At 64.5% G+C, this 45460-nt stretch carries 32 protein-coding genes and 1 pseudogene; 19 read left to right on the forward strand and 14 right to left on the reverse strand.

What is annotated here, in order from left to right; translation table 11 throughout:
• Window positions 1–252: 252 nt before the first annotated feature.
• The 10 genes from ACVOKO_RS14120 to ACVOKO_RS14165 all read right to left on the reverse strand — a co-directional run bounded on the left by ACVOKO_RS14120 (window position 253) and on the right by ACVOKO_RS14165 (window position 14639).
• Complete coding sequence (locus tag ACVOKO_RS14120; protein WP_346499537.1) at window positions 253–2196, reverse strand: N-acetylmuramoyl-L-alanine amidase; 1944 nt, start codon at window positions 2194–2196, stop codon at window positions 253–255.
• 307 nt (window positions 2197–2503) lie between these two features.
• The gene (locus tag ACVOKO_RS14125) at window positions 2504–4234 is read right to left on the reverse strand and encodes a carboxypeptidase regulatory-like domain-containing protein (RefSeq protein ID WP_346499538.1); all 1731 of its coding nucleotides are present in this window, start codon (window positions 4232–4234) and stop codon (window positions 2504–2506) included.
• On the reverse strand, window positions 4231–6372 hold the full coding sequence (locus tag ACVOKO_RS14130; protein WP_346499539.1) for a hypothetical protein: 2142 nt from the start codon (window positions 6370–6372) through the stop codon (window positions 4231–4233). The genes ACVOKO_RS14125 and ACVOKO_RS14130 overlap by 4 nt, the downstream gene beginning before the upstream one ends.
• Window positions 6369–7517 (reverse strand): BatA domain-containing protein, encoded by a 1149-nt coding sequence (locus ACVOKO_RS14135; protein ID WP_346499540.1) that lies wholly within the window; start codon window positions 7515–7517, stop codon window positions 6369–6371. The genes ACVOKO_RS14130 and ACVOKO_RS14135 overlap by 4 nt, the downstream gene beginning before the upstream one ends.
• Window positions 7514–8416, reverse strand: a complete 903-nt coding sequence (locus ACVOKO_RS14140; RefSeq protein WP_346499541.1) for a DUF58 domain-containing protein — start codon at window positions 8414–8416, stop codon at window positions 7514–7516. The genes ACVOKO_RS14135 and ACVOKO_RS14140 overlap by 4 nt, the downstream gene beginning before the upstream one ends.
• Before the next feature lie 15 nt (window positions 8417–8431).
• Window positions 8432–9427: an AAA family ATPase gene (locus ACVOKO_RS14145; protein WP_346499542.1), complete on the reverse strand. Its 996-nt coding sequence runs from the start codon at window positions 9425–9427 to the stop codon at window positions 8432–8434.
• 16 nt (window positions 9428–9443) lie between these two features.
• The gene (locus ACVOKO_RS14150; RefSeq protein ID WP_430980787.1) at window positions 9444–10178 is read right to left on the reverse strand and encodes a DUF4159 domain-containing protein; all 735 of its coding nucleotides are present in this window, start codon (window positions 10176–10178) and stop codon (window positions 9444–9446) included.
• A gap of 287 nt (window positions 10179–10465) precedes the next feature.
• Window positions 10466–11800 (reverse strand): TldD/PmbA family protein, encoded by a 1335-nt coding sequence (locus ACVOKO_RS14155; protein ID WP_346499544.1) that lies wholly within the window; start codon window positions 11798–11800, stop codon window positions 10466–10468.
• A 21-nt stretch (window positions 11801–11821) separates the two neighbouring features.
• Complete coding sequence (locus tag ACVOKO_RS14160) at window positions 11822–13456, reverse strand: TldD/PmbA family protein (RefSeq protein WP_346499545.1); 1635 nt, start codon at window positions 13454–13456, stop codon at window positions 11822–11824.
• 283 nt (window positions 13457–13739) lie between these two features.
• A complete protein-coding gene (locus ACVOKO_RS14165) occupies window positions 13740–14639 on the reverse strand; it encodes a LysR family transcriptional regulator (protein WP_346499546.1) in 900 nt (299 codons plus the stop codon).
• Between the two features lie 104 nt (window positions 14640–14743).
• Here ACVOKO_RS14165 and ACVOKO_RS14170 point away from each other — a divergent pair, with 104 nt between their 5' ends.
• A complete protein-coding gene (locus tag ACVOKO_RS14170) occupies window positions 14744–15517 on the forward strand; it encodes an SDR family oxidoreductase (RefSeq protein WP_346499547.1) in 774 nt (257 codons plus the stop codon).
• 161 nt (window positions 15518–15678) lie between these two features.
• On the opposite strand, the gene ACVOKO_RS14175 is transcribed toward ACVOKO_RS14170, so the two are convergent.
• A complete protein-coding gene (locus tag ACVOKO_RS14175; protein ID WP_346499548.1) occupies window positions 15679–17307 on the reverse strand; it encodes a TldD/PmbA family protein in 1629 nt (542 codons plus the stop codon).
• A 160-nt stretch (window positions 17308–17467) separates the two neighbouring features.
• Between ACVOKO_RS14175 and ACVOKO_RS14180 the strand changes: the two genes are divergently transcribed.
• From ACVOKO_RS14180 to ACVOKO_RS14195, 4 genes are all read left to right on the forward strand, one after another.
• Window positions 17468–18100, forward strand: a complete 633-nt coding sequence (locus ACVOKO_RS14180; RefSeq protein ID WP_346499550.1) for a DUF938 domain-containing protein — start codon at window positions 17468–17470, stop codon at window positions 18098–18100.
• A gap of 48 nt (window positions 18101–18148) precedes the next feature.
• A complete protein-coding gene (locus ACVOKO_RS14185) occupies window positions 18149–20053 on the forward strand; it encodes a M61 family metallopeptidase (protein WP_346499551.1) in 1905 nt (634 codons plus the stop codon).
• 204 nt (window positions 20054–20257) lie between these two features.
• Entirely contained in the window at window positions 20258–20629 is a 372-nt protein-coding gene (locus ACVOKO_RS14190) for a hypothetical protein (protein ID WP_346499552.1), read from the forward strand.
• Window positions 20630–20907: 278 nt separating this feature from the next.
• Window positions 20908–21354 carry a DUF1579 family protein gene (locus ACVOKO_RS14195; protein WP_346499553.1) on the forward strand — a complete coding sequence of 149 codons (447 nt, stop codon included), beginning with the start codon at window positions 20908–20910 and terminating at the stop codon, window positions 21352–21354.
• Window positions 21355–23546: 2192 nt separating this feature from the next.
• On the opposite strand, the gene ACVOKO_RS14200 is transcribed toward ACVOKO_RS14195, so the two are convergent.
• Window positions 23547–27257 carry an indolepyruvate ferredoxin oxidoreductase family protein gene (locus ACVOKO_RS14200; RefSeq protein ID WP_346499554.1) on the reverse strand — a complete coding sequence of 1237 codons (3711 nt, stop codon included), beginning with the start codon at window positions 27255–27257 and terminating at the stop codon, window positions 23547–23549.
• 187 nt (window positions 27258–27444) lie between these two features.
• Between ACVOKO_RS14200 and ACVOKO_RS14205 the strand changes: the two genes are divergently transcribed.
• The 5 genes and pseudogenes from ACVOKO_RS14205 (at window position 27445) to ACVOKO_RS14225 (ending at window position 31510) form a co-directional block, all read left to right on the forward strand.
• Window positions 27445–28065: a tetratricopeptide repeat protein gene (locus ACVOKO_RS14205; RefSeq protein WP_430980788.1), complete on the forward strand. Its 621-nt coding sequence runs from the start codon at window positions 27445–27447 to the stop codon at window positions 28063–28065.
• Between the two features lie 106 nt (window positions 28066–28171).
• Complete coding sequence (locus ACVOKO_RS14210) at window positions 28172–29086, forward strand: AEC family transporter (protein WP_346499556.1); 915 nt, start codon at window positions 28172–28174, stop codon at window positions 29084–29086.
• 30 nt (window positions 29087–29116) lie between these two features.
• Window positions 29117–30187 carry a hypothetical protein gene (locus ACVOKO_RS14215; protein ID WP_346499557.1) on the forward strand — a complete coding sequence of 357 codons (1071 nt, stop codon included), beginning with the start codon at window positions 29117–29119 and terminating at the stop codon, window positions 30185–30187.
• A 72-nt stretch (window positions 30188–30259) separates the two neighbouring features.
• A pseudogene (locus tag ACVOKO_RS14220) lies at window positions 30260–30406 on the forward strand (AEC family transporter); the annotation flags it as partial.
• 18 nt (window positions 30407–30424) lie between these two features.
• Complete coding sequence (locus ACVOKO_RS14225) at window positions 30425–31510, forward strand: hypothetical protein (protein WP_346499558.1); 1086 nt, start codon at window positions 30425–30427, stop codon at window positions 31508–31510.
• A gap of 355 nt (window positions 31511–31865) precedes the next feature.
• Here the strand turns inward: ACVOKO_RS14225 and ACVOKO_RS14230 are convergent, their stop codons facing one another.
• Window positions 31866–33347 carry an AAA family ATPase gene (locus ACVOKO_RS14230; RefSeq protein ID WP_346499559.1) on the reverse strand — a complete coding sequence of 494 codons (1482 nt, stop codon included), beginning with the start codon at window positions 33345–33347 and terminating at the stop codon, window positions 31866–31868.
• A 133-nt stretch (window positions 33348–33480) separates the two neighbouring features.
• Here ACVOKO_RS14230 and ACVOKO_RS14235 point away from each other — a divergent pair, with 133 nt between their 5' ends.
• The 5 genes from ACVOKO_RS14235 to ACVOKO_RS14255 are packed head-to-tail and all read left to right on the forward strand — an operon-like array spanning window position 33481 to window position 37616.
• Entirely contained in the window at window positions 33481–34113 is a 633-nt protein-coding gene (locus ACVOKO_RS14235; protein ID WP_346499560.1) for a nucleotide-binding protein, read from the forward strand.
• A gap of 18 nt (window positions 34114–34131) precedes the next feature.
• Complete coding sequence (locus ACVOKO_RS14240) at window positions 34132–34608, forward strand: SixA phosphatase family protein (protein WP_346499561.1); 477 nt, start codon at window positions 34132–34134, stop codon at window positions 34606–34608.
• Window positions 34609–34612: 4 nt separating this feature from the next.
• Window positions 34613–35182, forward strand: coding sequence for a YceI family protein (locus ACVOKO_RS14245; protein WP_430980786.1), 570 nt, complete (start codon window positions 34613–34615; stop codon window positions 35180–35182).
• Window positions 35183–35205: 23 nt separating this feature from the next.
• Window positions 35206–37158 carry a phospholipase D family protein gene (locus ACVOKO_RS14250; protein WP_430980789.1) on the forward strand — a complete coding sequence of 651 codons (1953 nt, stop codon included), beginning with the start codon at window positions 35206–35208 and terminating at the stop codon, window positions 37156–37158.
• 29 nt (window positions 37159–37187) lie between these two features.
• Window positions 37188–37616, forward strand: coding sequence for a hotdog fold thioesterase (locus tag ACVOKO_RS14255; RefSeq protein ID WP_346499563.1), 429 nt, complete (start codon window positions 37188–37190; stop codon window positions 37614–37616).
• A 130-nt stretch (window positions 37617–37746) separates the two neighbouring features.
• On the opposite strand, the gene ACVOKO_RS14260 is transcribed toward ACVOKO_RS14255, so the two are convergent.
• On the reverse strand, window positions 37747–40317 hold the full coding sequence (locus tag ACVOKO_RS14260; RefSeq protein ID WP_346499564.1) for an EAL domain-containing protein: 2571 nt from the start codon (window positions 40315–40317) through the stop codon (window positions 37747–37749).
• A 199-nt stretch (window positions 40318–40516) separates the two neighbouring features.
• Here ACVOKO_RS14260 and ACVOKO_RS14265 point away from each other — a divergent pair, with 199 nt between their 5' ends.
• From ACVOKO_RS14265 to ACVOKO_RS14280, 4 genes are read left to right on the forward strand one after another with little or no spacing between them, the layout of a single operon-like run.
• Entirely contained in the window at window positions 40517–41308 is a 792-nt protein-coding gene (locus tag ACVOKO_RS14265) for a lysophospholipid acyltransferase family protein (RefSeq protein WP_346499565.1), read from the forward strand.
• Window positions 41309–41365: 57 nt separating this feature from the next.
• A complete protein-coding gene (locus ACVOKO_RS14270) occupies window positions 41366–42352 on the forward strand; it encodes a YheT family hydrolase (RefSeq protein ID WP_346499569.1) in 987 nt (328 codons plus the stop codon).
• 58 nt (window positions 42353–42410) lie between these two features.
• Complete coding sequence (locus tag ACVOKO_RS14275) at window positions 42411–44480, forward strand: tetratricopeptide repeat protein (RefSeq protein ID WP_346499566.1); 2070 nt, start codon at window positions 42411–42413, stop codon at window positions 44478–44480.
• Between the two features lie 13 nt (window positions 44481–44493).
• Window positions 44494–45102, forward strand: a complete 609-nt coding sequence (locus ACVOKO_RS14280; protein WP_346499567.1) for a YbhB/YbcL family Raf kinase inhibitor-like protein — start codon at window positions 44494–44496, stop codon at window positions 45100–45102.
• Window positions 45103–45460 lie beyond the last annotated feature (358 nt).

Here is a 45460-nt window from a genome sequence, read left to right on the forward strand (position 1 = left end):
AAAAGCCAAAAGCCAAAAGCCAAAAGCCAAAAGCCAAAAGCCAAAAGCCAAAAGCCAAAAGCCAAAAGCCAAAAGCCAAAAGCCAAAAGCCAAAAGCCAAAAGCCAAAAGCCAAAAGCCAGAAGCCAAAAGCCAAAAGCCAAAAGCTAAATGCAAGAGCCAAAGCCAATGAACGTAGCCCGGGTAAGCGCAGCGCACCCGGGGCTCCATGCTCAGAACCCCCGGCACACCGCACCTACCTAAACAACCCCGCTCAGTTCTTTATCTGCACATCATCAATATAAACATTGAGGTCATACGCGGTATTGGCGTGGTACAGCCAGATCGCATCCAGCTTGACGCTGCTGCCAGTGATCGTGCCATTGCCATCCACCCACGCATTCCACTGCGCCGCATCGCTCAACGACCACGACACATAGGTCCAGGTATTGGCCGCAACCGCCTTGCTGGTTGAACGCTCGGTGCCGTCGCTGTCATCGATGCCGAGCCCGACGCTGGTTCCGCTGCCGCCACTCCATACCCAGAAACCAATCACACCATTGGCGCGGGTCAACGCGGTATTGCTGGCCGGAGTACCGCTGCCCGACAACAAACGCACGGCCCAGTCTGCAGTGCTGGCGGTGTTGTCCTTCAGCAAAACCCGCAGCGAACAGCTGCCGTTCTTCTGGGTGGTGCAATCGCGCGTGGCAGTGGACGCGGTGCTGATGCCGGTGGTGCTGCCCGAGTAGCTGGGGCTGGTATCGAAATGGCCAACGCTGCTTTCAAAGCGGTCCAGATACGTGATCGTGCCGGTGCCGCCGCCGCTGCCGGGGTTCAGCAGCCCGTAGTACTTGGACCAGTTCCAGTTGATGCCCGGGTCGGTGTGGGTCTGGCCACTGTAGTGCTGGTGGCCTTTGATCTTGACGCTGGTGGCCAACACATTGATGCCGCTGCTGGACGCACCGCTGTAAGCGCTGGCACAGCTGATCGCGCTGTAGCTGGCGCAGAAGTTGCGTACCAGCGCGGCCGAGGCGTCGTACATCGCATTTGTGTACCAGGAACTGTTGTCGACGTAGCCCTCATGCTCGATGCCCAAGGTGTAGCTGTTCTGGCTGCCTACGTGCCAAGCGGTGTCGGCGTTGCGCACCATCTGCGTCACCTGGCCGTCGGAAGAACGGATCACATAGTGCGCGCTGACCTGCGCCGATGCGTTCTTGAACCAGGAGATGGTGCCGGCATAACTGCCCTGTGTGGTGTGGATGGTCACTGCACTTACCGCTGCCGAACGTGAGCTGGAGTAGTTGGACGTCGACGCCGGGCTCCAGATCGCCGGGCCATAGTCGGTGCTCTGGATGCCGGCATCCAACGCGGGGCTGACAGCGTTGGCTGCGGCAGCCGCTTTGCGTGGCTGCAGGGTTTCGCTGATGGGATCAATCCGGAAGGCGTCGGTTTCAACCCGGTCCCTGCTGATGTCCAGGCGCACCATCGGTGCCCGCAACGTCACCAGTTGTGGCGCATCGAAGGCCTGTTCCCAGGCGATCGCGCGTTCCGGCACCACGATGCCGCGATCGTTGACGCCGCGGTCCTGCGCCAGCAGCACGTCGTAGGCAAAGCTGGTACGCGCATAGTCATCGACCGCGCTTCTCGCGCCCGCCGTCGCACTGGTAGGCGCATAGCCGGCATAACGCATCAGCGCCGGACGGATGGCTTCCGCTGCCGGTGCACCGTTGTTGCCGGCGTCGGGGTGATCCTGGCGGATCTGCGCATCCAGCAATGCGGCGGCGGCGAGGATGTTGGTGGCTGCATCGGTGCGTACCGCAGCAGCAGACACCCCCAACAGCTTGGCGGCTTCGCCTACCTGGTCTTCAAAACCCCCGCCGGCATACAGGCCCATCACTCCCCACGAAGGTGGCATGCGCAGGTGTGCATCGTTCTGGTCGTGTGCGTCCGGTTGCAACGGCGACCAGCGGCTTTGCACAAACGCCAACGCCTCCAGCGTGCCGCGCGGAATGCCGGGATAACGACGATAGGCTTGCTGGAAGTAGCGCACATACATCGCCCGCAAAGGCAGCATGCGGGCTTCTTCCATCTTCAGCTGCATGTCCAGCACCTGCTCGCTGTCGGCGACAGGTGCCTTGATGGTGGTTTGAGCGTAAGCGGGAACAACTACGGCACTGGTGATGACGGCAGACAGCAGCACGGCAGTATGACGGTGCATCATCGGTAGGACCCCCAAGCTTGGAACCCCCTGCGCCTGCGGTTCTACCCCAGTGTGGCTGCGCGTGGGTGAAGGCGACGGTGAATCAGTGATGGGGTTCAAGGAGTTGAGGGCTTGCTTGCGTGCAGTTTGGGCCGGAACCGAAATGCGGAAGGTGCCCCTTCGCAAAAGGGAGGGTCTGGTCGTGCGCCCGCATGCATGGCGAGAAGCCGATCTGCTTACCTCGATTGCGGGGCGAGATGGCGCAGTGTGGAAGGACGCCGTTGCTGCCGCTGTTGCAACAGCACCAAGCGCTGTCCACGCGACTTCAGCCTTGCGTTGCCACGCTGCTCGGCCGCCTGCGCTCCAACCACCAAAGCAGGGATGCAACCAATACGAAGCCCAGCAGCCAAGGCCAACGTGGGCCCGGAACCGGCAGTGGCGTTGAAGGTGCTGCACTACCGCGCATTGCAAACGTCGCGTCGTGCATCTGCTGTGCATGCAGTGCAATTGCCTTGGCGGGATCCAGCAGCAGGATGCTGTCGTGCTGGTCGCCTGCTTCAATACGATGCCAACCAGCCTTCTGCGGCCACGCGGCAACGCAGTTGTCAGCCGAAGGGTCGGGCAGCAGCGCGGTGCGGCTGCCGTCAGCGGCAAGCATGTGTACGGGCGCGGCCAAACCACACAGACCGATGCGCTCACCGCTCCATGCCCATGCCGGCAGCTGCAGCTTTGGCGCACCGGCTAGCGGCCGGGCCACGCTGGCCAGTGCGGCATTCCATAGTTCGGCGTGTGCATCGGCATGGCCTGCCAGCACCAGTGCATAGCTGTCGGTGACCGGCAGTACGCCAACCCGGCCCAAACCCAGCGCACGCCAGCCGCCTATCGGCGTGCCATCGGCAGCGCGTACCAAAGGCACAACATCCGTGCCGTTGAATTCCAGGTTGAAGCGTTCGACCGTGAGCGCGGTCTTGTTCTGCTCGGCATCGGTCGCGCTGCGCAAGGTCACCGGCTTGGTCTGGTCACCGCCGCGTGTGTCCAGTCCCCAGTCACGCAATGCACGCCGCGCATTGCCGTCCAGTGCGCCGCCGGTGCGCACCAGCACGCCGAGACCGGCGCGCAGCGCGTCGGTGATGGCAGCGCGTTGCGCGGAGGACAGCGATGCAAGCCGTCGCTCATCGAGCAGCAGCAGATCCAGCCGCGCCAGGCTGGCCGCATCGAGTGCGGCCGGTGCATCGCCCAGCTGCAGGCCACCGCCGATCAACATGCTGGTCTGCATCCGGGCGCCGATGTCGGTGCCCCAGCGCTGCAGATACTTCAGCTCGGGACCGGGCGCGCCGGCCAGCACGCGTATCGTCGGGGCGCTGCTTGCACGCGTACGCACCGGCACCGGTAGTTGATCCATGACCTTGCCGCCCGCATCCAGCACGCGCAGTACGAAGCTGACATCGCCAGGCTCACGGGCACTGGCATGCAAGGTGACGCGTCCGCTGCTATCGGGCTCGGCGATATCCGCGCGATGGCCGGCGGGATCCAGCAGCTCCACACGCGCTCCCGGCATTCCCTGCACACGGCTGTGGACGCTGAACGCTGCACCGGGCGCAAGCAACGGCGGCGGTCGCAGTTCCACCAGACCGCGCGGTGCGGCGTTGGGCAGGAAGCGCAGCGCTGGCAAGGCGATGTCGCGGTCGCGCGCAGGCAGGCCTTGTCCGATGACCACCAGCTCGCGTGTACCTGGATGCTGGCGCAGCGCGCTGGCCAGGTCCGGTACGGCTGTCGCAGCCGCCAAAGCGGGCGCTTCAGGCAGGCGCACATAGGCAGCGGCTGGCACCGCAGCCAGCTCGGCCGCGTTGGCGCCTGCGCTGGCAACCACCAAAGTGCCTGCGTGGCCTGGGCGCGAGGGTGGTTGCAGGGTGAAGTACAACAGGATGCCGGCGGCAAGCTGCAGCAACAGCAGGGTTGCCAACCGAACCGCAGGCGGGCGCGGTGGCAGCGCGAAGCGCAGGCTGGCCAGGGCCACGGCCAGCACGATCAGCGCCAGTGGGAGCCATTCCATCATCGTCCGGACTCCTGCGGTGCCGATAGCGCTTCAAGGTAACGGCGGCCGCTGGCATCGGCGGCGTTGCGCCGTGCCGGTGGGCCGTCAGCGCGCCGCAGCGCGGGCCAGAGCTGCGCGCGTAGGGTTTGCCGGCACGGCTGGCATTCGGGTTGCTGGCGCAGCGCGTCGATTGCGGCGACGACATCGAGTGGATCGGGCACGGCGTTGGGATGGGCGTCCAGCCAGCGCGACAGTGCATCCAGATCGACGGCGTCGTCGCGGGCGGCCAGGGCCTGCCATGCGTTGGCAGCCACCGCATCGGCGGCCGGGCGCGCATCGAGCTGCACCGCGCGATTGACCAGGCCATCGCGCTTGCCGGTCATGCGCCGGGCCATATCGATGGGCGGCAAGTCGCTGCCGACGCGCGCCAGATAGATGCGTTCGGCCTGCTGTACCTGTTTGATGAAGGCCAATGCCTTGTAGGCATACGGCAGTGCCTGATCGGGATGGCCCTGGCGCAGATGCCCTTCGGACTGCCACATCTGATCAAGCGCGGACTTGAGGATGGCGCGCGTCTGCGGGTCCAGCAGGGTGGCGGCTTCGGCGTGGTCGTGGGTGTGGCCGTACTCGGACAGCACATCGGTGGCGCTGCCGAATACCGGTGCGGGTGCGGTGCTGCCGCCATGATCGTGGCCGTCATCGTCGGCGTGATCGGCATGGCTGTCGGCAGCGGGCGCATCGCTGGTGGGCAGGTCGCCGGTGGGTGGGGCCTTTGCGCCGCCTTCGGCTTCCTCGCCGAGGAACTGGCCATAGCGCAGGCGCAGGATGCGCTGGTCCACGCCGATGGCGTCCGAGCGCTTGATGAAAGTATCCGCGTCCAGGCTGCCACGCTGCTTGAGCAGCGCTTCGGCGTCGATGATGATCTGCCGCTGGCTGCGGAAGTAAGCCGGCATCACCTTCTTGATCGCCCCTTCCAGGTCGCTGGCCTGCACCTGCTGCTCACTGGGCAGGCGCAGGATCAGGCTCGCGCTGCGCGCTTCCTGCGGCAGCGGGCTGCGATTGTCGCGAACGCTCAGCCGCGCGACGACTTCATCGCCCGGCTCCAAACCCAACGCGGCCAGATCAGCGCTATAGGCAAAGCGCCGCGCCGTGGCCGGGCCGCTGCCGCTCAGGCTGAGCTGGCGTTGCTGGAAGCTGATGTTTTCGCCGCTGCCTTTTGCCGTGGTGACATCCAGCGTCGCGGTGCTGTTCACGCCAAAATCGTCGGTCGCCTCGAAGCGAAGCTGCCACACGCGTTGGCGCGGTGCGGCCTGGTTGAGTGTCTGTGCCGGCTCGATCACCTTCACCTGCGGCGGACGGTCCACCACCACGTCAAGACGATAGGCGCGGCCGGCATCGGCCATGGCCGGCAGTGTATGGATGCGATACAGGCCTGCACGCTGCAGCACCTCGCTAGCGCGCCAGTAGTCGCCATCACGCTGCAAGGCTACGCGACGGCCATCGTGAAACTGCAACCAGGCCTGCTGCGGTTGCGGCGCAAACTGCAGACGCCATTGCAGGCGGCTGCCCTGCAGCGCACGCGCGTCCAGTTTGTCGCCCGAGCTGGCGGCTTGGCCGCTATACGCCGGCGGCGTTATCTGCAGCCAGCTGCCACGCAGCGCCGGTAAGCCGCTGCGTGCACTGCTGGCCACCGGGCTTGCATCCATCACACCCGCGGCACTGCCTGCGCTGCGCGGCCACAGCAGCGCAGCGGCCGCCAACAGCGCTGCTATCAGCCAGCACAGCAGCACGCGCTGCCAGGGCCAGCGCGGACGAAGATCGGGCGGTTCGCGCTGCAGGCGCTGTTCGATATGGCGGCGCTGCCGCTGCTGCAACGGATTGAGCGTGTCGGCTGGCGTAAACAGCAGATCGGCGCTGTCCTCGAAGCGGGTGTACTCGTTCAATCGTGCGATCAGCCAGCGGACATGCAGGCGTCGCGCGCGCCAGACAGCAGCGCCGACCGCCATCAACAGTGCGAGCGTGCAGACGATATAGCCAGCATCGAAGCCCAACACACGCGCGGCCAGCAGGCCGATGGCCAGGGCCAGCGGCAGGCCGGCGCATAGCCACACCAGCAGCGTGCGGCGGCGTGCAGCCTGCAGCAAAGCATGCGCGCTCATTGCTGGCTCCTGCGGCGTGGCGCGCTGGCCAGCCAGCGTTCAAGCAGGAACAGCAGGGCGATTGCCAGCAACAACCAATGACCCAGCTCGGTTGCGGGCTGTGGATAGGGGGCAGCACCTGTTTCTGGCTGCATGGTTGCGGCCAGGGCACGGCGCGGCGTCGGTGGGGCCTGCAGCACGGCACGCAGACCGCTGGGGAAGTCGGCATCAAGCAGGCTGGGAAGGCTGGCCGGTTGCAGCGGCGCTGCCCAGCGCAACCACTGGCCCTGCGCTGTGCCGATCTGTTCAATGACCAGGTTGCCGTTGCCATCACGCCACAGCGGCGTGCGCTGCGCATCGGTGGGAATTTGCGTGCGCGCGTCCACCAGCAGGCGGCCACCGCGTTGCAACCAGGCGGCTGTGTCGGCTGGCAATGGCTTGGCCGACAGCCACACATGCAGTTTGTCGTCATCGCTGAAAGCGGTGGCGTCGTCTGCGGCTTGCGGCCTGGGCCCATTCCATGCGCTGGCGACGGCATTGAGGTAACGCAGCCCCTGCTTGCCGGCCTCGTCGTGGCGAACCTGCATGGCAGGCGGCGCAATGGGCGCTGGTTTACCCGCCGCCGCTTGCTGCTCCACCACCTGCCAGCGCAAAGCACGCGAAAGCTGCGGGCGCTGGGCATCCAGGCCATCGAGTACCGATGGCACCACGACGGTCAGCGCGGTATCGGCCGGCAGGCTGGCGTCCAATGCGCGCAACAGGCTGGACACGGGCTGCGCGGCTGCCGGTGCTGCGGTTTTGTCGATGCGCGGGAAGCCCGGTGCCAGCCACACCCATTGCGCGTCGGCGTCCGCTACGGTGCGGCGGGCGGCGGCAAGATCAACGCCGGGCACTACCGCGACGCGCGGCTGCGTATCGACCACGCCAGTCAGTGCAGGCCGGGCCAGCAGCACGGCCAACAAGGCAAGCAGCAGCAGGCGCAGCACCAGCAGCGGCCATTCGTCGAAACGGATGCGCCGACGCGGGCGTGGCCGGGCCGACAACCAGCGCAGCGCGGCGAAATCGATGATGCGTTGTTCACTGCGGCGGGCAAGATGGATCAGCAACGGCAGCAGCAATGCGGCCAAAGCAAACAAACCGGCCGGGAACAGCCACAGCAGGCTCATGCGCCGCTCCCGGCGCGGCGCCCGAACAAGCGCTGCAGGGGCGCGTCGATGGCTTCGTCCAGATAGGCGGTGTCGTGGCGGATGCCTGCCGCCTGCAGACGCGCATCCAGCACGCGCTGCGCTTCGCCGAAACGGGACAGATAGGTGCTGCGCACGCTGGCGCCGTCGCTGAGCAGTTCGTCGCCGGTTTCAGGGTCACGGAAGCGATGGCCCTCGCGGAACGGGAAATCGCGTTCTTCCACCGTCAACAACTGCAGGTGCACAACATCGCGGCCGGCCTTGGCCAGACGCTCGGCAAGTTCGATGCCGGCCTCGTCGAAGCCATCGCCGATCATCACCACCAGGTCGTTGCTGGCAATGCGTTCCCACAGTGGAGACAGCCGTTGCTGCGCCGGCCATTGCCCGTGGGCACGCAGGGCGTGCAGCTGCAGATGCAGGCGGTCACGCTGGCGCAGGCCGTTGCCGGCGGGCAGCAACTTCACGCCATCGGCGCCGAGCGCGATCAGACCGAAATCGTCGCCCTGCTGCATGGCCAGTTCGGCAACGCAGGCGACCAGTGCCTTGGCCGCATCCAGCCGCTGCCAATCCGGGCGTACCTGATCGGGCTGGCCCATCGAGGCGCTGCAATCGAGCAGCACCCAGACGGTCATCGGGCTTTCGCGTTCGGATTCGCGCACGAAGAAGCGGTCCGAGCGTGCGTAGAGTTTCCAGTCGATCTGCCGCAGTTCGTCGCCGGGTTCATAAGCGCGGTACTGGGCGAACTCCAGCCCGGCACCGCGGCTGCGGCTGGCGTGCGCGCCGATGCCACGGCTGCCACTGGCCCGCTGCGGCCACAGCCGCAGGCTGCGCAGGCGGCTGCGCACATCGGCGGGGATCAGCGGTGGCGTGGGGGCGGCCATGCTTCAGTGGTCTTGTCAGGCCGGGAACGGCACCGCACGCAGCAGCGCGGCGATCACGTCATCGGCGCTCTTGTGCTCGGCCTCGGCGGCGAAGGACAGCAGCAGGCGATGGCGCATTACCGGTGCGGCCAGCGCCTGCACGTCTTCGCGGGTGGCGGCAAAGCGGCCCTGCAGCAGGGCGCGGGCCTTGGCGGCCAGCACCAGCGACTGACCGGCACGCGGGCCGGCGCCCCATTTGATCCAGTTGTTCACTTCAGCCGGTGCGCCGTCGCCAGGGCGGCTGGCACGGACCAGGCGGGTTATCCAGCTCAGCAGGTCGGGGCTGATGTGGACTTCGCGCACCGCTGCCTGCAGCGCCTTCACCGCTTCGGCGTCCATCACCTTCGGTACTACGCCGCTGTGGCTGCCGGTGGTCTGCGCCAGGATGTCGCGCTCCTCGGCTTCGCTGGGGTAATCCACGCGGACATGCAGCAGGAAGCGGTCCAGCTGTGCTTCCGGCAGCGGATAGGTGCCGGCCTGCTCGATCGGATTCTGCGTGGCCAGCACGAAGAATGGCGAGGGCAGGGCGTAGGTGGTGCCGGCGTAGCTGACGGTACGCTCCTGCATGGCTTCCAGCAGCGCGGCCTGGGTCTTGGGCGGAGTGCGGTTGAGTTCGTCGGCCAGCAGCAGGTTGGTGAAGATCGGGCCTTGCTGGAAGCGGAACGCGCGCTTGCCGGTGCCATGGTCTTCTTCCAGCAGCTCGGTGCCGAGAATATCGCTGGGCATCAGGTCGGGGGTGAACTGCACGCGGCGGAACTGCAGTTCCAGCGCCTGCCCGAGCGAGCGCACCAGCAGCGTCTTGCCGAGGCCGGGCGCGCCTTCGAGCAGGCAGTGGCCGCCAGCCAGCAGGCCGATCAGCAGTTGTTCGACGACGTCATGCTGGCCAACCACGGCTTGTGCGAGCGCGCTGCGCAGCTCGTTCAAGCGCGGCAGCAGGGAGTCGACATCGTGGCTGGGATCGGGGGCATTCATGCGGTCACCTGTGGGGTCAATGCGTCAGTGCGTACATCACGATGTTCACGCCGAACTTGGTGTTGTCTTCGGCCAGGAAGCGTTTGTTGCGCCAGTCGTAATCCCATTCGCAACCGTAGTCCTTGTTGCTGTAGAGAACGCCCAGCCGGCCATCGATGTCGATGCCCTTGAGGTAGTCGTGGACCAGATCATCGCCCCAGCCATTGAGCTCGAAACCGGTAGCTGGCGGGCCTTCGGGGAATTTGAAAAAGCTGTTGTAGATGGCGTGGTTGTTGGGCAGCTTCTTCAATGCGGTAGTGCCGAAGATGCTGCGCATCTGTGCTTCGAAGGAGGTGGCGAACAGGCCGTCGATATCGTGGTTGCAGTCATCGACGAAGACGAAGCCGCCGTTGCGCACGTAGCGTTCGAAGTTGCGGCGTTCTTCCGGGTTGAACTCGACCAGCTTGTGTCCGGCCAGGTAGCAGAATGGTGCGCGCAGCATCTTCGGGTCGGACAGTGCGATCACATGTTCGTTCGGGTCCACGCGCAGGGTGGTGTAGTCGACCAGCGAGGTGATCAGGTTCGACGGCATGCGCGCATCAACGTCCCAGTCACCGGAGTCGTAGCGCAGGCGGGTGAACCAGAAGTCGTAGCGGCTGGCCTGTGCGCGTGCCAGCCCCGGCAAGGCGGCCGTCACCGCACCGCCCAGCAGCAGGTGAAGGAATTGCGCTCGCGTTAGACGGGGTGAGGACAAAGGCGAAAATCTCAAGATGCTGAAAGCCCCTCTCCCGTTTACGGGAGAGGGGTTGGGGTGAGGGCGCTCTTAAAGCACGTAGAGCAAATGCTCCCCTCATCCGCCCCTTCGGGGCACTTTCTCCCGCAGGCGGGAGAAGGGATGAAGCAACTGCAACTGCAACAGCTAGAAGCCAAAGCTAGAAGCCAAAGCTAGAAGCCAAAGCTAAAAGCCAAAGCTAGAAGCCAAAGCTAAAAGCCAAAGCTAAAAGCCAAAGCTAAAAGCCAAAGCTAAAAGCCAAAGCTAAAAGCCAAAGCTAAAAGCAGTTACACCGCATCCGACAACGACGTAAACGTGAAGTCACGCAGCTTCATCGGCGGAATCATCATCACAAAGCTCGACTCATCACCGGCAACACGCACCGGCTTGCCCAGTTCGTCGATGTTGTTGAGCATGATCACCGGCGATTCGTTGAAGCGGAAGTTCTTCACCGGGTGCTTGATCTGGCCGTTCTCGATGTAGAAGGTGCCGTCGCGGGTCAGGCCGGTCAGCAGCACGGTCTGCGGGTCGACCATGCGGATGTACCAGGTGCGGGTGACCAGGATGCCTTTCTCGGTGCCACGCACCAGCTCGGCGATCGACTTGCTGCCGCCGCTCATCAGCAGGTTGCCGGCGCTGGCCTTGGCCGTTTTGCCCTGCTTCTGTGCCCAGTAACGCGTGTAGTCCAGGTTGGCGATCTTGCCGTCTTCGATGATGGCGACACGCTCACGCGGCAGGCCCTCACCATCCCACGGCAATACCGGTGCTTCCGGGTGCCACGGGTCGGCAAACAGATTGACCTTGCTGTCGTAGACCTGCTCGCCCAGCTTGTTGCCGCCGCCCTTCTTGGACAGGAAGCTGCGGCCTTCATCGGCCGAGCGCGCGTCGAAGAAATTCATCATGAAGCTGATCAGGCCCGCCGCTGCCGCCGGCTCCAGGATCACCGTGTACTTGCCCGGCTCCAGCGCCTTGGCTTCAGCCGACTCGGTAGCCTTGCGCTTGGCGATCTCGATGTCCTGGTCGGCCTTGAAGTCGGACGCGTCCTTCAGGTTGCGGCCTACCCAGCCCGAACCGCGACCGTCTTCGGTACGCACCGTGCAGGTGTAATCAAAGCTGGTCGACTTCTGGTAGCCGAAGTTGCCCTTGCTGTTGGCCATGGCGTAGAAGCCGTTGCCGTCTTCGAGGAAGCCGGCCGCGATCAGGCCGTGGCCACGGCAGGGGGTGATTGAATCGGCGGCAACCTGGGCGCGGAATTCCGGGGTGATCGCTGCAGTGGATTCACTGAAGGTCGGAGTCGGGCGGTATTCCTGCTTGCCGATGATGGCCATGAATTCCGGGTTTTCCGGCGCCAACCTGGCCAGGTCTTCGGCGCGGCGTACAACGCGCTCCAGCGCGGCATCGTCGAACTCATTGATCGAGGCGGTACCGACACGCTTGCCGAAAGATACTTCCACGGCCAGCTGCGCGTTGTTGACGATGCCGCTGGTGGATACGTTGTTCAGCGCAAAACGGATGTTGCCGTTGACCGAGCCGGCCAGCGTGGCGGTGCACTCATCGGCCTTGGACAGCGCGATGACCTTGTCCAGGATGGCCTTGGCTTCCTGTTCGGTGAAGATGCTCATGGTTCAAAAGCTCCTTGACGATCAGCCGAGGCTGCGCGCGGTATTGATGACGTTGATGCCGTCGAAACGGGCGGTGGACGAGCCGTGCGACACGGCCGAAACCTGGCCCGGCTGGCCCTTGCCGTCGAAGAACGAACCGCCAAGGCGGTAATCGCGTTCGTCGGCCACGGCACTGCAGGCGTTCCAGAATTCCGGCGTGCGGATCTGGTAGGCCACGTCCTCGAGCATGCGGGTGATCTGGCCGTTCTTGATTTCATAGAACAGCTGGCCGCCGAACTGCGCGTTGTAACGCTGCTGGTCGATGGAGAACGAACCGTCGCCGATGATGTAGATGCCGTTTTCGACATTCTTGATCATCTCGGCCACCGACAGCGGGGTCTTGCCGGCGGCCAGCGACACGTTGGCCATGCGCTGGAACTGCACGCTGGACCACGAGTCGGCATAGCAGCAGCCATCGGACTCTGTTTTGCCCAGGATATGCGCCTGATCGCGGATGGTCTGGTAATCGACCAACTTGCCGTCGCTGATCAGCGGCCAGCGCTTGGTCTTCACGCCTTCATCGTCGTAGGCGACCGCACCCAGCGAGCCCGGCTGCACCTTGTCGGCGAAGATGTTGACCTTGTCGCTGCCGTACTGGAAATGCGCCTCGCGCTTGTCCAGCGTGGCGAAGCTGGTGCCGGCGTAGTTGGCTTCGTAGCCGAGCACGCGGTCCAGTTCCAGCGGGTGACCGACCGATTCGTGGATGGTCAGCCAGGTGTGCGAGGGGTCGAGCACCAGATCGTACTTGCCTGGCTTGACCGACGGCGCCTTGAGCTTTTCCTGCGCCTGCTTGGCGGCGGCGATGGCGTCTTCGCGCATGTCATAGGACATGCCGTAGACAATCACGCCGTTGGGCAGCACGGTCTTGCCGGAGGCCTCGCCATCCAGGTATTCGTAGCCCAGGCCCATCGGCGAGGACAGCCCATCGCGGGTGCGGAACTTGCCGCTGGCCTTGTCGATGGCGGTGACCGTCATCGGTGCCCAGATGCGGTGCACGTCCTGGTCGATATAGGAGCCGTCGGTCGATGCGAAGTACTTCTGCTCGTTGACCAGGAACAGCATCGAATTGACGAAGCTGGCACCGGCATTGATCGCCGCGGCATTCACGCCCAGCAGCAGATCGGCCTTGTCCTTGATCGGCACTTCCATCGCGTTCTTCTTGATCGGGGTGCGCCAGCTGACCTCACCGTAGCCGGGCGCCTTGGCGAACTGCACCGGCGCGGTCTGCACTTTTGCATTGGCCTTGGCGATGGCAGCGGCCTGCTGTGCGGCCTTGACCACACCGGCCGGACTGAGGTCATTGGTTGCCGCAAAGCCCCAGGCGCCATTGACGATGACGCGGATGCCGGTACCGGTGGATTCGGTGTTCACCACGTTCTGGACCTTGTCCTCGCGGGTGATGACGAACTGGCGCAGGTAGCGGCCGATGCGCACATCGCAGTAGCTGGCACCAGCGGCCTTGGCCGCGTTCATCGCATCATCGGCCAAGCGCTTTTTGAGCGCGGGGTCGAGTGCGGTGACCAGTTGTTCGGCGGCGATGGCCTTGCCGAAGAAGGACGGCACCATCAGGCCGCCAGCGGTAAGCCCGGTCAGGGCTAGGAAGTCACGTCTCTGCAAGGCTGCTCTCCACGGGGCAAGGCCCGCAAGGCGGGCACTACGGCAACAAACGACGGTGGCTTCGCGGTGGACTGCGAACTGTTCGATTTTTGCGGGACGCGGTTTGCAGCGGTAGTGACTTTAGGCATGGAAGCGGTGGTTATTTGGATTTTCTGCGAACAAGCAACCCCTCCCCAGCCCTTACCTTGGCCTATGGCCAAAAAGAGGGAGTACGCCCCCTCCCTTTCGCGTAGCGAAGGGGAGGGTTGGGGAGGGGTAAGCTTTTACGCATGCGGGCACCCACTCACCCAACCGCTTCCTCCAACACCTGCTGCAACCACTCCACGAATACACGCAGCCGCTGCGAGGGATGGCGGCGATGTGGAAACAGCAGATGCATCGGCATGGGGTCGGCACGATGCGCTGGCATGACTTCCAGCAGGCTGCCGGCAGCCAACTCCGCGCGCACGTCGTAGGCGGGAATCTGGATCAAGCCCAAGCCGGCAATACAGCAGGCGATATAGGCTTCGGCATTGTTGACGGTGACACGCCCCGCCATCGGTTGGCTGCGCAGGATGCCGTTCTCGCGCCATTCCCAGGCTTCCACCCTGCCGCTGCCGGGCGAGGCATAGAGCACACCCCAATGCGTGCCCAGCTGCGATGGATGCAGCGGCATGCCATGCGCCTCCACATAGGCGGGACTTGCCACGTTGATCAGCGGCAGCTGACCCACACCGCGCGCCACCAAGCGTGAGTCCTGCAGCGGGCCGACCCGCAGCGCGCAGTCCACGCCGTCCTCGACCAGGTCGATGCTGCGATCGGTCATGCCCAGCTCGACGTCGATCTGTGGATGCGCCTGCAGGAAACCGGGCAATGCCGGGGCGATGATCAGGCGGCCGATGCGCCCGGGCAGGTCCACCTTGATCCGCCCACTCAAGGTGTGCGGCGATTGCCGGAACAACTGCTCGGCCTCGTCCGCATCGGCGATCAGTTGCTGGCAGCGGGCATGGAACAGCAGGCCATCCTGGGTGGGCGTGACCTGGCGGGTGGTGCGGTGGAGCAGGCGCGTGCCCAGGCGTTGCTCAAGCGTGCGCACCGCCTCGGAGACCGTGGAGCGGGGCAGGTTGAGCTGGTCGGCGGCGCGGGTGAAGCCGGCGCAGTCCACCACACGGACGAAAACCCGGTACAGCTCGATACGGTCCACGGCGATTGTCCGGATTGGCCGACAAGTGAAGTCAGGATGACCGGCTTTATCCGGAAATCCAAGCCGATAGGCTCTGAGGCATTCCCCAGCCACAGGAGTTCGCCGTGACCGACCACCGCATCCAAGGCAAGACCGTCCTCATCGCCGGTGGCGCCAAGAACCTGGGCGGCCTGCTGGCCCGGGACTTCGCCCGTCAGGGCGCCCGCGGCGTCGCCATCCACTACAACAGCGACGCTGCCCGAGCCGAGGCCGAAGCCACTGCCGAGGCGGTGCGCGCCGCTGGTGCTGACGCGCATCTGTTCCAGTCCGACCTGACCTCGGCCACGGCGATGGAGCAGCTGTTCCACGATGCGAAGCAGGCGCTGGGCCGCATCGATATCGCGGTCAATACGGTTGGCAAGGTGCTGAAGAAGCCGATGACACAGATCAGCGAGGCCGAGTTCGATGCGATGGACGCGGTGAACAACAAGACCGCCTTCTTCTTCCTGAAGGAGGCCGGCATCCACCTCGCCGACAACGGCAAGGCATGCACGCTGGTGACCTCGCTGCTGGGCGCGTTCACGCCGTTCTACTCCAGCTATGCGGGCACCAAGGCACCGGTGGAGCACTACACGCGTGCGGCGGCCAAGGAATTCGGCGAACGCGGCGTATCGGTGACCGCGATTGGCCCGGGACCGATGGATACGCCGTTCTTCTACCCGGCCGAGGGCGCCGACGCGGTGGCGTACCACAAGACGGCGGCAGCGCTGTCACCGTTCTCCAAGACCGGCCTGACCGACATCGAGGACATCGTGCCGTGGGTACGCTTCCTGGTATCGGACGGCTGGTGGATGACCGGGCAGACGATTTTGGTCAATGGTGGGTACACGACGCGCTGAAAGCTTCCCCTCATCCGCCCCTTCGGGGCACCTTCTCCCGTAGACGGGAGAAGGGAGTCTACGGCTAAGCCTGCGATCTGCGAGTCCACGGCCAAGCCTGCGATCTGATAGCCCCTCTCCCGCTTGCGGGAGAGGGGTTGGGGTGAGGGCAGCTCTATGCCTTACCCCAACGACCGCGCCGTATTGATGATGTTCACCCCATTGAAGCGCGTCGTCGCCGAACCATGCGACACCGCCGATACCTGCCCCGGCTGGCCCTTGCCGTCAAAGAACGAACCGCCCATGCGGAAATCGCGTTCATCGCAAATGGCGCTGCAGGCATTCCAGAATTCCGGCGTGCGGATCTGATACGCAGCATCCTCGACCATGCCGGCAATCTCGCCGTTCTTGATCTGGTAGCAGAGCTGCCCACCAAACTGCGCGTTGTAACGCTGCTGGTCGATCGAATAGGAACCACGGCCATGGATGTAGATGCCGTTCTCCACGTCCTTCACCATCTGCGCAGGCGTCAGCGGCGCCTTGCCCGGCGCCAGCGACACATTGGCCATGCGCTGGAACTGCACGCTCTTCCACGAGTCCGCATAGCTGCAGCCGTGCGACGCGTTCTCGCCGAGGATATGCACCTCATCGCGGGTGGCCTGGTAATTGACCAGCACGCCGTCCTTGACCAAATCCCACTTGCGGGTTTTCACGCCTTCATCGTCGTAACCCACCGCACCCAGGCTGTAAGGTACGGTCTTGTCGGCGGTGAAATTGACGATGTCGCTGCCCCAGCGGAAGCCGGCCTCGCGCTTGTCCAGGGTGGCGAAGCTGGTGCCGGCGTAATTGGCTTCGTAACCGAGCACGCGGTCCAGTTCCAGCGGATGGCCAACGTTCTCGTGGATGGTCAGGAACAGGTTGGAGGGGTCCAGCACCAGATCGTACTTGCCCGGCTTCACCGACGGCGCGCTGAGCTTGGCCCGCGCCTGCTTGGCGGCGGCGATGGCGTCCTCCACCGGATCATAGGAATGGCCATAGCCAACCACGCCCCCCGGCAGCTGGTGCTTGTCAGCGGCATTTCCTTCCAAGAACTCCCAGCCCATGCCCGCCGGCGCCGATAACCCGGCCCGGGTGCGGAACTTGCCGCTGGCCTTGTCGATGGCGGTGGCAGTGAACGGCAGCCAGATGCGGTGCACGTCCTGGTCGATCCACGAGCCATCGCTGGAGGCGAAATACTTCTGCTCGTTGACCAGGAACAGTTGTGAGTTGATGAAGTTGGCGCCGGCATTGATCGCAGCGGCGTTGATCGACAACAGCAGCTCCACCTTGTCCTTGACCGGCACGGCCATCGCGTTCTGCCGGATCGGCGTCTTCCACTGCACCTGCCCCACACCCGGCGTGGGTGCCAACTGCACCGGCTTGGTCTGGATCTTCGCATTGGCGCGGCCAATGGCCAGCGCCTGCGCCACCGCAGCGGCCACACCCTGCGCGGTGGACTGGTTGCTGGCGGCAAAGCCCCACGCACCATTGACGATCACGCGGATGCCGACGCCGGCCGACTCACTGTTGGTGACGTTCTGCACCCGGTCCTCGCGGGTGACGATGGCCTGGTTGAGGTAGCGGCCAATGCGCACATCGCAGTAGCTGGCGCCGCCCTGCTTGGCAAGCGCCAGCACGGTATCGGCCAGCAGCTTCTTCTTGGCCACATCGGCCGGGGCCAACAACTCCTCGGCTGCGATCAGCTGTGCATTGGGCAGCATGAAACCGGCGAGGCCGAGGCCGGAAAGCGAAAGAAACTGGCGGCGTTGCATGACGGGCGGAACTCCAGAGCCAGCGATGCCATGCACCGCACAAGACCCTTGAATCTCTACGGGGCGAGGGTTTGAGCACAAGTGACCAACGTCATGCATGGCCGCAAACCGGCACTGCGAACTGCGGCACAATCAGCAGTGTCATCAACAGGCCCCGATAATGACCAAGCCCTACGCCGAATCCTGTGAGCGCAACAGCGCGCCCATCCTGCAGGTGCTGCAGCGCCATCTGGGCCAGGCCCGCAGCGTGTTGGAGATTGGCAGCGGCACCGGCCAGCACGCCGTGCACTTCGCTGCGGCACTGCCATGGCTGCGTTGGCAGGCCAGCGATCACCGCGACTATCTGCCCGGCATCGGCCAATGGCTGGACGAGGCCGGCTTGCCCAATACCCCGCCAGCGTTGGAACTGCAGGCGGTGATCGGAAGCGGCCTGCAACCGTTGCCGCCGTTACCCGCGCATGACGACGTTGCCGGCTTCGATGCGGTGTTCACCGCCAATACCCTGCACATCATGGGCTGGGAGGAGGTGCAGGCCGTGTTCGCCGGCTTGCCGTTGTTGATGGCGCCGGATGCGCTGTTCATCGCCTACGGGCCATTCAATTATAACGGCGCATTCACCAGCGACAGCAACCGAACCTTCGACGGCTGGCTCAAGGCCCGCGACCCGCGTTCGGGCATCCGCGATTTCGAGGCCGTCGACGCCTTGGCGCGTGCGCAGCAGCTGGTGCTGCGTGAGGACGTGGCCATGCCTGCCAACAACCGTTGCCTGGTATGGCAGCGGATGCGCGGCTGAAGCTGGCCGGGCTAGGATGCAATCACTTCAGGCAAAGGGCGGTGCGTGATGCGGGGACGTAACTGGTTGTTGGCGATGATGCTGGGTGCCGCAGCGCCGCTGGCATGCGCGCAGACGCAGCCGATGGATGCACGCGCGGCGGCAATGCAGGTGCAGGCCAGCTACCCGGGCGTGATTGAGCTGGACGTGGATGCCAGTGACCTCCAACGCCGTATCCAGCGCGTGCACCAGCGCATTCCCGTATCGGCCGGCGCGCTGACCCTGTGGTATCCGCAGTGGATCCCCGGCAATCACGCGCCTACCGGCCCGATCAACCAGATGGCCGGGCTGGTCATCCGTGGCAACGGCCAGGCGCTGCAATGGACGCGCGATTCCGGCGACATGTATGCCTTCAAGCTGCAGGTGCCGGAAGGCGTCAGCATGCTGGATATCGAGTTCCAATATCTGTCACCGACCGCCTCCGATCAGGGCCGGGTGGCGATGACATCGAACATGCTCGACCTGCAATGGCATCGCGTGCTGCTGTACCCGGCTGGATATGACGCACGCGGCATCCAGGTCAAACCCAGCCTGCGCCTGCCCGACGGCTGGCAGAGCGGCACCGCGCTCGATATCGCCCAACACAGCGGTGGCACGGAGCAGTACAAACCGGTGTCGCTGATGACGCTGATAGATTCACCGGTATTCGCGGGCCAGTACTTCAAGCGCTTCGCATTGGATGAAGCCTCAAAACAGCCCGTCTGGCTGGACGTGGTCGGCGAGAACCCGCAAGGCCTACAGGCCGATGCCAAGGTGCTGGACGCTCACCGTGCGCTGGTGCGCGAGGCCGATGCGGTATTCGGCGCGCGGCCGTATACGCGCTACAACTTCCTGCTGGCGGTGTCGGATGTGTTCAGTGGCATCGGCCTGGAACACGCGCAGAGCAGCGAGAACGGCATGCACGACGGCTATCTGCGTGGCGAGCGGCCTTTCCTCGACAACGACCTGCTGCCGCACGAGTACGCACATGCCTGGGTAGGCAAGGCCTGGCGCCCGCGCCCAACCTGGGTGCCGCATTACAACGCGCCGATGTTCAACGACGATCTGTGGATGTACGAAGGCCAGACCCAGTACTGGGCAGTCGTGTTGGCCGCACGTTCGGGCCTGTGGAAGCCGGACTACGCCATGGCGATGCTGGCCCAGTTGCAGGCCAACTACGCAACACAGCCGGGTCGGCAATGGCGTGATCTGCACGACACCGTGCATCAAGGCATCCTCGACTTCAATTCCAAGCCGCAGGCCTGGGCGGACTGGCAGCGTGCGTTCGAGTTCTACAACGAGAGCACGCTGCTATGGCTGGGCGTGGATGCACGCCTGCGCAGCCTGTCGAAGGGCAAGGTCACGCTGGATGATTTCGCGAAGCGTTTCCACCAGGGCGGCAAGCAGGGCGAGATCCGCCTGTACGACCGCGCCGACGTGATGCAGGGCTTGGAAGCGGTGCAGTCCGGCAACTGGGATGCCTTCATCGGCAGCCGACTGGATGCACGCGATGGCAAGGCGCCGGATGGTTTGGCTGCAGCGGGTTGGGAGCTGTACTTCGACGACCAGCCGAACCTGGTGATTGCAGATGGTGAAGCCGATGGCGCAACCGACCTGCAGTACTCGCTGGGCTTGAAGGTCGGCAGTGATGGCGTGCTGCAGGCCGTCGGCTGGGACAGCCCGGCATTCAAGGCGGGCCTGGCCAAGGATGTGACGATTGTTGCGGTGAACGGCTTGGCTTACAGCGGCGGGCGCATCAAGCAGGCGCTGAAGGATGGCAAGCAGAGCGGCACACCGATCGAGTTGATCGTGCGGCAGGCGGATAGTTTCCGTACCGTGCGCATCGATTACCGCGAGGGGCTGAGGTATCCGCATCTGCGGCGGATTGAAGGGACGGCGGATCTGTTGACGCGGATTTTGGCGGCGAAGCGGTAACGAACGGCCAGCGTTGCTAGCTAACCCTTCTCCCGTCTGCGGGAGAAGGTGCCCCGAAGGGGCGGATGAGGGGAGGCTTTAAAAGGCGCCCCACACAAGCAACAGCAAACCGTAGTCCGGCGCCAAACAATTCAACCAAGCCAACCCGTTACGCGGGCAACCCCAACTTCAAAGTCTGGTGCCATGAGAACATTCGTACTGGTTATGTTGATCCTGCTGTCACCGTGGGCCCGCGCATCAAGGCCGATCATGGAAGACGAAGCGCTAGCCTGCGTAAATGGCGGCACGCCCGCCAGGACGGGAGAAATGCACACAGTCTCCTTCAGCAACGGCTACGAAATGGATGTGCTGGACCCGGGCACGCTTGCTTCAATGGCTGTTCTCAAATCGTCTGGAACCTACAGCGCAACATTCAAAGTAAATGGCTTGACCACCCAGACGATCGATTTCAGCTTCAAAGGCTTTCCGGATACCAATGTCTGTTTCAGCTATGACAAATCCAAGGAGGTCTGGTCAATCAGCAGGACACCTCGCGACGTCTGTCACGCCTGCTCGCTGGAGAGTCGTGGTCACTGAAGATCTGTTCACGCAGGTGCTGGCTTGTGGTGCGGTTTTTCAGCCGTTGTAAGCGTCTCTACTGGCTGAAAGCAAATGCCCGGAGTGGAGGTGTCGTTGATGGGGTGGATCTGTGAGCGATCTACCATGGGCCAAGAGCAACGTACTGAATCGACGCGGCACTCCATGCTTTGCTGTAGATACGTACCGCGATCAGGGAATGGCGTGTTGAAAAATGGCATCGGCATGTCGAGATTCACCGCTCTGGTTCGTCGAGTAGAAACACATAGGAGAATTCCATGGCCCAGAAGCCCTTCCACTCCGAGCATCACCGCCGCCTCGACATTCTCAACGGAACGTGGCAGACCACCATCACTGCACTGGAGCCCGACGGCAGCGAAGGGGATACATCCGAAGCGTCCGATATCTACTCATGGCTGCCCAATGGCCACTTCCTGATGCATGAGATAGACGCCATGATGGGATCGCAGCGCGTGCAGTCGGTCGAGATGATCGGTATCGACAGCACTTCTGGCGAGTTCTTCAGCCGAAGTTACGATCCCGATGGCAGCACGAATGACTTCATCTCCAGGATCGATGGACGCAGCTACATGATTGACGGGAAGAGCCAACGATTCGTTGGCTGCTTCAGCGACGACGGGTCCCAGTTGACTGGCGAGTGGACCCAACTGGATGGCGATCACTGGAAGCCCTTTGTCAGGATCCTTCTTGAGAAGAAGTTGTAAGAATCAGGGCCAAGCCTATGCAGCCCATAACAGAGTCCGGAGCTCCGGGATTCAGGGTGCAGGGTTCAAGCTCAGATTGATCGAGGTCGAACTTGTTGGATGACCATTCTGTCACCTGTGTACCGTCCTTTGACCATTGTTTCCCGCTTCATTTACTGGCTCGTCGGACGGTCTCAATAGCTGGTTGCGAGCCATAGCGGACATTGGTACGGTCGAGACCGCCGCTGAGTCAGGTCACATGATAGCTTGTTCGCCGGACCTCGCCGCCTCAGGATCGAGCCGTGCCAAAGTGGGTAGCCTGCCATATGGTGCTTTGCGTACAGGCCGCATAACCGGATCCACCGGCCCTTCTATTAGTTAGCTTGCTTTCTGATGAGGTTTTCCCTTGTATCGAACCTGTTTATTGACTTTGCTACTTATCGTCGCCCCCGCTCAGGCGCAAGACAATCAACCCGAGGGACTCACCTCAACTGAGGAAAGGGCAAGCATTTCCGCCGCTGAATCTATCGGTGGAGTTTTGTTTGTCCACGATCGCGCAGCCGAGGCAGCAACTGATGCCTTACTGAAAATCAGAGGATTTCGGAAAGATCGACGTGTCGCAGGCTGGGTCACGGAAGAAAAAGAGGGAAATATCTCAGTCACGTTTGTGGGGTCAGAAGACGCTCTGGTCACGAAGGCCCTGTACCAAGCAGTTGTTACTACTGGAGGCCTAATAGTTGGAGCGCCAGTAGCTTTGGATATCCCGGAGGAGCTAACGGCGTACGAGGCAGCAGCGTTCACGGCTCGATCGGCAGCACTAGCCTCTGGGTTTTCGCCTTGCGCATCTACTTACAATACGGTTGTTCTGCCAGCTGATGACACGCCGCTGCGGGGTTGGCGTGTTTACCTCCTCCCAGGTACAACCAAACCAGGCGTTGTTCCGTTGGGCGGCACCTATCGCTTGGACATAGCATCTGATGGAAAGTCTGTGCTCGGCCAACGCGGCTTCACACGCACCTGCATCCAACTTGGATCAGGGCCACGTGTTGCGGCGATGATGGTCACGCACTTGCTTGACCCAGTGCCGACCGAGGCACACGTGTTCTGGGCGCTATGGGCAGCCAAGCCAATGTACGTTTCTACCCCTGCCGGACTCTGGAAAATTGAGAGTGGCACAGTAGCGAGAGTGCAGGACGACGCGACAGAGCACTAACAATTCGTCAAGCCAGCGCCGATTTCCGGCGCGGCTTAACTCGGACGAGTTGCGTCGATCGGTTGAATCCAAGGTCGGTAGCAGACGCGATGCTTGCATGGCAGCATCCGACCCTAAGCGGTCATTGGTTACCGCTGGGTCCGGCTATCCGCTGACTTGTTAGCCGAACCCTGCCGGCCTAAGATCAAGCTGCATCAAGGGAAAGCCCGCCATGCTGTGTTTTGTGGGTGAGTCGTATAACCGGACCCACGGGTCCGTCTACTAGGCAGTTGGGTGCCATGCCGAAATTTATCGTTTCTCTGACTGCGACCGTGTTGCTGACGCTATCGGGCGCTGCGCAAGCTTGCGCGCTCTCTCCCGATAGCCCGGAGGAGATTTTCAAAAACTATGGTTCAGTATTTCTTGCTCGCCCGCTCGCGATGTCACCTAGTCCAGAAGAAATTGAGCGACTGCCCACCAACGCTCGATATCAACAGACGGCAATCTGGCAAGTGGTAAGTGTCTGGAAAGGTGATCAGAGCGTTGGTGACACGTTTGTACAAATCGGAAGGCTCGATTCGAGAGATCCATGCTCGGGATGGGGGATCACTAGGAGCTACGAGCCACAGATCTTTTCCTTAGTGGCAGAGTCCACGTTCCACCAGCACTACGGTCTAGGTGCGGCCCACGCCGTACCCCAGTTCGATGCGCTCAAACATCGCGAGAGTCCACCTCTCGTAAAATGACACCTAGCAGTTCATGCAAGTCGGCGCGGCTTTGTGGCGCGGCTTAATTCCAGAATTGAATGTCCGTTACAGGCCATTGGCGGATATCGAATCAATGGTCTCCGGCACAGCTTGGCGCGCAAGCGCGGCCATCTCTGGTACCTATGGATTTCGAGATCCGCTGAAGCAATTTCAGCTCAGAAACAACCTGCAGCTTCAACGCCGTCGCTGAAGCTCAGACCGCGCAATGCAACCCATAGGTTGCATTGCGCATAAGCAACATATCCGTTGCCTGCTCAGGCCATCTGCACGATATGCAGCGCCTTCGGGTTGCGCCACGTTGCCAGCAAGGTCGCTTCGCGTGCCTTGGCTTCGTGCAGGTGCGCTTCCTTGACGTGGCCGTAGCCGCGGATGTGCTCGGGAATGCTGGCGATATCCACCGCCAGTGCCAGACGACGCGCATCCAACCCGCTGATCAGCTCCTGCAGGGTCTTCTCGTAGTCACTGATCAGCTGGCGCTCGCCACGGCGTTCTTCGGTGTAACCGAATACGTCGAAGCGGCCGCCGCGCAGGCCCTTGAGCTTGGCCAGCAGGCCGAAGGCCTTGAACATCCACGGGCCGTATTCCTTCTTCTGCAGCTGGCCCTGTTCGTCGCGCTTGGCGAACAGTGGCGGTGCCAGGTGGAAACGCACTTGGTAGTCGCCTTCGAACTGCTCGCTCACGCGCTTGATGAAGTCGCCGCTGGTGTACAGGCGGGCCACTTCGTATTCGTCCTTGTAAGCCATCAGCTTGAAGAAGTAGCGTGCGGCGGCTTCGCTCAATGCGGTGCTGCCGGGGATGGCCTGCTGCTCGGCGCTGCGCACCGCATCGATCAGCGTGCGGTAGCGGTTGGCGTAGGCGGCGTCCTGGTAGTCGGTGAGGAAGCTGCTGCGGCGGGCGATCAGTTCGTCCAGCGAACGCGACAGATGTGCGTCGTCCAGTGAGGCGAACGCGGCTTCACCGCTGATGCGGCTTGCGGCCGGCAAGCCGCGTACGTCCGGCTCGTTGCCGGGGTTGCGCGGCGCCGACGGTGCGCCGGCTTCGCTGCCTTCCCACTCGCCGGGCGGCAGTTCGCGCAGTGCATGCGGCTTGCGCTCGGCATCGGTTGGCGCGTTGTGGACCAGGCCGGCGGCCTGCTGCACGGCCTGCGAATCGATCGCGGCCAGGCGGCCCCAGGCGAACGCGGTCTGGTTCATGGTCACGGCGGCGCCGTTGAGCTCCACCGCGCGCATCAGCGATTCCAACGACAGCGGCACCAGGCCCTGCTGCCAGGCGAAGCCGAGGATGAACAGGTTGGAGGCAATCGCATCGCCGAGCAGGGCAGTGGCCAGCTGGGTGGCGTCGAGCAGGATCGGGTCGCGCCCGCCCAAGGCCAGCTTCACGCCGGCAATGATGTCGGCGGCCGGGAACTGCATGTCCGGATGCGTGGTGAAAGTGCCGGGCATCGCTTCGTAGGTGTTCAACACCACCTGCGAGCGCTCGCCGCGCACCTTGGACAGCGCCCAGTAGTCGTTGACCACCACCATGTCGCAGCCCAGCACCAGGTCGGCTTCGCCGGCGGCGATGCGCACCGCGTGGATGTCAGCCGGGCTGTTGGCGATGCGGATATGGGTGGTGACCGCGCCGCCCTTCTGCGCCAGACCGGTCTGGTCGAGCACGCTTGCGCCCTTGCCTTCGAGGTGGCCGGCCATGCCGAGCAGCGCGCCGATGGTCACCACGCCGGTACCGCCGACGCCGGTGATCAGAATGTTCCAGGGCTGCGCGAAATCAGTGCGGAAGGTGGGCGCCGGCAGGTTGTCGAGCAGGCTGGCGGCGCTGCTCTTGCTGCCTTTGCGCAGCTGGCCGCCGTGCACGGTGACGAAGCTCGGGCAGAAGCCGGTGGTGCAGGAGAAATCCTTGTTGCAGTTGGACTGGTCGATATCGCGCTTGCGCCCGAACTCGGTTTCCTTCGGCAGCACCGACACGCAGAAGCTCTTCTCGCCGCAGTCACCGCAGCCCTCGCAGACCAGCGAGTTGATCATGGTGCGCTTGGCCGGGTCGACGATCTTGCCGCGCTTGCGGCGGCGGCGCTTCTCGGTGGCGCAGGTCTGTTCGTAGATCAGGATGCTGGTGCCCTTCACCGTGCGCAGGTGCTGCTGCACGCTGTCGAGTTCGGCGCGGTCGTGGAACTCCACATCGGACGGGAACTCGTGGCGGCGCGACTTCCACTTCTGGATGTCGTCGGACAGCAGCACGATGGTGTACACGCCTTCCGAACGCATCTGGTGCGCGATCTGCGGCACGGTCAGGGTGCCGTCCACCGGCTGGCCGCCGGTCATCGCCACCGCATCGTTGTAGAGGATCTTGTAGGTGATGTTGACGCCAGCGGCGATGGCCTGGCGGATCGCCAGCGAGCCGCTGTGGAAATAGGTGCCGTCGCCGAGGTTCTGGAACACATGCTCGGTAGCGGTGAACGCAGCCTGCCCAGCCCAGGTGACGCCTTCGCCACCCATGTGGGTGAAGGTGTCGGTATCGCGGTCCATCCACGTCACCATGTAGTGGCAGCCGATGCCGGCCAGCGCACGCGAGCCTTCCGGCACCTTGGTGGAGGTGTTGTGCGGGCAGCCGGAACAGTAATGCGGCACGCGCGGGAACTGCGCGCGCGGCAGGGCCATCTCGGCTTCTTTAACATCCATCCAGCGCAGGCGTTCTTCGATGGATTCGGTGTTGAAGAAACGCTGGATGCGGCGGCCGATCACCCCGGCAATCGTCGCCGGGGTCAGCTCGCCGGTGGACGGCAGGATCCACTCGCCCTGCTCGTCGTACTTGCCGACGATGGACGGGCGTGCACCCCAGTTGGCCGGCCAGTTGTAGAAGTATTCCTTCATCTGCCGCTCGATGAAGGCTTTCTTTTCCTCCACCACGACGATGTCTTCCAAGCCGCGGGAGAATTCACCGATGCCCTGCGGTTCCAGCGGCCAGGTCATGCCTACCTTGTAGACGCGGATGCCAATCTCGGCGCAGGCCTTTTCGTCCAGGCCCAGGTATTCCAGCGCCTGCAGCACGTCCAGGTAGCTCTTGCCGGTGGTGACGATGCCCAGCCGCGCGCGCGGCGAATCCATCACCACCTTGTCGATGCCGTTGGCGCGTGCAAACGCCTGCGCGGCCTTCACCGCATAACGGTGCAGGCGCATTTCCTGTTCCAGCGGCGGGTCCGGCCAGCGGATGTTGAGGCCGGTGGCTGGCATCTCAAAATCTTCCGGCAGGATGATCTGGCGGGCGAACGGGTTCACGTCCACCGACGCCGAGGACTCCACCGTCTCGGCAATGGTCTTGAAGCCGATCCAGCGGCCGGTGTATCGGCTCATCGCCCAACCGACCAGGCCCATGTCGAGGATGTCCTGCACGCCGGCCGGGTTCAGCACCGGCATCATCGCGCTGACGAACTCCTCTTCGCTGCCGTGGGGCAGGGTGGAGCTGCGGCAGGCATGGTCGTCGGCGGCCAGCGCCAGCACGCCACCGTGCTTCGAGGTGCCGGCGGCATTGGCGTGCTTGAACACGTCACCGCAGCGGTCCACGCCCGGGCCCTTGCCGTACCACATGCCATACACGCCATCGACGTTGGCACCGGGGAACAGGTTGGTCTGCTGCGTGCCCCAGACCATGGTGGCGCCCAGGTCCTCGTTGAGGCCGGGGATGAACTTCACCTTGGCCGCTTCCAGGTGCTTGCGCGCGCGCCACAGCTCCAGGTCGAAGCCGCCCAGCGGCGAGCCACGGTAGCCGCTGATGAAGCCGCCGGTATTCAGGCCGGCGGCGGCATCGCGCTGCTGCTGCATCAAAGGCAGGCGCACCAGCGCCTGCACACCGCTCAGGTAGATGCGGCCATCGGTACGCGTGTACTTGTGCTCCAGTGTGTAATCGGAATCACGCACGCCGATCAGCGGGTCGTTGGCGGAAGCAGGCGAGGTAAGTTCGGCGGTACTGGTCATGGCTGGCCCATTGCGGAAACGGCTGGCAGATGCCAGCCGGCGGGGCCGGTGGCAGCCGCGGATTGTAGCAGCGGGGCTTTCATCACCCTGTAACCATGTCGCGCGTAGCGCCGGGAGGGGTTAGGATCGGGGCCGGGTGGGGGATAACTGTTTTATGGGGGTTGCAGTGATGGGGGTTACAAAGCGCATGGCCGCTGGCGCGTTGGTGCTGGCGAGTCTGCTTGTTTCGAATGCACAGGCGCAGAGCCTGCCGAAGATCAACGAGTTCTATTTCGACGAGGATGTGGCGGCAAAGCCCATCCACGCGGTGTCGCCTGAACAGGCAGATGCGGTGGATCAGCTGATGAAGCTGCGCGAGCGTGGCCGCAAGGGCGTGGAAGCCACAGCCCAGTTGGCCAGCATCGCCTACCGTGATGGTCGCGATGAGCTTGGTGCCAAGCTGTACCAGGAAGCCTTGGCCTCGGTCGCTGACAACTCCGTACAGGCCCGTGGCCTGCGCTGGAACCATGGTTGGGACCTGTATCGCCGTGGCGATGCCCAGGACGCCCTGAATCACTGGGTCAGGGTTGCCGAGGGTACGCGCGGCTTCCCGTCATGGCTGCCGCCAACGTTGGCGCTTGCACTGTGGAACCTGGACCGCAAGGACGAAGCCGTAGCCTGGTATGCGGCCGCCGTGCGCACCGAGCCGGGGCAATGGGCCGCGACAACGGCCTATCCGCAGCTGTTGCCGCTGTGGACCGATGCCGAACGCACCCAGCTGGCCCAGGTGCAGCAGGCATGGGCGGCCAATCCGCCGGCATGGCCGTAAGGCCGGGGCTGCAATGCCGTACCCGCAGCACATGCGGGTACGGTGACAGGAGGTTTTGAGCCGGCGCTGATTTCCCCTGCGGGGCAGCGCGGCGCAAGCTTGCACCATGGCATTCGACGCATTCGCACTGATTCTGGCCATGCTCGCCCTGGGCATGGTATTCGCACGTTTCCGGGTGTTCCCGGACAACGCTGCCGACGTGCTCAACAAGGTGGTGCTGTACATCTGCCTGCCGGCGGCGGTGCTGACCTATGTGCCGCGCCTGCAGCTGGATGTGTCACTGCTGGGCATCATGCTCACACCGTGGCTGCTGATGCTGTTGACGCTGGCCCTGGTAAGCCTGGCCACGCGCGTGTTCGGCTTCGAGCGGCAGGTGCATGCGGTGCTGTTGCTGTGCGTGGCGCTGTGCAATTCCAGCTTCATCGGCTACCCGATGGTTCGCGCGCTGCTGGGCGACCATGCCCTGCCGTATGCGGTGGTCTACGACCAGTTCGGCACTTTCGTGATGCTGTCCACCTTCGGCCTGTACGTGCTTGCACGTTACAGCGGCGACACCCCGCCCAGCACCGGCCAGATCCTGCTGCGCATCGCGCGTTTCCCACCGCTATGGGCACTGATATTCGCCTTGCTGGTGATGCCGGCAACACCGCCCAGCTGGATTGCCGGCGCACTGAAGAATGTGTCCGACGCGATGCTGCCCCTGGTGATGCTGGCGGTTGGCCTTACCATCCAACTGCGGCTGTCGCGCGCTGAACTGGCCCCGCTGGGTATCGGCCTGCTGCTGAAGCTGGTGGTGCTGCCGGCGGTTGCGCTGCCGCTGTCATGGGCGTTTGGGCTGCAGGGCGAGATGCTGCGGGTCAATGTGCTGGAAACCGCGATGCCGACAATGATCACCGCCGCCGCGCTGGCCATCTCGCACCGTCTGGCGCCACGGTTGGCGGCCGCGATGGTGGGTTATGGCATTGTGTTGTCGCTGATCACCTTGCCGGCCTGGGTGTGGGTGTTGGATCGGGTGGTTTGAGTGGGCGTCGTTGTACGCAGATGAAAGGAGATGGCTGTGCGCGAACAAGGAATGTGGTTGATGCTGTTGTTGGCGATGGCCACCACGGCGAACGCACAGTCATCTTCGGGCGATCTGGATGGCACTGCTCCTGAAGAACTGCTGATACAGGTGCAGGCACAGAATCAGGCGCGGATGGAACAGGCGCGCAAGCTGGCAAGCACGGGTGAACCGCTGAAGTTGTATGTAGCCGCCGGCCTGGCACCGATGTCGCTTGACTTGAAGAGCGGGCAACTCAGGGCAGAACCCGATGCCCAGGTCTGGTTGTTGGAAGCCATTGCCAAGGGAAGCGATGCGCCGCTGATCGCTGCCACAGCCATTCGTCGTTGTCTTGATGGCGGGGATTGTGCGGTAGAAGCAGCGGCAAGGACGTTGCAGGCCGACGCGGGTGCGGATGCGCAGTTGTTGTTGATGCGCTGGGGGCAGCAACGTGGCGATCAGGCCGGTGCTGAAGAGTCGAAGCAACGCGCCTTGAATGCGCCGCGTTACGACGACAAGCTGCGCGTGATCATAAGGCTGTTGGACGAGGCGACCGCTGGCATGGTTTGGCCTTTGGTCCAACCACGGCAGGCGGCGCAATGGGAGCAGGCCAACAATGGCTGGTATGCCGAACATGAGCGGGTGGCAACGCTCTTCAGTATTGCGCTGGGCATGTGGCAGCCGGAGTTGAAAGCCGCTTTTGCGATCTGCCCGGACGGCGCTTCTGACATCCCCCGGCGCGAGCAGTGCCGAAACCTGCTGATGACGATGGCGGACAGCGGTTCGATGTTGTTGGCCAAGGCAGGTCTGCAGCGACTGGCACGGATGGGGCCGACCCCTGAGGAAGCCAGGCAGTTGGCCGAGCGCGCACGGGAGCTGGATTGGTTGCTGTCTCAGAGCACACAGTTCTTAAACAACAATGACCCTGCACAGAAAGCATCGACCGTCGAACCACAGGTCTATATGCGGTGGTTTGGGGAAGTGGGCGAGATCGCGGCAATGCGCAGATTGCTGCAACAACGGGGTGAGCCGGTGCTGCCGCCGGTGAGTTGGGAGCCGCCACCGATTCCACCCAGCCATTGAGCTCAAAGCGCGAAGCGTGCTGCAAGGGTGCCCATGTCGAGCAGCAGGAAGCACGGCAGAGAGCGATAAGGTTCTGCCATGCCAACGATGATCGCCCCCGAGCGGGTCATCTCACACTGGCTGGCGTCGCGATTGGCAGCGGCGATGGTGGGTTATGGCAATGTGCCGTCGTTGGTGACGTTGCCGACCTGGCTGTGGGTGCTGGGCTGGGTGGTTTGAGTGGGTATATGAACTGGGATGTTCCATAACAAGGAAGACAGAATGCGTAAATCATGGTTGATGGTGGTGGGCTTGGGCTTGATGGCAGCAACGGCCTGTGCGATGGCGCAACCGACGGTTCCGCGCGATATGCGGGTCAATTCGCAAGTGATCGATGCACGCGCCAATGCGCTGGCTGCCAGCGGTGATCCGAAGGATCTGCTGGCTGCCGGGTACTGGCTGCTGTTCTCCGGTAGCGGCGCTGCCGGAACAGACCAAGGCGGAGAAAGGGATCGGCAGGCATCGCGGTGGATCAAGCGTGCTGCCATCGAGGGTGCCAGGGATGCTCGGCTCGCAAAAATTGCGCTGCTGCTCTGTCTTGGCGATGACAAGCCCGGTTGCGAAGTGGCGCCTGCAATCCTTACTGCGAAGACGCTGTCTGCCGACGACATGTTGGTGCAACTGTACCTGTGGCGCCACGCTACGTTCTCCGAGGACACACGCGGTGCCGAGGAGGCATTTGATCGCTTTATGGCGGCGACGCGATATGTGGACGATTCGACGCACGATATGATGCTTCTGACTCGCGCCATGAATGGAGTTGAAGCGGTGAGTCCGCTATCGGCGCTTTCGGAAGGGATGCTCGCCGAAACCGATATCGAAGCCGATCTTGCGCCATTGGCAAATGCTGCAATGGCCTGGGGGTTGGTGAACGCAATGCCTTACACCTACTTCTGGCACCAGCTGGATGACGAGTGCCCCAAGAGTGGGGAGGTGGTCGCCCGGATGTTCGAAAAGTGCCGGGAGATATTGCTGGCGATGACAGAGGCTCGTTCCATCGCGGAAGTTCTCTTCTCGCACTCAAGGGTGCTGGTCTACGCCCGGAGTGATGCGGAACGCAATGCCTGGGAGACGAAGCGCGGGCAAGTTCTCTGGGTTCTGGAGCAACTCGGGGACCGTGCTTCGCCCGCGAAGTCGTCCAAGTTCCCGGTAAAGGCTTCCGAGTACTGGTTGTGGATGATGGAGGTTGGAGAGTGGGAGGCGGCACGTCGGCTGCTGCAACGCAGTGGTTCGCCCGAGCAGCCGCCCAAAGGATGGAAGCCATCCAGGGACTACGACGCGTGAATGCATGAGCGGCTCTCTCAGTATGTCGATGCAACGTGACAGGCAAACCAAGGGAGCCAGGTCGTATCAATAGCCGTAGCTCTACCGTAGCCTGGGCAAGCGCAGTGCCCCCGGCAAGCCGGTTCCGTTCGGCACCGCAGGCTCGCGAAGATCTGTAGCTGACGGAATGGTGCGAGTGGACCGCGAACTGCGTTGTAGGCTGGAGGAACGCTTGCTCCCGGTTGCGCAGCGCTTACCCGGGCTACGGGCAGGGCATTGTGAGTAGGGCCTCTGCCGAGCATGGCTCGGCACTACTGCTTGGTTTCTCGCTTTCGCGTGGCGACGGAGACGAGTGCTGGCGTTTTTTGGCCCGGCCTCAATCCGCCGGTACGGTGCGCTCGTGCGCCCAGTCGCGTAGCGACCGCACCTGTTCGGCCATCAATACCGACAATGGCCGGGTGTTGCGGATCTCGGCCATCAGCAGTTCGGTGTCCAGTGGCTTCTGCTCGGCGTGGGCGGCGTACAGGCCGGCGACCACGGCCTGTTCGATCTCGGCGCCGGAGAAGCCATCGCTGGCCGCTGCCAGCGCCGGCAGTGCGAACAGGTCCGGTTGCAGCTGGCGGCGGGCCAGGTGCAGGTGCAGCAGTTCGACGCGGGTGTCGGGCGAGGGCAGGTCGACGAAGAAGATTTCGTCGAAGCGGCCCTTGCGCAGCAGTTCGGCCGGCAGCTCCTGCACCTGGTTGGCGGTGGCGACGATGAACACCGGCGCCTTGCGTTCGGCCATCCAGGTCAGCAGGTAACCGAGTACGCGGCGCGACACGCCACCGTCCTCGCCGCCGCTGGCCAGGCCTTTCTCGACCTCGTCTATCCACAGCACGCAGGGCGCCAACTGCTCGGCCGAGGCCAGCGCGTCGCGCAGGTTCTTCTCGGTCTCGCCGTGGTACTTGTTGTAGAGGGTGCCGAAATCCAGCCGCAGCAGCGGTACGCCGAAGCCGGCGGCGGTGGCCTTGGCCAGCATGGATTTACCGCAGCCCTGCACGCCCAGCAGCAGCATGCCCTTGGGCGGGTCCAGCCCGGGCGGGGCGTTGCCGGAGACAAACACCGCGCGGCGCTGCTCGATCCAGCGCTTGAGCCGGCGGGCGCCTGCCACGTCGCTGAAACGGGCCGAGTCGTATTCGTAATGCAGGTGGCCGCTGCGGTTGAGCAGCTCGAACTTGAGCTTGGCCAGCTGCGGCAGGTCGTCGGCCTGCAGGGCGCCATCGGCATAGATCAGCTGGCGGGCGATGCGGCGGGCGTCGGTCATGCTCAGCCCGCGCAGGTTGCGCAGGATCTGCTGCACGGCCTCCTGGTCCACCTCCACGCGCCGCCCGCCGTTCTCCTGGGCGTAGCTGGCCGCCTCCTCGCGCAGCATCTTCAGCAGCGCGTTGGCATCGGGCAGGCGGGGGTTGAAGCGGGTCGCCAGGGCTTCCAGTTCGGCTGGCAGCTCGACCTTGGTGCCCACCAGCACCACCACGTGTGGCTGGCTGTGGCGGCGCTGGATGATGTCGCGCAGCAGCCGCTGGTGGCTGGCATAGCCCAGGTAGGGGTGGAAATCGAGCAGCAGGTAGATGCCGCGCTGGTCGGCCTCCTGGATCATCCGCAGTGCCGCGCTGGCATCGGGCGGGCCCACCGCCTCGTCCTCGCGGTCCATGTCTATGCGGCGCAGGCCCTCGGTGATGGACCAGCGGTACAGGGAGCGCCACACATGCATCAACGCCTCGCGGAACAGGCCCACGATGCGGGTCTCGTCCTGGGTTTCGATGACGATCAGCGGGGTGTTGGCGCGGATCAGTGCGGTCAGGTCCTGCAGCTCGCTCATGGTGGTTCCAATGCCGGGGGCGACACGATAGCAAGCCAGGGGGCTTGCCGGGGCGGCTTCCTCACCGGGTGACTACCTTTGGTAACGCGGGCCGGTGTACGCTGCGGGCAAGTCCCGCGAAAACGAGGCGTGCATGAAGACGATCCTGGTAGCCGGCTCCAAAGGTGGCGTCGGCAAGACCACCATCGCCACCCATCTGGCCGCACACTCGGCCTTGGCCGGCAAGGCAACGGTGATCGCCGATGCCGACCCGCAGGGTTCCAGCACCCGCTGGGCGCAACGCCGCTCCAGTCTGGAGAGCGCGGTGCTGCCGGTGGACGTACACCGCAAGAAGAACTGGGAGAAGCTCATCCCCGACGGCGCCGAGCAGGTCATCATCGATGCCCCGGCCGGTGCCTATGGCGAGGATCTGGAGCGCTTCATCGATACCGCCGACGCGGTGGTGGTGCCGGTATTGCCCTCGGCGCTGGATATCGAAGCCATCGTCGGCTTCCTCAACAGCCTGGCCAAGATCAAGCGCATCCATTCGCGGGCGGTGCCGGTAGGGTTGGTGCTCAACCGCACCAAGCCATGGACACAAACTTCGCAACAGGCCCGGCAGATGCTGGCCGATTGGCCGTATGAGGTGGTCGCGCAGCTGCGCGACAGCCAGAGTTATGTGGTGATGGTCGGGCTCGGGCGCAGCCTGTTCGACTATCACTCTGCACAGGTACGCGAGCACCAGCAAGACTGGGAGCCGCTGCTCAAGTGGTTGAACAAGGTCTGACAGGAGTACTACCCGACCATGCGTGAATTGATCCTGCTGCGACATGCCCATGCCGAACCGGCGGCCGATGGCCAAGCCGATATCGACCGCCCCCTCTCACCGCATGGCCTGGCCGAGGCCGAGGCTGCCGGCCGTTGGTTACATGAAAACAAACTGGTCCCGGACCGGGTGCTGTGCTCGCCAGCGCGGCGTAGCCGGGAAACGCTGGAGGCGGTGCTGGAGCGTACCGGCTACGTCGAGCAGCGCCTGGAAGAACGCATCTACGATGCCGCGCCCGGCACCCTGGCGGCCCTGCTGGACGAGCACAACGAAGTGGAACGCGTGCTGGTGGTGGGCCATAACCCCGGGCTGGAACAACTGGTGGCGTTGATGCACAGCGGCCAGACCGGCGACTACCGCGGCATGCCGCCGGCATCGGTGGCGGTGTTGTCATTGCCGATGGAGGCGGCGATCGAACCCGGCATCGCCAAGTTGACCGCATTCTGGTGGCCCTGAGTCCATGGCGGCGGCGCGGTTTGGGCTGCTGCTGATTCTGTTGATGCTTGCTGGCTCGGCCCTTGCGGTCGAGCCATTGCATTTCGACACGGCGCATTCCCGGTTTGGTTTTGAAATACGGACCCGCTTCGGGCAGAAGGTTGAGGGCGTCTTTCCGCGCTTCGAAGGCTGGATCACGGTGTTGCCCGACGGCCGCCACCAGGTGCGGCTGCGCATGTACAGCGAATATGTGGAGATCCCTGACCGGCCGCGCTACACCGGCTGGATCCGTGGCGAGGACTTCTTTGATGCGGCGCGCTACCCGGTGGTGGAGTTCGATTCCGATCCCTATGACCCGCGGTTGACCGAAACCGGCGGCGATGTACAGGGGCGGTTGTCGATCCGCGGCATCAGCCGGCCCGAAGTGATGCGCCTGGCAAAACCTGAATGCGCCCGGCCCGGCTATGATTGCGACCTCGTCAGCCGCGGTACCATCCTGCGCGGCCGTTATGGCATGGATAGCTGGCAGATGGCCTTGAGTGATCGAGTGATATTCGTACTGCGTACACGCCTGGTTGGCGCCCCCAAAACGTGAAACCTGTTATCCGTCTTCTCCTGATGCTGGCGGCCTTGCTGGCCAGCGGTTGTGCCTCGCTGTCCAATCAGCAGCGCGAGCGTGCCGAAGGCATCGCGATAGCGGCGCGCTCCACCGTGGTCGATTGCGACCAGCCCGATCGCTGCGCATTGGATTCGCCGCTGCGCGCTTTGGGTGGCAAGGCCATCGCCGAGTCCACCGCGCAGGTGCCGCGCCATTACGCCACCATCCTCGACGAGGGTGAGCTGTCGTTGGTGGCCCGGCTCAACCTGATCCGCAGCGCCACCCGCAGCGTCGACCTGCAGACCTATATCTTCGACACCGACGACAGTGCGCGGATGGTGATCGATGAACTGCTGGCTGCAGCCCGGCGCGGGGTCAAGGTGCGGGTGCTGATCGACCAGCTCTCGGCCATCTCCGACGTGCAGATGCTCGGCGCCCTGTCCGGGGCCCACGCCAACTTCGAGTTGCGCGTCTACAACCCGGCGTTCGGCAAGGCCAAGCTCAATTACTTCGACTATGCCGGCAGCGTGCTGTGCTGCTTCCGCCGCTTCAACCAGCGCATGCACAACAAGCTGCTGGTGATCGACGATGTGATCGGCGTGGTCGGCGGCCGCAACTACCAGGACGACTATTACGACTGGGACAAGGAATACAACTTCCGCGATCGTGACGTGGTGGTGGCCGGGCCGGAGGCGCGCGAAATGGCGGCCAACTTCCAGGCGTTCTGGGACGCACGCCGCAGCGTACCGGCCGAACGCCTCAACGATGTCGGCAAAACCCTGTTGAACGGCGGCGTGCCGGCCATGCCGCAGGCCGCGTTCCGGCGCCCGGAACGGATTGAACGGGTGAATGCAGAAGCCTCCGATCCACAGTTCATTGAAGACGCCTTCGTCGATACCGCCTTGCCGGTGCGCTCGGTCAGCTATGTGGCCGACCTGCCGCGCAAGCATCGCCGCGAGCGCGAGGCGCAGCCGCTCAACGGCCAGCATCTGACCGAGCCGCGGTTGGACGCGTTGATTTCGCAGGCGCAGACCGAAGTACTGCTGCAGACGCCGTATCTGGTGTTGTCCAAGCCTGCGCAGGCGTTGTTCAAGACCCTGCGCCAGCGTGAGACACCGCCGCGCGTGGTGGTGTCGACCAACAGCCTGGCGGCGACCGACAACCCCATCGTCTATGCGCTGTCCTACAAGTACAAACGCCGCAACCTGCGCGAGCTGGGCTTCAACATCTACGAATACAAGCCGTTCCCGCTGGATGCGCCGATCAACTACGCGCAGTTGCTGCCCGCACCGCTGGATGGTGAGCCGGCATCGGGGTCGTCGTCACGCAACCGGCTTATCGGCGGCAGTGCGGCCGGCAGCAATGTGCGCGGCAGCGGCTCCGGGCGCCGGCTCAGCGCCGATGGCAGTGAAGTCGAGCGCGATGTACTGCGTACCGAAACCCGGCCTTCGTTCCTGGGCACGCGCGCGGTCAACCGGCCGCTGCCGGTCACCCGCCGTGGCGCGCGCATGGGCCTGCATGCCAAGTCGCTGGTGGTGGACCGCCGTATCGGCGTGATCGGCACCCACAACTTCGATCCGCGCAGCGAGAACTACAACACTGAAGGCGCGGTGATCATCGAAGACCCGGTGTTTGCCGAGCAGCTGGCGCAGAGCATCCTGCGCGATGTGCACCCGGACAACTCCTGGGTAGTGGCGCCGCGCGAGAAACCGCCGGTACTGGCGGGGCTGAACTACAGCCTCGGCAAGGCCTCCGAAGCGCTGCCGGTATTGGATTTCTGGCCGTGGCGCTACGCCACCGACTACGCCTTCGTGCCTGGCCCGGAGTGCCCGCAACCGCTGCGCCGGCAGGACCCGCGTTTCCACACCTGTTACACCGCGGTCGGCGACTTCCCGGAAGTGGATGTCGGCCCGAAGTGGGTGCTGGTGCGCATGCTGACCGCGTTTGGCGCCGGCCTGGTACCGATCCTGTAACTGTCCTTGTTCCCCCAACAGGTAAAACAATGAGCCAAGTATTCCGCGCGCCGGTTGACCTGCAGTTGGTCAACGCCATGAGCCGCAACACGCTGATCGACCATCTGGGCATTGTCTTCACCGCCGCCGGCGATGACTGGCTGCAGGCAACGATGCCGGTAGATGAGCGCACCAAGCAGCCTTACGGCCTGCTGCACGGCGGCGCCTCGGTGGTGTTGGCCGAGACGCTGGGCAGCAGTGCCGGCAACCTGTGCGTGGACCCCACCCAGCAGGTCTGCGTCGGGCTGGAGATCAATGCCAACCACCTGCGTGCTGCACGCAGCGGCGTGGTGACGGGGACGGCCCGCGCGCTGCACGTGGGCCGCACCACCCAGGTATGGGAAATCCGCATCGAGGACGAGGCCGGCAAGCCGGTGTGCATTTCGCGGCTTACGTTGGCGGTTGTGGCCAGGGGCTAGGAACTGGAGTTCAGCGACCCGGGGTCGGGGAGGGGTTGGCACTTGCTTCTGCTTTGCTCCCTCCCTTTGCCGCAGGCAAGGGGAGGGCCGGGGAGGGGTTGGCACTTGCTCCTGCGCTTGCTCCAGCAAGCTAAACCGGCACCGCCAGCGGCAGATGCTCGCGCACCCATTGCGCCAATGCCGGCGCTGGCAAGGCCGGGGTGAAATGAAACCCCTGCGCTATCTGGTAACCCTGCGCGCCCAGCAGACGTAACTGCTCCAGGCTCTCGACGCCTTCGGCTACCACTTTCAACTGCAGGCTCTGGCCGATATGGGCGATGGCCTGGGTCAGTGCGCTGGCGACCTTGTCGCCCTCGATGCCGCGCACGAAGCTGCGGTCCAGCTTGAGTTCGCTGATCGGCAGCTGGCGCAGATAGCTGAGGCTGGAATAGCCGGTACCGAAATCATCCATCGACAGCCGCACGCCGAGCGCATGCACCTGGTGCAGGGTCTGCAGGGTGATCGGGTCGCCGTCGAGCAGTACGTCCTCGGTGATCTCCAGGATCAGGTCGCTGGCGCATAGCGCTTCCTGTTCCAGGATCTGGCTGATGCAGTCCGGTAGCACGGCGCTGTGGAAATTGGTCGGCGACAGGTTCACCGACACCGATGGCACCTGCAGGCCGTCGCGACGCCAACCTGCCAGCTGCCGGCAGGCCTCGCGCAGCGCCCACTGGCCGAGGTCACCGATCAGGCCGGCTTCTTCGGCAAGGGGAATGAAGCGTATCGGCGGCACACTGCCCAGGCGCGGATGCTGCCAGCGCGCCAGCGCCTCCACGCTGTGCAGGCGGCCGCTTTGGATATCGATCTGCGGCTGGTAATGCAGCTGCAGCTGGCCCTGTTCCAGGGCCTCGCGCAGCGCCGCTTCCAGCGCCATGCGTTCCTGCGCGCATTCGTCCATCTCGCTGCTGTAGAAGCGCACCCGGTTGCGGCCGTTGTGCTTGGCCTGGTACATGGCGACGTCGGCATGGTGCAGCAGCGAATCCATCTCGCCACCATCGTGCGGGAAAATGCTGATGCCGATGCTGGCCGACGGACGGATCTCCATGTCGCCCAGCGGCAAGGGCAGCCCCAGCGTGCGCAGGATGCGTTCGCTGCGTTCGCTGGCGGCGGGCATATCGCAGCGGTTGAGGATCACCACGAACTCGTCGCCGGAAAGCCGGCCGACGATATCCATCGGCCCGGTTTCTTCCTGCAGGCGCCGCGCCACCGTGCGCAGCAGTTCATCGCCGCCGGGGTGGCCGAAGGAATCGTTGATCTGCTTGAAGCGATCCAGATCGATGAACATCACCGCCAATGTCTGCCCTTGATGGCTGGCGGCGGTGATCGCCTGGTCGGCCTGGGCATGCAGCAGGCTGCGGTTGGGCAGGCCGGTGAGATCGTCGTAGAACGCCAGCCGGCGGATCCGGTTGCGCGCTTCCTCGCGCTCCAGCGCCAGCGCGCACAGGTGCACGATCACCTCGACCAGGCGGTAGTGGAACTCGTCAGGGTCGTACGGCTGGCGGCAGTAGAAGGCGAAGGTGCCGAGCACACGGCCGTCGTTGGCCTTGATCGGCGTCGACCAGCAGGCGGCCAGGCCATGCTGCAGGGCCAGGTGGCTGAGGCCTTCCCAGTTGGGGTCGGTGGCGATGTCGCGGCTGAGCACGGTCTGGCCGCTGTAGGCGGCGGTGCCGCAGGTGCCGGTCTTGGGCCCCACCGGCACGCCGTCCACCAGCCGGATGTAGGCCTCGGGCAGGCTGGGCCCGGCCAAGTGGCGCAGGCGCCCGTCCTCGACCCGCAGCACCGAGCACAGCACCTGCGGGGCGATCTTCTCCACCTCCAGGCACATCATCTGCATCACCTCGGCGGTGGGCACTTCGCGCACCATCGCATCGAGCATCTTGTGCTGCAGGACTTCGTGCACCTTGGTGCGGGTGATGTCCATCAGCACGATGACCAGGTTCACCAGGGTGCCGTAGTCGTCGAAGATGGGGTTGGTGCTGACCGAGCACCACAGCGGTTGCCCGTTCTTGCGGTAGAGCCGCTCGTCGGCGCGGATCGGCTGGCCGGCGACCAGGCGCGCGATGTAGGCGGAGATCTGCTCGGTCGAATAGCTGTCCGGGGCCAGCAGCGCCGGCACGTACTGGCCCATCGCCTCGCTGTCGAGAAAGCCGAACAGGCGCCGGAAGCCCTTGTTCAAATGCACGATGCGGCCTTCGGCATCGGTGATCAGCACCGCGCTCTGGGTCTCATCGAAGCCCAGCGACAACAAGCGTTCGCGTGCCTGCGCCAGCCGCCTGGCGGTGACATCGTTGACCAGCGCCAGGTGGATGCTGCGGCCATTGTCGGTGATATGCGACAAGGTGACGCTGATCCAGCAGGCAACGTCGTCCTTGCGGATCAGCTGGATGTCATGCGGATCGGCGGCCAGCTCCTGCACGCGGTTGCTGGCGCCCGGATACAGGCGGGTGTTGTAGCGCTCGCGCATGCTGGCCGGCGCCAGCGTGCCCAGGTTCCTGCCCTGCAGCTCGGCACGTGACCACCCGGAGATGTGCTCCATGGCATGGTTGACGTACAAAATGGTGTTGGTGTCATCGAACAGGATGACGCCGTTGCCGATCTGCTCCAAGGCCGCAGAAAACAACTGCAGCATGTCCTCTGTCGATGACAGCAGCTGCCGGTCCATCATGCCGCTCCCCTGAACGATAGTGTTGTTGTACACACTTCATGCCGGGAAAGCTGCCGGCATACCCCTGATGGACTGGCCTGCCGGTACTTCCTGCCCGTAGTGTGGCACGGCGCACCTTTTCGATGCGCGGGGGGAATACTGGCCGTGGCGGCGGCGATGCTGGCGGAAGCTGGACCGCATCCGGTATCGTGCGCGGATGACTTCCCCCCGTCCCGCCCGGCAGGGCGGTGTGGCCCGCGTGTTCCGTTACTTGTACCGCGCCCCGCTGCTGCTGGTTCATCTTGTCCTGTTTCTGCCGCTGATCCTGCTGCTGATGACGCAGCCGTTGGGGCGTATGGGCCCCGCCAACAACCCGCTGGAAGAGCGGGTGGTGCGCTGGTGGTCGGGTGGTTTGATGTGGATATTCGGCTTCCGCCTGCAGCGCTACGGCCAGCCCCTGCCCGGTGCGGTGCTGTTCGTGGCCAACCATGTGGGCTGGGTGGATATCTGCGTGATCCACAGCCAGAAAATGGTCGGCTTTGTGGCCAAGCGCGAGATCGCCGGTTGGCCGGTGGTTGGCTGGGTGGCCAGCCGCGGCCACACCATCTTCCACCAGCGCGGCAATACCGAGTCGCTGGGCGGGGTGATGGAAGAGATGGTCAAGCGCCTGCAGGAGCAGCGGCCGGTAGCGGTGTTCCCGGAAGGGCGCACCCGTGGCGGCCATGAAGTCGGCCCGTTCCATGCGCGCATCTTCCAGGCCGCGGTGGAGGCCGGTGTGCCGGTGCAGCCGATCGCGCTGCGCTATGGCGTGCGCGGTGACGCGCAGACCACGGTGGCGTTCGCGCCGGGCGAAAGCTTCTTCGGCAATTTCCTGCGTCTGCTCGGCGAGCCGGTACGGCGTGGCGAGGTGCATTTCCTGGAGCCGCTGGCCGTGCAGGATCTGGAAGGCCGCCGGCGTATCGCCGAGACCTCGCGCGCGCGCATCGTGGCGGTGATGGAAGGGCCGTAAGGTGCATATCACGGCCAACACTGTGGTGGGCAGTCAACGCCAACCGGGTCGGTCATGCTGAGCGCCTGCAATTACCAGCCCCCGCGCTGGCTGCGCAATCCGCACCTGCAGTCGATGCTGGCATCGAGCCGGGTGCGGCTGCGGCGCGGCAAGCAGCTGTTGGCCGGCAGCGGTGCACTCACCCAGGAATTGATGCTCGATGGCGGCGACGGCGTACGCCTGCAGGCCTGGCACAGCCGGCTGCCGGGCGCGCCACCCAAGGCGCTGGCGTTGCTGCTGCATGGCTGGGAAGGCAGTGCCGAATCCAGCTATATGCGGATGACCGCCGCGCGCCTGCTGGAGCAGGGCTTCGAGGTGGTGCGGCTGAATTTCCGTGATCACGGCAATACCCATCACCTCAATCCGGGCATCTTCCATTCCTGCCGGATCGATGAAGTGGTCAACGCCGCCGCCGATGTGGCGCAGCGTTTCGCCGGCCTGCCGATGGTGGCTGCGGGTTATTCGCTGGGCGGTAATTTCGTCCTGCGGCTGGCCCTGCACGCGCCTGCCGCCGGGGTGCCGCTGCTGCACGTGGCGTCGGTGTGCCCGGTATTGGATCCGGGCATCACCATGGACAGCATCGAGCGTGGCCCGGCGATGTACGACTGGTACTTCCGGCGTAAATGGACCGGCTCCCTGCGCCGCAAGCGCGCGCTGTTCCCGGAGCTGGCCGATTGGGATGACAGCGTATTGAAGCTGGATATCCGCGCGCTGACCGGCTGGCTGGTCGACCACCACACCGAGTTCGGTTCGCTGCAGGAGTACTTCGACGGTTACTCCATCGCCGGCAACAAGCTGGCCGCACTGCAGGTGCCGGCCGACATCCTGATGGCGGCCGATGACCCGGTGATCCCGTTCACCACCTTCGACCACTGGCACCTACCGGCCAATGCCCACCTGGAGATCGCGCGCTGGGGCGGGCACTGCGGCTTCATCGAGAACCTGCGTGGCGACGGCTTCTCCGAGCGTTGGGTGGCCCAGCATCTGGCCGCCGCCGTCGGCTGAACCCAGCGGTCCCGGCCGGGGCCGCTACAATGCGGGTTTGCGCTAACGCTGGACCGCCATGCAAGACAAGATCATTGAAGCCCTGCGCCGCAACGCCACCGACGAGGCCGTGAGCCTGTCCCAGGCGTGGGTTGGCGCGGAACCGCAACAGGCCCAGGCCCACCGCTGGCTGGCGTTGGCGCTGCAGCAGCAGGGGCAGCTGGAACCGGCCCAGGCCAGTCTGGATATCGCGCTGGGGCTGGCCCCGGATGACGCGGCCCTGCACCTGCAGCACGCCGGCCTGCTGCTGGCGCAGCGTCGCATCGACGCCGCCGGGCAGGCGCTGGACCGCAGCACCACGCTCAATCCCAACGAATTTTCCGCCTACCTGATGCAGGCGCATCTGGCGCTGGGCCGCGATGACATCGACGAGGCTGATCGCCTGGGCCGCATGGCCGCCCGCGTCGAGCCGGACAGCCCGGAGCTGGGCGCGATTGAAGGCATGGTGGCACTGCGCCGTGGCGACGCCGACCGCGCGCTGGCGATTCTGTCAGCGGCCAGTGCCAAGCTGCCGGGCGACGTCCGCGTGTTGTACGCGTTGGGCTTCGCCTATCTGGGCAAGGACATGCTGGCCTTCGCCGAACAGGCGTTCCGCCGGGTGATCGAACTGAACCCGGGCAACCACGCGCTGCGCGGGTTGGTGGTGCAACTGGCACTGCGCCAGGGGCACCTGGACCGTGCGGCAGAAATGATGCGCGAAGTATTGGCCACGCCGCAGGGTGACAACCCGGGTATGCGCCGCCTCGCAGGTGAACTGGAACTGGCCTCGGACCAGCCGCTGCAGGCGCTGGAACACCTGCGCCCGCTGCTGCAGCAGGTGCCGGGCGACCGCGCCACCCTGCAGATGCTGCTGATGGCCTGGCAGCGCCTGGGCCGCGACGAGGAAGCACGCAGTGAGCTGGAAGCCGCCGTGCAGCTGCATACCCAGCATCACGATCTGTGGCTGGCCCGCCTGGCCGTGGCGCCGGTGGCCAGCGAGGAAGCCGTCGACGTGGTCGAGCGCTGGCTGGCCGCCATGCCCGAGCATCTGCCGGCGCTGGAAGCGCGCATGAGCCTGCATGACATGAACGACCAGGCCGAAGAAGCCGAAGCCGTTGCCCATCACATCATCGCGCTGGAGCCGGGCCGGGTCAGCGGCGAGCAGCGCATTGTCGAAGCCCTGCTGCAGCGCGAGCCGGCTGCCGCCATCGCGCATGTGCAGCGGCTGGTCGACAACGCACCGGAGCAGGCGCGCTTGGGTGTGCGCAGCTGGCTGGGTGCAACCCAGGACCGCGCCGGCGATCACGCCGGTGCCGTTGCGACCTGGCTGCAGATGCATGAGGAAATGGCGCCCAACCGCCTGCCGCTGCCGCAGCAGGCGCGCGCGCCGGCCGAGTGGCCGCCGATGGGCGAGGTGGCCGGCGACAATCCGCTGCGGCCGATGTTCCTGTGGGGCGCGCCGGGTTCGGGCGTGGAGCGGGTGGCAACGGTGATGGCCGCCGGCAGCCGCGTGCTGCGCGGTGACCGTTTCGGGCCGACCCCGCCGAACGATGCCTTCCAGAACTTCCTGACCCTGCAGCGCCTGGCCACCGATGCGTTGACCCCGGAACAGCTGGTGCAGCAGTGGCGCGACGCGTTGCCGGCACGCGGCATCGAAGACGGCAACGTCATCGACTGGCTGCTGTGGTGGGACAACGCCTTGTTGTGGGCGCTGCGCCCGCAGCTGCCGGAAGGCCGCCTGGTCATTGCCCTGCGTGATCCGCGCGACATGCTGGTGGAGTGGCTGGCGCTGGGTGCGCCGGCACCGCTGGCGGTCACTTCGTCCAACGAGGCCGCGCAGTGGCTGGCGCGTGCGCTGGCGCAGGTAGCGCTGCTGCACGAGAAGGATCTGTATACCCACCTGATCCTGCGCACCGACGATGCGGTGAACGACCCGGCAGCGATGGGTGCATTGCTGGAGCAGGCCTTCGGCCTGCGCTTCCCGCCGGTGCGCAGCCTTGGCCAAGGTACGATCGAGGCGGGCCATTGGCGCAAGTACGCGCAGGTGCTTGCGGCGGAATTCGCGCTGCTGACCCCGGTCGCGGTGCGCCTGGGCTATCCCGAAGCCTGATCAAGGAGCAAGCATGAAACTGGACAGTCAGAGTTTTCAGAACGGGCAGCCGCTGCCGGCCGAGTTTGCTGCCGGCGATGCGAACGGTTTTGCCGGCAACCGCAACCCGCAGCTGGGCTGGCGCGATGTGCCGGCCGGCACGCGTTCGTTCGCGCTGGTGTGCGTGGACCCGGACGTGCCGACCGTGGCCGAGCTGGTCGGCCGCGACGACGTCAGCATTCCGCTGGACCAGCCGCGCGGCGACTTCGTGCATTGGGTGATGGTCGATGTGCCGGCCGAGCTGCGCGAAATCGCAGCCGGCAGCTGCAGCGACGGCTTCACCGCGCACGGCAAGACGCAGCCAGCCGGCCCGGCTGGCGCACGCCAGGGCATCAACGATTACACCGGCTGGTTTGCCGGCAACGCGCAGATGGCTGGCACCTACTACGGCTATGACGGTCCGTACCCGCCGTTCAACGACGAACGCCTGCACCGCTATTTCTTCCGCTTGTTCGCGTTGGATGTGGAGCGCCTGCCGGTGGACGGGGCGTTCACCGCCGCCGATGTCTACCGCGCGATGCACGGCCACGTGCTGGCCGAAGCAGCGGTGCATGGCACGTATACGTTGAACAAAACGCTGTGAGGTAGTGCCGAGCCATGCTCGGCAAGGGGCAAGAACGACCCCTCCCCAACCCTCCCCTTGCCTGCGGCAAAGGGAGGGGGTGTAGTGCCGAGCCATGCTCGGCAGAGGCGTTACCGGTAATGCCCCTCGGTAGTGCCGAGCCATGCTCGGCAAGAGGCAAGAGCGACCCCTCCCCAACCCTCCCCTTGCCTGCGGCAAAGGGAGGGGGTGTAGTGCCGAGCCATGCTCGGCAAGGGGCAAGAACGACCCCTCCCCAACCCTCCCCGTGCCTGCGGCAAAGGGAGGGGGTGTAGTGCCGAGCCATGCTCGGCAAAAGCGTCACCTGTAGTGCCGAGCCATGCTCGGCAGAGGCGTTACC

It is taken from the genome of Stenotrophomonas sp. STEN240, from assembly GCF_056756175.1.

Excerpts from the sequence above, each read along its gene's own strand:
- ACVOKO_RS14155 (WP_346499544.1), bottom strand. The coding sequence starts at position 11,800 with ATGAGCATCTTCACCGAACAGGAAGCCAAGGCCATCCTGGACAAGGTC.
- ACVOKO_RS14140 (WP_346499541.1), bottom strand. The coding sequence starts at position 8,416 with ATGGCCGCCCCCACGCCACCGCTGATCCCCGCCGATGTGCGCAGCCGC.
- ACVOKO_RS14280 (WP_346499567.1), top strand. The coding sequence starts at position 44,494 with ATGAAACTGGACAGTCAGAGTTTTCAGAACGGGCAGCCGCTGCCGGCC.
- ACVOKO_RS14130 (WP_346499539.1), bottom strand. The coding sequence starts at position 6,372 with ATGAGCGCGCATGCTTTGCTGCAGGCTGCACGCCGCCGCACGCTGCTG.
- ACVOKO_RS14125 (WP_346499538.1), bottom strand. The coding sequence starts at position 4,234 with ATGATGGAATGGCTCCCACTGGCGCTGATCGTGCTGGCCGTGGCCCTG.
- ACVOKO_RS14265 (WP_346499565.1), top strand. The coding sequence starts at position 40,517 with ATGACTTCCCCCCGTCCCGCCCGGCAGGGCGGTGTGGCCCGCGTGTTC.
- ACVOKO_RS14175 (WP_346499548.1), bottom strand. The coding sequence starts at position 17,307 with ATGCAACGCCGCCAGTTTCTTTCGCTTTCCGGCCTCGGCCTCGCCGGT.
- ACVOKO_RS14205 (WP_430980788.1), top strand. The coding sequence starts at position 27,445 with ATGGCCGCTGGCGCGTTGGTGCTGGCGAGTCTGCTTGTTTCGAATGCA.
- ACVOKO_RS14200 (WP_346499554.1), bottom strand. The coding sequence starts at position 27,257 with ATGACCAGTACCGCCGAACTTACCTCGCCTGCTTCCGCCAACGACCCG.
- ACVOKO_RS14250 (WP_430980789.1), top strand. The coding sequence starts at position 35,206 with ATGCTGGCGGCCTTGCTGGCCAGCGGTTGTGCCTCGCTGTCCAATCAG.
- ACVOKO_RS14230 (WP_346499559.1), bottom strand. The coding sequence starts at position 33,347 with ATGAGCGAGCTGCAGGACCTGACCGCACTGATCCGCGCCAACACCCCG.
- ACVOKO_RS14225 (WP_346499558.1), top strand. The coding sequence starts at position 30,425 with ATGTTCCATAACAAGGAAGACAGAATGCGTAAATCATGGTTGATGGTG.
- ACVOKO_RS14145 (WP_346499542.1), bottom strand. The coding sequence starts at position 9,427 with ATGAATGCCCCCGATCCCAGCCACGATGTCGACTCCCTGCTGCCGCGC.
- ACVOKO_RS14190 (WP_346499552.1), top strand. The coding sequence starts at position 20,258 with ATGTTGATCCTGCTGTCACCGTGGGCCCGCGCATCAAGGCCGATCATG.
- ACVOKO_RS14215 (WP_346499557.1), top strand. The coding sequence starts at position 29,117 with ATGGCTGTGCGCGAACAAGGAATGTGGTTGATGCTGTTGTTGGCGATG.
- ACVOKO_RS14240 (WP_346499561.1), top strand. The coding sequence starts at position 34,132 with ATGCGTGAATTGATCCTGCTGCGACATGCCCATGCCGAACCGGCGGCC.
- ACVOKO_RS14275 (WP_346499566.1), top strand. The coding sequence starts at position 42,411 with ATGCAAGACAAGATCATTGAAGCCCTGCGCCGCAACGCCACCGACGAG.
- ACVOKO_RS14245 (WP_430980786.1), top strand. The coding sequence starts at position 34,613 with ATGGCGGCGGCGCGGTTTGGGCTGCTGCTGATTCTGTTGATGCTTGCT.
- ACVOKO_RS14210 (WP_346499556.1), top strand. The coding sequence starts at position 28,172 with ATGGCATTCGACGCATTCGCACTGATTCTGGCCATGCTCGCCCTGGGC.
- ACVOKO_RS14135 (WP_346499540.1), bottom strand. The coding sequence starts at position 7,517 with ATGAGCCTGCTGTGGCTGTTCCCGGCCGGTTTGTTTGCTTTGGCCGCA.
- ACVOKO_RS14195 (WP_346499553.1), top strand. The coding sequence starts at position 20,908 with ATGGCCCAGAAGCCCTTCCACTCCGAGCATCACCGCCGCCTCGACATT.
- ACVOKO_RS14185 (WP_346499551.1), top strand. The coding sequence starts at position 18,149 with ATGCGGGGACGTAACTGGTTGTTGGCGATGATGCTGGGTGCCGCAGCG.
- ACVOKO_RS14235 (WP_346499560.1), top strand. The coding sequence starts at position 33,481 with ATGAAGACGATCCTGGTAGCCGGCTCCAAAGGTGGCGTCGGCAAGACC.
- ACVOKO_RS14120 (WP_346499537.1), bottom strand. The coding sequence starts at position 2,196 with ATGCACCGTCATACTGCCGTGCTGCTGTCTGCCGTCATCACCAGTGCC.
- ACVOKO_RS14255 (WP_346499563.1), top strand. The coding sequence starts at position 37,188 with ATGAGCCAAGTATTCCGCGCGCCGGTTGACCTGCAGTTGGTCAACGCC.
- ACVOKO_RS14260 (WP_346499564.1), bottom strand. The coding sequence starts at position 40,317 with ATGGACCGGCAGCTGCTGTCATCGACAGAGGACATGCTGCAGTTGTTT.
- ACVOKO_RS14180 (WP_346499550.1), top strand. The coding sequence starts at position 17,468 with ATGACCAAGCCCTACGCCGAATCCTGTGAGCGCAACAGCGCGCCCATC.